The organism is Metabacillus litoralis, from assembly GCF_007994985.1.
Classification (GTDB): domain Bacteria; phylum Bacillota; class Bacilli; order Bacillales; family Bacillaceae; genus Metabacillus; species Metabacillus litoralis.
In genome coordinates, this window is record NZ_VOQF01000021.1 from 1 (window position 1) to 57671 (window position 57671).

Annotated in this window: 53 protein-coding genes and 1 pseudogene (1 of these 54 running past the window's edge); 43 read left to right on the top strand and 11 right to left on the bottom strand. The window is 34.2% G+C overall.

From position 1 onward, the window contains the following. The 14 genes from FS935_RS21040 to FS935_RS21105 all read left to right on the top strand — a co-directional run. A partial coding sequence (locus tag FS935_RS21040; protein ID WP_205124309.1) for a hypothetical protein occupies nucleotides 1–894 on the top strand: 894 nt, incomplete at its 5' end. A 120-nt stretch (nucleotides 895–1014) separates the two neighbouring features. Continuing rightward, nucleotides 1015–2112 (top strand): glycosyltransferase, encoded by a 1098-nt coding sequence (locus FS935_RS21045; RefSeq protein ID WP_146950609.1) that lies wholly within the window; start codon nucleotides 1015–1017, stop codon nucleotides 2110–2112. Between the two features lie 80 nt (nucleotides 2113–2192). After that, a complete protein-coding gene (locus FS935_RS21050; RefSeq protein ID WP_158638678.1) occupies nucleotides 2193–3344 on the top strand; it encodes a glycosyltransferase in 1152 nt (383 codons plus the stop codon). A 69-nt stretch (nucleotides 3345–3413) separates the two neighbouring features. Continuing rightward, entirely contained in the window at nucleotides 3414–4103 is a 690-nt protein-coding gene (locus tag FS935_RS21055) for a CatB-related O-acetyltransferase (protein ID WP_146950611.1), read from the top strand. 18 nt (nucleotides 4104–4121) lie between these two features. Further along, on the top strand, nucleotides 4122–5015 hold the full coding sequence (locus tag FS935_RS21060) for a motility associated factor glycosyltransferase family protein (RefSeq protein WP_146950612.1): 894 nt from the start codon (nucleotides 4122–4124) through the stop codon (nucleotides 5013–5015). Then, nucleotides 5012–6454, top strand: a complete 1443-nt coding sequence (locus tag FS935_RS21065; protein ID WP_146950613.1) for a lipopolysaccharide biosynthesis protein — start codon at nucleotides 5012–5014, stop codon at nucleotides 6452–6454. The genes FS935_RS21060 and FS935_RS21065 overlap by 4 nt, the downstream gene beginning before the upstream one ends. A gap of 169 nt (nucleotides 6455–6623) precedes the next feature. Further along, nucleotides 6624–7646 (top strand): polysaccharide biosynthesis protein, encoded by a 1023-nt coding sequence (locus FS935_RS21070; RefSeq protein ID WP_146950614.1) that lies wholly within the window; start codon nucleotides 6624–6626, stop codon nucleotides 7644–7646. Further along, entirely contained in the window at nucleotides 7643–8752 is a 1110-nt protein-coding gene (locus FS935_RS21075) for a capsular polysaccharide biosynthesis protein CapF (RefSeq protein ID WP_146950615.1), read from the top strand. Before FS935_RS21070 ends, FS935_RS21075 begins: the two co-directional genes overlap by 4 nt. Nucleotides 8753–8756: 4 nt before the next feature. Beyond that, entirely contained in the window at nucleotides 8757–9884 is a 1128-nt protein-coding gene (wecB, locus tag FS935_RS21080; RefSeq protein WP_146950616.1) for a non-hydrolyzing UDP-N-acetylglucosamine 2-epimerase, read from the top strand. A gap of 336 nt (nucleotides 9885–10220) precedes the next feature. Further along, a complete protein-coding gene (locus tag FS935_RS21085; RefSeq protein WP_146950617.1) occupies nucleotides 10221–11819 on the top strand; it encodes an aldolase catalytic domain-containing protein in 1599 nt (532 codons plus the stop codon). A 12-nt stretch (nucleotides 11820–11831) separates the two neighbouring features. Then, the gene (locus FS935_RS21090) at nucleotides 11832–12563 is read left to right on the top strand and encodes a 3-deoxy-manno-octulosonate cytidylyltransferase (protein WP_146950618.1); all 732 of its coding nucleotides are present in this window, start codon (nucleotides 11832–11834) and stop codon (nucleotides 12561–12563) included. A 96-nt stretch (nucleotides 12564–12659) separates the two neighbouring features. Then, nucleotides 12660–13319, top strand: a complete 660-nt coding sequence (locus FS935_RS21095) for an HAD family hydrolase (RefSeq protein ID WP_146950619.1) — start codon at nucleotides 12660–12662, stop codon at nucleotides 13317–13319. Between the two features lie 32 nt (nucleotides 13320–13351). Further along, complete coding sequence (locus tag FS935_RS21100) at nucleotides 13352–14731, top strand: UDP-glucose dehydrogenase family protein (RefSeq protein ID WP_146950620.1); 1380 nt, start codon at nucleotides 13352–13354, stop codon at nucleotides 14729–14731. Further along, the gene (locus FS935_RS21105) at nucleotides 14706–15731 is read left to right on the top strand and encodes a GDP-mannose 4,6-dehydratase (protein ID WP_146950621.1); all 1026 of its coding nucleotides are present in this window, start codon (nucleotides 14706–14708) and stop codon (nucleotides 15729–15731) included. The genes FS935_RS21100 and FS935_RS21105 overlap by 26 nt, the downstream gene beginning before the upstream one ends. A 450-nt stretch (nucleotides 15732–16181) precedes the next feature. Here the strand turns inward: FS935_RS21105 and FS935_RS21110 are convergent, their stop codons facing one another. After that, complete coding sequence (locus FS935_RS21110; RefSeq protein WP_146950622.1) at nucleotides 16182–16391, bottom strand: hypothetical protein; 210 nt, start codon at nucleotides 16389–16391, stop codon at nucleotides 16182–16184. 262 nt (nucleotides 16392–16653) lie between these two features. Between FS935_RS21110 and FS935_RS21115 the strand changes: the two genes are divergently transcribed. The 11 genes from FS935_RS21115 to FS935_RS23705 all read left to right on the top strand — a co-directional run bounded on the left by FS935_RS21115 (nucleotide 16654) and on the right by FS935_RS23705 (nucleotide 28565). Beyond that, complete coding sequence (locus tag FS935_RS21115) at nucleotides 16654–17319, top strand: transaldolase family protein (RefSeq protein WP_146950623.1); 666 nt, start codon at nucleotides 16654–16656, stop codon at nucleotides 17317–17319. A 104-nt stretch (nucleotides 17320–17423) separates the two neighbouring features. Then, nucleotides 17424–18089: a DUF4867 family protein gene (locus tag FS935_RS21120; protein WP_146950624.1), complete on the top strand. Its 666-nt coding sequence runs from the start codon at nucleotides 17424–17426 to the stop codon at nucleotides 18087–18089. Nucleotides 18090–18112: 23 nt separating this feature from the next. Beyond that, nucleotides 18113–20155, top strand: coding sequence for an alpha-glucosidase (locus FS935_RS21125; protein ID WP_146950625.1), 2043 nt, complete (start codon nucleotides 18113–18115; stop codon nucleotides 20153–20155). A gap of 18 nt (nucleotides 20156–20173) precedes the next feature. Continuing rightward, nucleotides 20174–21514 (top strand): sulfoquinovose isomerase, encoded by a 1341-nt coding sequence (sftI, locus tag FS935_RS21130; protein ID WP_146950626.1) that lies wholly within the window; start codon nucleotides 20174–20176, stop codon nucleotides 21512–21514. 17 nt (nucleotides 21515–21531) lie between these two features. Continuing rightward, nucleotides 21532–22269 carry a GntR family transcriptional regulator gene (locus tag FS935_RS21135; RefSeq protein ID WP_240050983.1) on the top strand — a complete coding sequence of 246 codons (738 nt, stop codon included), beginning with the start codon at nucleotides 21532–21534 and terminating at the stop codon, nucleotides 22267–22269. Nucleotides 22270–22291: 22 nt separating this feature from the next. Next, complete coding sequence (locus tag FS935_RS21140) at nucleotides 22292–23707, top strand: aldehyde dehydrogenase family protein (RefSeq protein WP_146950627.1); 1416 nt, start codon at nucleotides 22292–22294, stop codon at nucleotides 23705–23707. Between the two features lie 49 nt (nucleotides 23708–23756). Continuing rightward, nucleotides 23757–24662, top strand: a complete 906-nt coding sequence (locus FS935_RS21145; protein WP_146950628.1) for an AEC family transporter — start codon at nucleotides 23757–23759, stop codon at nucleotides 24660–24662. 208 nt (nucleotides 24663–24870) lie between these two features. Beyond that, nucleotides 24871–26133 (top strand): ABC transporter substrate-binding protein, encoded by a 1263-nt coding sequence (locus FS935_RS21150; protein WP_168714499.1) that lies wholly within the window; start codon nucleotides 24871–24873, stop codon nucleotides 26131–26133. Nucleotides 26134–26256: 123 nt separating this feature from the next. After that, complete coding sequence (locus FS935_RS21155; RefSeq protein ID WP_146950629.1) at nucleotides 26257–27138, top strand: carbohydrate ABC transporter permease; 882 nt, start codon at nucleotides 26257–26259, stop codon at nucleotides 27136–27138. 53 nt (nucleotides 27139–27191) lie between these two features. Then, a complete protein-coding gene (locus FS935_RS21160) occupies nucleotides 27192–28001 on the top strand; it encodes a carbohydrate ABC transporter permease (protein WP_146950630.1) in 810 nt (269 codons plus the stop codon). 414 nt (nucleotides 28002–28415) lie between these two features. Beyond that, complete coding sequence (locus FS935_RS23705; RefSeq protein ID WP_168714500.1) at nucleotides 28416–28565, top strand: hypothetical protein; 150 nt, start codon at nucleotides 28416–28418, stop codon at nucleotides 28563–28565. A gap of 417 nt (nucleotides 28566–28982) precedes the next feature. On the opposite strand, the gene FS935_RS21165 is transcribed toward FS935_RS23705, so the two are convergent. The 4 genes from FS935_RS21165 to FS935_RS21180 all read right to left on the bottom strand — a co-directional run bounded on the left by FS935_RS21165 (nucleotide 28983) and on the right by FS935_RS21180 (nucleotide 34259). Continuing rightward, nucleotides 28983–30398: an alanine/glycine:cation symporter family protein gene (locus FS935_RS21165; RefSeq protein WP_146950631.1), complete on the bottom strand. Its 1416-nt coding sequence runs from the start codon at nucleotides 30396–30398 to the stop codon at nucleotides 28983–28985. A gap of 182 nt (nucleotides 30399–30580) precedes the next feature. Further along, on the bottom strand, nucleotides 30581–30988 hold the full coding sequence (locus FS935_RS21170) for a hypothetical protein (protein ID WP_146950632.1): 408 nt from the start codon (nucleotides 30986–30988) through the stop codon (nucleotides 30581–30583). Between the two features lie 721 nt (nucleotides 30989–31709). Next, nucleotides 31710–33536 carry a bifunctional diguanylate cyclase/phosphohydrolase gene (locus tag FS935_RS21175; RefSeq protein ID WP_240050984.1) on the bottom strand — a complete coding sequence of 609 codons (1827 nt, stop codon included), beginning with the start codon at nucleotides 33534–33536 and terminating at the stop codon, nucleotides 31710–31712. 153 nt (nucleotides 33537–33689) lie between these two features. Then, the gene (locus FS935_RS21180) at nucleotides 33690–34259 is read right to left on the bottom strand and encodes a DUF5317 domain-containing protein (protein WP_146950633.1); all 570 of its coding nucleotides are present in this window, start codon (nucleotides 34257–34259) and stop codon (nucleotides 33690–33692) included. 596 nt (nucleotides 34260–34855) lie between these two features. Here FS935_RS21180 and FS935_RS21185 point away from each other — a divergent pair. The 14 genes and pseudogenes from FS935_RS21185 to FS935_RS21250 all read left to right on the top strand — a co-directional run bounded on the left by FS935_RS21185 (nucleotide 34856) and on the right by FS935_RS21250 (nucleotide 45940). Beyond that, complete coding sequence (locus FS935_RS21185; RefSeq protein WP_146950634.1) at nucleotides 34856–35815, top strand: calcium/sodium antiporter; 960 nt, start codon at nucleotides 34856–34858, stop codon at nucleotides 35813–35815. Between the two features lie 137 nt (nucleotides 35816–35952). Beyond that, nucleotides 35953–36363 (top strand): phosphate-starvation-inducible protein PsiE, encoded by a 411-nt coding sequence (gene psiE / locus FS935_RS21190; RefSeq protein WP_146950635.1) that lies wholly within the window; start codon nucleotides 35953–35955, stop codon nucleotides 36361–36363. Between the two features lie 135 nt (nucleotides 36364–36498). Beyond that, a complete protein-coding gene (locus FS935_RS24505; protein ID WP_369127098.1) occupies nucleotides 36499–36573 on the top strand; it encodes a topoisomerase DNA-binding C4 zinc finger domain-containing protein in 75 nt (24 codons plus the stop codon). 357 nt (nucleotides 36574–36930) lie between these two features. Further along, entirely contained in the window at nucleotides 36931–38118 is a 1188-nt protein-coding gene (locus FS935_RS21200) for a hypothetical protein (protein WP_146950636.1), read from the top strand. Then, nucleotides 38093–38353 (top strand): hypothetical protein, encoded by a 261-nt coding sequence (locus FS935_RS21205; protein ID WP_146950637.1) that lies wholly within the window; start codon nucleotides 38093–38095, stop codon nucleotides 38351–38353. Before FS935_RS21200 ends, FS935_RS21205 begins: the two co-directional genes overlap by 26 nt. A gap of 695 nt (nucleotides 38354–39048) precedes the next feature. Then, the gene (locus FS935_RS21210) at nucleotides 39049–39351 is read left to right on the top strand and encodes a WXG100 family type VII secretion target (RefSeq protein ID WP_146950638.1); all 303 of its coding nucleotides are present in this window, start codon (nucleotides 39049–39051) and stop codon (nucleotides 39349–39351) included. 259 nt (nucleotides 39352–39610) lie between these two features. Continuing rightward, nucleotides 39611–40858: a YfjB-related protein gene (locus tag FS935_RS21215; RefSeq protein WP_146950639.1), complete on the top strand. Its 1248-nt coding sequence runs from the start codon at nucleotides 39611–39613 to the stop codon at nucleotides 40856–40858. 9 nt (nucleotides 40859–40867) lie between these two features. Then, nucleotides 40868–41662: a YfjC family protein gene (locus tag FS935_RS21220; protein WP_146950640.1), complete on the top strand. Its 795-nt coding sequence runs from the start codon at nucleotides 40868–40870 to the stop codon at nucleotides 41660–41662. A gap of 11 nt (nucleotides 41663–41673) precedes the next feature. Continuing rightward, entirely contained in the window at nucleotides 41674–42231 is a 558-nt protein-coding gene (locus FS935_RS21225; RefSeq protein WP_146950641.1) for a DUF5381 family protein, read from the top strand. Nucleotides 42232–42404: 173 nt separating this feature from the next. After that, on the top strand, nucleotides 42405–42965 hold the full coding sequence (locus tag FS935_RS21230) for a DUF5381 family protein (protein WP_146950642.1): 561 nt from the start codon (nucleotides 42405–42407) through the stop codon (nucleotides 42963–42965). A gap of 209 nt (nucleotides 42966–43174) precedes the next feature. Then, the gene (locus tag FS935_RS21235; RefSeq protein ID WP_240050985.1) at nucleotides 43175–43732 is read left to right on the top strand and encodes a DUF5381 family protein; all 558 of its coding nucleotides are present in this window, start codon (nucleotides 43175–43177) and stop codon (nucleotides 43730–43732) included. Between the two features lie 161 nt (nucleotides 43733–43893). Further along, the gene (locus FS935_RS21240; RefSeq protein ID WP_146950644.1) at nucleotides 43894–44460 is read left to right on the top strand and encodes a DUF5381 family protein; all 567 of its coding nucleotides are present in this window, start codon (nucleotides 43894–43896) and stop codon (nucleotides 44458–44460) included. 275 nt (nucleotides 44461–44735) lie between these two features. Continuing rightward, nucleotides 44736–45263, top strand: a pseudogene (locus FS935_RS21245) (DUF5381 family protein). Between the two features lie 134 nt (nucleotides 45264–45397). Continuing rightward, entirely contained in the window at nucleotides 45398–45940 is a 543-nt protein-coding gene (locus FS935_RS21250) for a DUF5381 family protein (RefSeq protein ID WP_146950645.1), read from the top strand. 176 nt (nucleotides 45941–46116) lie between these two features. On the opposite strand, the gene FS935_RS21255 is transcribed toward FS935_RS21250, so the two are convergent. The 4 genes from FS935_RS21255 to FS935_RS21270 form a co-directional block, all read right to left on the bottom strand. Continuing rightward, nucleotides 46117–46611, bottom strand: coding sequence for a DoxX family protein (locus FS935_RS21255; protein WP_146950646.1), 495 nt, complete (start codon nucleotides 46609–46611; stop codon nucleotides 46117–46119). Nucleotides 46612–47376: 765 nt separating this feature from the next. Further along, entirely contained in the window at nucleotides 47377–48273 is an 897-nt protein-coding gene (locus FS935_RS21260; protein WP_146950647.1) for a manganese catalase family protein, read from the bottom strand. Nucleotides 48274–48285: 12 nt separating this feature from the next. Next, the gene (locus tag FS935_RS21265; RefSeq protein WP_146950648.1) at nucleotides 48286–48504 is read right to left on the bottom strand and encodes a YuzF family protein; all 219 of its coding nucleotides are present in this window, start codon (nucleotides 48502–48504) and stop codon (nucleotides 48286–48288) included. A 435-nt stretch (nucleotides 48505–48939) separates the two neighbouring features. Then, entirely contained in the window at nucleotides 48940–49452 is a 513-nt protein-coding gene (locus FS935_RS21270) for a sigma-70 family RNA polymerase sigma factor (protein WP_146950649.1), read from the bottom strand. A 433-nt stretch (nucleotides 49453–49885) separates the two neighbouring features. Between FS935_RS21270 and FS935_RS21275 the strand changes: the two genes are divergently transcribed. The 3 genes from FS935_RS21275 to FS935_RS21285 all read left to right on the top strand — a co-directional run bounded on the left by FS935_RS21275 (nucleotide 49886) and on the right by FS935_RS21285 (nucleotide 55055). Further along, a complete protein-coding gene (locus FS935_RS21275) occupies nucleotides 49886–52696 on the top strand; it encodes a M14 family metallopeptidase (RefSeq protein ID WP_240050986.1) in 2811 nt (936 codons plus the stop codon). Nucleotides 52697–52980: 284 nt separating this feature from the next. Continuing rightward, nucleotides 52981–53790, top strand: coding sequence for a helix-turn-helix domain-containing protein (locus FS935_RS21280; RefSeq protein ID WP_146950651.1), 810 nt, complete (start codon nucleotides 52981–52983; stop codon nucleotides 53788–53790). A gap of 704 nt (nucleotides 53791–54494) precedes the next feature. Then, nucleotides 54495–55055 carry a competence protein ComK gene (locus FS935_RS21285; protein WP_146950652.1) on the top strand — a complete coding sequence of 187 codons (561 nt, stop codon included), beginning with the start codon at nucleotides 54495–54497 and terminating at the stop codon, nucleotides 55053–55055. 366 nt (nucleotides 55056–55421) lie between these two features. On the opposite strand, the gene FS935_RS24510 is transcribed toward FS935_RS21285, so the two are convergent. Together FS935_RS24510 and cuyA are read right to left on the bottom strand one after the other, a co-directional pair. After that, complete coding sequence (locus FS935_RS24510) at nucleotides 55422–55643, bottom strand: Spo0E family sporulation regulatory protein-aspartic acid phosphatase (RefSeq protein WP_146950653.1); 222 nt, start codon at nucleotides 55641–55643, stop codon at nucleotides 55422–55424. 323 nt (nucleotides 55644–55966) lie between these two features. Beyond that, entirely contained in the window at nucleotides 55967–56977 is a 1011-nt protein-coding gene (cuyA, locus tag FS935_RS21295) for a D-cysteate sulfo-lyase (RefSeq protein WP_146950654.1), read from the bottom strand. Nucleotides 56978–57127: 150 nt separating this feature from the next. Between cuyA and FS935_RS21300 the strand changes: the two genes are divergently transcribed. Beyond that, nucleotides 57128–57671, top strand: the 5' portion of a protein-coding gene (locus FS935_RS21300) for an MORN repeat-containing protein (protein WP_146950655.1). Its footprint extends 263 nt past the window's final position; the window shows 544 of its 807 coding nt (coding positions 1–544); the start codon lies at nucleotides 57128–57130; the stop codon falls past the right edge of the window.

Genomic DNA, 57671 nt, shown 5'->3' on the forward strand with positions numbered 1-57671 from the left:
AAATGGTCCATCCCTGTTATTATTTATACATCCATTGTTACATTAAGTGGGCTTATAAATAACCCCTATTTGGCTCGAAGTATTAAAACTTCGGGAGAACAAACTATGATGTTGCGCTCTCAAGGAATAGGGGGTTATGAATTAGTTTATTCTCTGGTATTTTTGTGTATTATTCTTTTTTTTATCTTAGTAAATTTAAAGTTAATTAAAAAAAGCATGATTGGCCCTTCAAGCGTAGTTTTTATACTATTCTTCTTGACAATTATATTTGCAAATTATTTTACCGCACTTTTAATACTAACTCTAGCATTTGCAACTATTACCCTAATGAAAAAATGGAACATGTTAGTTAAATTCTTTTTGATCGTACTAGGATTTATAGTTTTAGTTTTCAGCAAAGATATTCTTATTTTAATAACAAATTGGTTTATTAGTTTTCTAGGAAATGGGTCTACAGTGGATAAATTGCTTATATTACAATCTAATATATTGGGATATGGTGGTGTAGATAATGTAGCCTTGAATAGAGCTATGACAATAGAAACAAGTTGGCATGCCTTTTTGCAAAGTCCAATTTTTGGAATTGTAATAGACTCAATTGAGCAAACTGGTGGTTTTCTAAGTGGTTTTGGTCAACATTCATACATTATGGATACTTTTGCTTTGTACGGTTTATTTATAGGTATCTTAAATATTTATATTCTTACGCAACCCTTTTTGGTTCGAATGGAGAGAGGAAATGTATTAGTTGGGTTGAATTTTTCCGTGTTAATGTCTACGTTAATATTATTTTTCATGAATAATGCAACACCATCAATTGGATTTGCTATCTACTTTATATATCCGTTTTTTTATAATTGGTTATCTACAATTCAATTAACTAAAGTCCAATAGAGTAGTTGAAAATTAGTAGTGTTGTAGCAGACCACTGTATTTATACGTGCGTATATAATTATTGATAGTTAATTAAAGAAGAATTTATTAATACATGAGTTTTTATAAAGGTGGGATATTGTGAGAGAAAAAAACAAAAATCCGAAAATAATGATGCATTATGTCTTGCCAGGAGCGACGGGTGGACCGAATATATTATTTAGTAGAATTGAAAATGAAACTTCACTTAAACAAAAATATAATTTTGTGGCACTTAATCAAAAAAGAGTCGCGGGCGGTAAAATAAACCTAAGTTTGATTCTTGAATTAAAAAATGCAATTCAAAAAGAAAAACCTGATATAATTCACATTTCCGGAATGCAAAGTACCGGATTTCATTGTATGATAGCAGCTTTATTAGCTGGATGTAAGAATAGGCTAGTTACTACACATGGGTTTTCTGGCGATTCACTTGGAGGGACTTTAATAAAAAACATTGCTTTTAATTATATTATTGAACCTATCACTTTATCACTCGCCACGCGTGTACATGGGATTAGTAAATATACTGTTGAGAAGAAAATGGTGAGAAGGTATGCAAGAAAGAAAACTTGCTTAATTTATAATTTTCCGCCAGATGAAAATGAGCTATCTAAAAATTCAAATGTAAGAGACAAATTAGGAATAGGTATTGAAGAGGTAATTTTTACTACAGTTTCACGTATTGTCTTGGACAAAGGTTATAGAGAACTTGCAAAAGCTATAAAAAATCTCAGGGAACTAAAAAATATAAGGTTTTTAATAGTAGGCGACGGTAAATATGAAGATGCATTTAGGGATGAGGTATCTGAGGAAATTAATAGTGGAAAAGTAATAATGCTAGGTAAAAGAAATGATGTAATGAATATTCTAGATGAAAGTGATGTTTTTATATTACCAACACTTCATGAGAATTTAGGGAATGTTTATTTAGAAGCCTCAAAAGTATGTATTCCAAGCATTGGAACTAAGGTTGGTGGGGTGCCAGAAATAATTTTAGATGGCGAAACGGGTTTACTTATACCTCCATACAATTCTGAAGCATTAACTGAAGCTATAATGAAACTATATAGCAAGCCCCACTTAAGAAAAGAAATGGGAATAAAAGCACATCGGAGATTAAATGATTATTTTAATCCAGTGACAATATCTAATCAGTTTGATGACCTCTATTCATCTATCCTCAATAGAAAGAAGTAAAAACATTATAACACTATGAATACAATACTAACTTTAGTAAAAAATATTATTTCTTACATGTATAGAGGAGAAAAATGATGATGAATAAGCCAATTAAATATATAGCTTTTTACTCAGATAACGTACATGATGGTCAAAATAGAATAGCAACTTTATCCGCAACCAATAAAATTGATTATATTTGTACTGCTATAACTAGAAACAACTATGAAGTTGAGATAGTTTCACCCAGTTGGACAAAAAATTCTAGTGGTTTCTATAAAGGGGATGTTAAGAGAATAACAGATAGTATTACTCTTAAAACATTTGCTACTTTTGGCGGAGAAAGTAAAATAAAGAGAATATTTAAATATCTATTTTCTTTAATACAATTATTCTTTTATTTATTAATTTCTACTGAGAAAGATGAACCAATTATTGTATACCATTCAGTAATTTTATCTTTACCAATTAGAACGGCTAAATTATTTAAAAAATTTAAGATTATTTTAGAAGTTGAAGAGATCTATCAAGATGCTCAGAATCTTTCTGGATTTATGAAGAAAAATGAGTATAAGGCCTTTGCTAGTGGTGATAAATACTTGTTTTCGACTGAACTTCTAAACCAAAAAATTAATAAGACAAATAAACCACAATCAATTATATATGGAACATATCAAGTGGAAAAAGATAGGGAAGCCAGTTTTGAAGACGATAAAATACATGTGGTTTATGCTGGAACATTTGATCCAATAAAAGGTGGCGCCTTAGCCGCCATCGATGCTGCTAAGTATCTAACAAAAGATTATCATATTCACATTATTGGTTTCGGATCAATAGAACAGATTAAAAGTATTGAAGACAAAGTAGCAGAAGTTTCATTAATATCAGATGCAATAGTAAGTTATCATGGTCTATTAAAAGGAGAAGATTATATACAATTTATACAAAAGTGCCAAATTGGTTTAAGTACGCAAATCCCAGGTGCTAAGTATAATGAAACTTCGTTTCCATCAAAAATACTATCATACATGGCAAATGGCTTAAAGGTTGTAAGTATTCGTATAAAAGCGATTGAATATTCGTCAATCGGAAGTCAAATTTACTATTATCAACAGCAGGATCCAAAAGAAATAGCAAATAAAATTATTAGTATAGATTTTTCTTCATCGTATGACAGCAGAAAACTTATAAAGAGCTTAGATGAAAACTTTCTTAAAGAAATTAAATTACTGTTAAAAACTAAAGAGTAGTATTAATAACCTTTATATTTATAAATTGTTGTAGTTCCCAAATAGAACTATTTTAAAAGGTGATGAAGTATGTTTAAAAAAATATTCAATAGAGTTATCACATTAAATATATTAAAAATGAAATTAAAAAGAAAAGGTATAAAAATTGCTCGAAATTCATACATCGATTCGAAGTCTTCCTTAAAAGGTGCCAATACACTTGCACCATATTCATCAGTTATAAATTCAATGCTAGGATTTGGTACTTATATTGGTGGAAATACAAAATTATTAAACACTAAGATTGAAAAATATACAAGTATTGGACAAAACGTATCTATTATCTTTGGACAACATCCAACTCACAAATTTGTTTCAACTCATCCCTCATTTTATTCACTGCAAAAAGGTCTTGCTGTTAGATATACAAATAAACAATTATTTGATGAATATCGTTATGCTGATAATGAAAATAAAATTTCAGTATTAATTGGAAATGATGTTTGGATAGGTGATGGAGTAAAAATTATGGAAGGCATTATAATTGGAGATGGTGCTATAGTTGCTGCGGGATCGATAGTTACCAAACATGTTCCAGAATATGCAATTGTCGGTGGAGTCCCTGCAAAGGTAATTCGTTATAGGTTTTCTAATGAGGATATAGAATTTTTATTAAAATTACAATGGTGGAATGAGAGCGAAGATTGGATTAAACAACACTCTGAGTTGTTTCAAGATATAGAAAAGTTAAAAGGTAGTTTTTTTTCATTGAAAACATAAAGGAATGGAGATAAAAGAATGAAAGAGGGTCTAAAACTATTATATAGTGAGTTAATAAATCATAAGGTCAGAACTATAGACTACGGTATCTTGAAATATAAAAAGAACGATATCGTTAACAAAATTAAACTAAATACAAAGTTTAAAAATATAAATAAAGGTAGTCGTTGTTTTATTGTGGGTAATGGTCCTTCAATAAAGAACCAAGATTTATCGTTGCTAAAAAATGAAATTGTTTTTACTGTAAACCAAATTTCTAGACATCCTGATTTCGAAAAGATGGAATCTAATTATCATTTCTGGGCAGACCCAATTTTTTTTAATTTATCGAAAGAAAATCCAGAGGATATGGAATTACTCGAAGTCTTTAAAGGGATTAATACAAAAAAGAATAAACCAGTCTGCTTTTTACCTAATATAGCAGTTGATTTTGTTGAACGTTTCAACTTACAAGATGAATTAAATATTTCTTTTTATTATCCAAAGTTAACGTTTCATGATAATTATGACTATGATTTCGATTTTTCTCATTTTATTCCAGGCTTTCAAACAGTAGTACAATATGCAATAGCTAAAGCTATATATATGGGTATTTCTGAAATTTATTTATTGGGTTGTGACTCAACTGGTATTATTAGTACAATTAATGCGTTTATGGATGAAGATTGTAATGCAACTTATGGATATAATATATCCGCTAATGAACAAAAGAGACTGGAATCGCTAAGTAAAAAATTTCAAATGGAAAGTAGTTTTTATGGTTGGGCAAGAATACTACATCTTTATAAAGAATTAAACAGGTACTGTATAAAAAGAAATGTTAAACTAGTAAATTGTTCAGCTAAGACTATTATTGACTCAATACCAAGAGGTAATTACGAAGATATAGTTGAAAAGAAAGAATTAAAATGATTAATAAGATTTTCAAACGGTATACTGCATTCCCTCCGGCAGTCAAAGCAGCCATATGGTTTACAATAGCGAGTTTTTTCCAAAAAGGAATTTCCTTTATTACTGTGCCTATTTTCACCAGATTATTAAGTGTCGAACAATATGGCCAGGTTGTAGTATTTCAATCTTGGTTATCGATAATTACTATTTTTGCAACTTTGTCACTTTGGGCAGGTGTGTTTAACAATGGAATGGTTAAATATGAAAACGATAGAGAAACGTTTATATCGGCATTGCAGGGTTTGTCAACTACACTAACTGCAGTATGCTTAATTATATATTTACTATTTCTTGATTTTTGGAATTCAATTTTTGGCTTACCAACATTCTTAGTTTTAGTTATGTTTACTCAATTGATAGTGGCACCTGCTTTAAGTTATTGGTCTGCTAAACAAAGATTCGATTACCAGTATAAGAAACTAATTATAATTACACTGGCAATGTCTATTGCCAGTCCTCTTTTTGGAGTTTTTGCAGTTCTCGCGACAGAAGATAAAGGTGTTGCTAGGATCCTTTCAGTTGCTTTAGTCCAAATCGGTGTGTGTAGTGTATTTTATATTTATAATGCAACAAAAGGAAAACAATTTTTCCATAGAAATTATTGGAAATATGCATTAGGGTTTAATTTACCATTGATACCCCATTATCTTTCAGGAGTGGTATTGAATCAATCTGATAAAATCATGATTGACCAATTTTCTGGAACAGATAAGGCCGGGATATACAGTGTTGCATATTCAGCAGCTATGCTTTTGACAATTCTTATTACTAGTGTTAATAGTTCATTTACCCCATGGACATACAAGAAACTTAAGAATAAATGTTATTCAGAAATTGAGGACATATCAAAGTTCCTTCTTGCACTAATTGGTGGACTGATATTAATTTTAGTAGCATTTGCACCAGAGATTGTAGGAGTTCTAGCACCTGTCGAATATTATGAAGCAATATGGGTAATACCACCAATAGCAGTAAGTGTGTTTTTTATATTCTTATACAGTATGTTTGCTAACATTGAGTTCTATTTTGAAGAAAATAAATTCATCATGGTGGCCTCTATCATTGGAGCAGGATTAAATATTTTGTTGAATTTTTTCCTTATTCCGATATTTGGATATATAGCAGCTGGTTTTACCACGTTGTTTTGTTATATTGTGTTTAGCTTTTCGCATTACATTTTTATGCGGAAGGTATGTAAAAAACATATAAATGGAGAAAAGATTTATAATTTTGGATTTATAGTTGTTTTTTCATTAGGGATGATTTTAACATCAATGCTTTTAATGACGGTATATAGTTATGTGGTAATCAGATACCTTGTAATTTTAATTATTTTTCTTACAGCTGTAATTTGTAGGAAGCATATTGGAAGTAAAATAAAGCAAATTAGAGAAAAATGAGAAGGAATAACTAAAAATCTCAAAAAAAAATAGTAATGACTATATTATTTATACAATTTATAAAACCATCGTATTATGAAGACTAATATCAGATTTAATTAAGTGAGAACAATTAATTAATTAATTAATTAATAATCTATTTAAATTATATTGTGAGGAGAAATTAAAAATGTTTAAAGATAAAACTATTCTTATTACTGGTGGAACAGGTAGCTTCGGAAATGCAGTTATGCAGAGGTTCTTAGATACAGATATTAAGGAAATTCGTATTTTTTCTCGAGATGAGAAGAAACAAGATGATATGAGAAAACTTTATAAAGATGTTAAGCTCAAATTTTATTTAGGAGATGTACGAGATTTATCTAGTGTTAAAAATGCCATGCACGGCGTTGATTTCGTTTTCCATGCAGCAGCACTTAAGCAAGTTCCTTCGTGTGAGTTTTTTCCATTAGAGGCTGTTAAAACTAATGTAATTGGAACAGATAATGTAATTACTGGAGCTATTGAAAGTGGCGTAAAAAAAGTGATTTGTTTGTCTACAGACAAAGCTGCTTATCCTATTAATGCAATGGGAATCTCTAAAGCAATGATGGAAAAGGTTTTTGTAGCTAAAGCAAAGACAGTAGATTCAGATAGCACTCTAATATGCGGTACACGTTATGGGAATGTAATGGCATCTAGAGGTTCTGTAATTCCTTTATTTATTGAACAAATAAAAAAGGGACAACCTTTAACAGTTACAGATCCAAGTATGACTAGATTCCTAATGAGTCTTGAAGAAGCTGTCGAACTAGTAGTTTTTGCATTTGAAAATGCTGAAGCTGGAGATATCATGGTTCAAAAATCTCCAGCATCAACTATTGGTGATTTAGCACAAGCACTTAAGCAATTATTTAATGTAGCTAATGAAATCAAAGTCATTGGTACAAGACATGGTGAAAAATTATATGAAACCCTACTCACTAGGGAAGAACATGTAGTTGCACAGGATTTAGGTGGATTTTACCGTGTGCCTGCTGATAAGAGAGATCTTAATTATGATAAGTATTTCGTAGAAGGCGATCAGAAGTTGTCTTCTGAAGATGAGTACAACTCTCATAACACAGAGAGATTAAATATTGAGCAGATTAAAGATAAGTTATTAATGCTTGATTATGTTCGTGAAGAGTTGAAAGGTTGGAATCAACGATGAAGATATTAGTAACTGGTGCAAAAGGGTTTGTTGGTAAGAATCTGATAGCTGAACTAAAAAATAGAAAATATACTGATATTTTAGAGTTTACTAGAGAAACAGACCAATCTTTACTAGACGAATATTGTAAAGATGCAGACTTTGTCTTTCACCTTGCTGGTGTTAATCGTCCAAAGGACCAGTCTGAGTTCATGGATGGTAACCTTGGTTTTACGTCAACACTTCTGGAAATGTTAAAAAGGTATCAAAACACTTGTCCTATATTAATTTCTTCATCTACTCAAGCAGAACTTGATAATCTATATGGTATTAGTAAAAAAGCAGGTGAAGACTTGCTTTTTGAATACAGTAAAGAAACAGGAGCAAAAGTATTTGTTTATCGTTTTCCTAATGTCTTTGGTAAATGGTGTAGACCAAATTACAACAGTGCAGTAGCTACATTCTGTCATAATGTAGCTCACGAATTCCCAATCAACGTGAATGATCCTAGTGTTGTAATGAACTTAGTCTATATTGATGATGTAGTAGAAGAACTGATCAGTGCCTTAAATGGAAAAGCAAATGTAGTTGAAGATTTTTGTGAGGTTCCAGTTGTTCACGAGATAACACTTGGAGAAATTGTTAACCTGATTTATTCATTCAAAAAGAGTCGAATAGAGCGTTCAATTCCTGACATGTCTAATTCATTTACGAAAAAGTTATATAGTACGTATTTAAGCTACCTGCCAGAAGACCAATTCAGTTATGATCTTAAAATGAACGTAGATCAAAGAGGATCTTTCACGGAGTTTATTAAGACCCCTGATAGAGGACAAGTTTCCGTGAATATTTCTAAGCCAGGAATAACAAAGGGAAACCATTGGCACCACACAAAGAATGAGAAGTTCCTTGTGGTGAGTGGAACTGGTGTTATCCGATTTAGAAAAATTGGTACAGAAGAGATCATTGAGTACTTTGTTAGTGGAGACAAAATTGAAGTAGTAGACATTCCGACTGGCTACACACATAACATTGAAAATTTAGGGGAAACCGACATGGTTACTATCATGTGGGCAAATGAGTACTTTGATCCAGAAAAGCCAGACACCTATTTCTTGGAGGTATGATTAAATGAAAAAATTAAAAGTCATGACAGTGGTCGGTACAAGGCCAGAGATTATTAGACTGTCAGCTGTAATAAATAAATTAGAAGAATCAAATGCTATAGATCACATACTTGTCCATACGGGGCAAAATTATGATTATGAGCTAAACGAAGTGTTCTTTAATGATTTTAATTTAAAGAAACCGGATTATTTTCTTAATGCAGCTACAGGAACAGCAATAGAAACGATAGGCAACATTCTTGTGAAGATTGACCCTATTATGGAAGAAGTAAAACCAGATGCTGTCTTAGTTCTGGGTGATACCAATAGTTGTTTAAGTGCTATCGCTGCTAAGAGAAGACATATACCAATTTTCCATATGGAAGCTGGAAATAGATGCTTTGACCAAAGAGTTCCTGAAGAAACGAATAGAAAAATTGTTGATCATACAGCTGATATTAATCTAACCTATAGTGATATTGCAAGAGAATATTTATTAAGAGAAGGCCTACCGGCAGACAGAATTATTAAGACTGGAAGCCCTATGTTTGAAGTCTTAAACTCGAGAAAAGATGATATTGAGAAGTCTGATGTATTAGAAAGATTAAAACTAGAAGAAGGTAAATATTTCGTAGTTTCTTCCCATAGAGAAGAAAACATCAATTCAGAAACTAATTTCTTAGATTTAGTTGATAGTTTAAACGCAATTGCTGAAAAGTATCAAATGCCTGTGATTGTAAGTACACATCCTAGAACTAGAAATATGATTAATACTAAGGAAGTAGAATTTAATCCATTAGTAAAAACAATGAAACCTTTAGGGTTCATTGATTATGTTAAACTTCAAATAAAAGCCAAAGCTGTTCTCAGTGATAGTGGAACAATTAGTGAAGAATCTTCTATTCTTGGGTTTAGAGCCCTTAATATAAGACAAGCCCATGAAAGACCAGAAGCGATGGAAGAAGCGTCAGTTATGATGGTGGGTCTAAAAAAAGAAAGAATATTACAGGGGCTAGAAATATTAGCATCACAAAAAGAGGATACATTAAGAAATGTAATAGATTACAGTATGCCTAATGTAGCTGATAAAGTATTGAGGATAATACTTTCATACACAGATTATATAAATAGGATTGTTTGGAAAAAGAATTAAATTTATTTAAGGATTGCGTGAGCTCCAATTATGAATTTAAGTGAAAACGGAATTTATGTGTTTCAAAGTGAAAATTAGGCTGTAACTCCACATAGTTTGTTGGGCATGCTAGCCTTCTAGGTATAGCTAAGTCTTTTGACTTATGACATCTTGTCTAAAGGAGCATGCCCATAGATGCTCCATATCAAGTTGCAATACTGTATTTGGAATTGCAACTATGTGTAATTTTCCTCTGCAGAGTGCATTTTAATTATTATTCTGGTGATAAATATAAATCAAGTAGTGAAGTAGGGTCAAGAATTATAAAGTAAATTATACTAAGGAAGAGGCAGAAAAATGAAACTTTTAGATTGTACACTACGAGATGGAGGATATTATAATTCATGGGATTTTGATAAGCCAATGATCGAAAAATATTTGAAAGCTATGCATGAAATTTCGGTAGACTATGTAGAACTAGGTCTTCGTGGGTTTAATAATGAAGGATTTAAAGGAGCTTGTGCTTACACTACTGATAGTTTTATTAGAAGCTTGGAAGTTCCTAATGGTCTTAAATTAGGAGTAATGGTAAATGCAAGTGATATTGTTATACATTCTGAGGGGATTGAGGGAGCACTATCTAAACTTTTTGTTTCAGCATCTGATTCTCCAATCTCATTAGTTCGAGTGGCATGTCATGTACACGAATTTGAGGCTGCATTACCAGGAGCGAATTGGCTGAAAAGTAAAGGTTATACTGTTGGTTTTAATTTAATGCAAATTGCTGATCGAAGTGTTGAAGAGATTAAAAGTTTAGCATCTATTGCTAATAAATATCCCCTAGATGTACTGTATTTTGCTGATAGTATGGGGAGTTTAAATCCAGAACAAACCTCTAATATTATCCAGGTAATACGTGAAGTTTGGAAGGGGCCTCTAGGTATACACACACACGATAATATGGGTTATGCGCTAGCTAATTCTATGCGTGCTTTAGAAGATGGAGTAACATGGGTTGATAGTACAGTTACCGGAATGGGAAGAGGTCCTGGAAACGCAAAAACTGAGTATTTAACCATTGAACTTGAAGAATACCGTAATGTAGCTAATAATATTACACCATTAATGAAGTTAATAGAGGATTTTTTTAAACCAATGCAACATAAATGTGGATGGGGAACAAATACGTTTTATTATCTTGCGGGTAAATATGGAATTCATCCAACATATATTCAAGAAATGATAAGTGATTCAAGGTATGATGAGGAAGATATACTAGCGGTTATCGAATATTTAAAATCAGAAGGCGGGAAAAAATTTAACTTTAATACCTTAGTGGCTGCTAGAAACTTCTATGGTGGAGAACCAAAAGGATCTTGGAATCCGGCAGAAATTTTATCTGATAGAGAAGTTATAATAATAGGGACTGGACCAAGTGTTATTAAGCATAAGCAAGCATTGGAAGAGTATATACGAGATAAAAAACCTTATGTAATTGCGTTGAATACTCAATCTAACATTTCATCAGAGTTAATTGACATTCGAGCAGCTTGCCATCCTGTTCGTTTACTCGCTGATAGTTCAGTACATGCGACATTACCACAGCCGTTAGTAATACCGGCATCTATGTTGTCAGATAATATAAATAAGGCGTTTGGTGGAAAAGAGTTGTTAGATTTTGGAATATCAATAAAAGAGAATACATTTATGTTTGAAACAAATTACTGTGTCCTCCCTAGTTCATTAGTTCTTGCATATGCATTAGCTATTGGAGCTAGTGGGAGAGCATCAAGAATTCTTTTAGCTGGTTTTGATGGATATGGTGCAGATGATCCTAGAACAACTGAAGTAAATAATTTACTTGAAGATTTCACACGAGTCCCAATGACTCCACCAGTTATTGCAATTACACCAACGCAATATAAAGTTACTGTTAGTTCAGTATACGCATTCTAGGAGGCGAATAATTTGAATTATTGTGTTATAATTCCAGCTCGATATCAATCTTCAAGGTTACCAGGAAAACCACTTGTTGATTTATGTGGTATTCCAATGATTGTAAGAACATATCAGCAATGTATAAAGGCTTGTCCTTCTGAAAGGGTTTATGTTGCAACAGATGACGAGCGTATTAGAGAGGTCTGTGAACAAAGCGCTATTCAAGTTATTATGACATCGAGTGATTGTCTTACTGGTACAGATAGATTAGCAGAGTGTGCAGAATTTATTGATGCAGATGTTTTTATTAATGTACAGGGGGATGAGCCACTTTTTAATCCGAGAGATTTAGAATTAATGATTTCTTACGTTGAAAAATATCCTGGTGAAATCTTAAATGGTTATTGCGAAATAAATGATGAGGAACTTTTCAGAAGTGGTTCAACTCCAAAGGTAGTTTTTCGACCAGATGGACGATTACTGTATATGTCTCGTGCGCATATCCCAACAAATAAGAAACATGGTTTTGAAAAGGCTTGGCGACAAGTATGTGCATACGCATTTCCACGAGAGTCATTAAAAGATTTTTCTTCAGTTCCTGAAAAAACACCACTTGAGGGTATTGAAGATATTGAGATACTTCGCTTTCTAGAGTTAGGTTGGGAAGTAAGAATGCTGGAACTCTCTAGTGATTCTATTGCTGTTGATAATCCAGAAGATGTTCAGCGTGCTGAGGCTGCGATTCTTGATAGAGAACTTTAAATTTAATGAATAGTAGTAAGTAGTGACCTAAATGTTTATTTTTATTAGGTCACTATTTATTTAAAAAAGTATAAAAAAATAAGAAGAGGTATTTTTATGAGTTCAGACTTTTTGAGTCAGTATGATGTTATTGTTTTCGATTGTGATGGAGTTCTAATAGATGTAAATCTATTAAAATGTGAAGCCTTTGGTAAGGCTGTTGCAGAATACCCTTCAGATATTGTTACAAATTTTGTTGACCATTGTAAGAATACATTTGGTGTTTCTCGATACGTTAAGTTTAAAGAGTTTTTCAGTGACTTCGCTAAAGAACCTTTTCAAGAAAATAAATACAACTATTTCTTAACAAACTATGCAAATATATGCAAAGTGATGTATCAATCTGCTCATATTACACCAGGGTGTGAAAGCTTATTATCCGATTTATTTAACTCAAATAAGAGTTTATATGTAGCGTCTGGAAGTGATGAGAAAGAATTAAAAGAAGCTTTTATTGGAAGAAATTTAAATATATACTTTAATGGGATATATGGTTCTCCAAAAACTAAGTCGGAATGCACCTCGATTATCTTACAAAAAAACTCTAATAAAAGGGCTGTTTTTATAGGAGATTCATTATCTGATATGAAGGCCGCTAAAGAATATGAATTAGATTTTATTTATATGTCTAAATTTACTGTTCAATCCGAAGAGCAGGATCTCAAATGTAGAAGCGAAGCAACTAAGGTTATTAGTACGCTAGAGGAATTAATTTGACAATAGCACAAGAGTAAAGGTAGGGTGTTTCTATGTACAAAATAGCTGTAGCAGGTACAGGTTATGTTGGCTTAGTAGCAGGTGTATGTTTTGCTGAAGTTGGCCATCAAGTAATGTGTGTTGACATCGATGAAGATAAAGTGAACCTAATGAAGTCTGGGACTTCTCCAATATATGAAGCAGGTTTAGAAGAGCTAATGAAAAAAAACTACGCTGTTGGAAGAATTGATTATACAACAGATTACAAATCGGCTTACCGAGATGCTGATGCAATTTTTATCGGGGTTGGGACCCCAGAACAACCAGACGGTTCTGCAAACCTTTCCTATATTGCAACGGTTGCTAGACAAATTTCTGAATCGATCGAAAAGGATTGCTTAGTTGTTGTTAAATCGACCGTTCCAGTTGGAACAAATGATAAAGTTGAACAGTTTATTCAAGATTTTCTAGTTAATGATGTAAAAGTAGAAGTAGCCTCGAACCCGGAGTTTTTAGCGCAAGGTTCTGCTGTACATGATACACTTCATGCAGAAAGAATAATAATTGGAACGGAAAGCAAATGGGCTGAAGAAGTTTTGATGGAAATTTATGAGCCCTTTAACTTACCAATCGTATCAGTTAATAGGAGATCTGCAGAGATGATCAAATATGCCTCAAACGATTTCCTTGCTTTGAAAATCTCTTATATGAATGACATCGCTAACCTTTGTGAATTAGTCGGAGCGGATGTGCAAGACGTTGCAAAAGGGATGAGTTATGATGCTCGTATAGGAAGTAAGTTTTTAAACGCAGGTATCGGTTATGGCGGTTCATGTTTTCCTAAGGATACGAAAGCACTAGAGAATATTGCAAAACAGCATGGATATGAACTACGAACCGTTAAGGCTACAATTGACGTCAATACTGATCAAAAGACAATGTTATACAAAAAAGCCAGCAAGAGACTTATTACGTTTAATGGTCTGAAGGTAGCTGTACTTGGTTTAACTTTTAAACCTGGGACTGATGATTTACGTGAAGCAGCATCTCTTGAGAATGTGCCATTATTACTAGAGCAAGGTGCCGATATTTATGCGTTTGACCCTATAGGTGCCGATAACTTTGCGAAAGTACATCCTGAAGGTAAGAGTGGAAAAGGTAATATTACTTATGTAAGTAATATTGAAGAAGCACTAGAAGGTGCAAATGTTTGCTTTATCTTTACTGAGTGGGGAGAGATTAAAGCAGTTACTCCTGGGATGTATCAGGATTTAATGAGAACGCCGCTAGTATATGACGGAAGAAATATTTATAGTACTTCGGAAATGCAGGAAGCAGGGGTGGAGTACCACTCTATTGGAAGAAAGGCTGTAGAGAGAAAAGTTGTTGCAAAGGAGTCGAGAAATCTTGAGTTACAAACCGCTAGATCCTAGTAAAACTTATCTTATTACTGGAGCTGCTGGTTTCATCGGATATTATTTATCTAAGAAACTACTAGAAAGCGGCTGCAAAGTAATAGGTATTGATAATGTAAATGATTACTATGATGTGAACCTTAAAATGGCTCGACTTGAGCAACTACAACCTTTTAGTAAGTTTACTTTAATTAGGGAAGATATTTCGGACAAGGCTTTAGTCACAGAAGTCTTTGCTAAGTACAAGCCTAATGTTGTGGTAAACTTAGCTGCACAAGCTGGAGTTAGATATTCAATTGAAAATCCTGATGTTTATATTCAAAGTAATATCATTGGTTTCTATAATATCCTAGAAGCTTGTAGGCACAATCCAGTAGAACATCTAGTGTACGCATCTTCAAGCTCTGTTTATGGTTCTAATAAAAAGGTGCCATTTGAAGAAACAGACTTTGTAGATACTCCTGTATCACTTTATGCTTCAACGAAGAAGTCGAATGAATTAATGGCTCATACGTATAGCCACTTGTATAAGATACCGGCTACTGGACTTCGTTTCTTTACTGTTTATGGTTCTATGGGAAGACCGGATATGGCTTACTTTGGATTTACGGATAAATACTTTGCTGGTGAACCAATTAAGATCTTTAACAATGGTGATTTTGACAATGATCTCTATCGTGATTTCACGTATATCGATGATATAGTAGAAGGAATAGAGCGACTTATCGGTAAACCACCGGTTGATGCCGTTCCTCACAAGGTGCTTAACATCGGTAATAATAATCCGGAAAAGCTGATGACGTTTATTAATACATTGGAGAAGACTTTAAGTAAAGCTTTAGGAAGAGAAGTGCAGTTTGAAAAGGTGTTTGAGCCAATAAAACCAGGAGATGTTCCAGCCACTTATGCTTCAACGGATTTATTGCAGGAAGCTGTTGGGTTTAAACCAAAAACATCGATTGAAGAGGGCTTACAGCAATTTGCTGATTGGTATGTGGATTATTATAACAAGAAGTAAGATTTAAAAATACTAAAACCCGCTGAGCAAATGCTTGGCGGGCTTATTTGAGTTGGATTAATTATTATTTTTTAATGCCTTTTTTAAAATATCCTTATATTTACTCTACTTTAAATCTACTTAACATCTCTTCTTTTGAAATTTCACCCCATTCTAGGACTATTAGCATAATATATATATTAGCACGTAGTGTCATAGGTGCTCTTTTAAAAAACATTACGTAAGTTTTTTGATCATTAACTACAATGGTAAACTTATCATGCCTTTAATTCAAACGTTGCAATTCTTCATACAGATGAACTGTGTTCATAATGGAAAAATGACGACGCTCAGGATTAAAAGGTAAAAACTCCAAATACCATCTTTAATACCTTCATTATCAATATTAAGTGCCATATCAGGAAATCTTAATCTTTCCTCTGTTTTCTCCACACTCCATTTAAATGGACATTAATATAAATCTGCTAAGATAAATTGTTTGAATTTTCTCTCTAATCCCTCACATTGCATTCTTAAATTAAGTGGTGATTCTCTATTATCTATATTTTTTTGATCTTCATCTGTAGGTTCATTTTTTGCTATATGTCCTGCAGCAACCATAAGATCTTTATAAGTAACTTCCTCATCATCCTCAAAAGTAGTCTGTCGATTAATCCTCAAATTATCATCTGAATAAATACCACTCCTACACTTTCCCTTGATTCACTTGGTATAAATATCACCTCAGGGAATTCTTTTTTATTCTGTTAAGAAGGTATAGTGAAACATAGAACCAGAACTTAATTCTAAAAACACCAAACTTTTTTCCAAAAAAAACATATTTACCTTGATATTTTGTATACGGTTGCATACAATGGTATTAAAGATAGTGATGTTTTAATTAAAGGTAATAATGTTACTACGAATATTAGGGGGAACAGTAATGAAATACTTTTTAGATAGTGCCAAAATTGATGAAATTCGTTATGCGTATAAGCATTGGGGGATTGATGGAGTAACGACAAATCCGCGTCATATTATGAACAGTGGTAAACCTTTTATAACAGTACTAAAAGAGTTAGCCGATGAATTTTCAGATGTGAAGAATTTCCCGATTTCTGTTGAGATTAATCCACACCTGGATAACTATGAAGAAATGGTTGCAGAAGGAAAAAAGATTGCTAGTTTATCAGATAATTTCGTTATAAAGATTCCTTGTACAGAACAAGGATTAATCGCTGCAAAAAACTTAGAGGAGCAAGGGATTAAAACAAATGTAACACTTGTTTTCTCTCCATCTCAAGCATTACAGCCTGCACGAATTGGAGCTGCATTTGTGTCACCCTTTGTTGGTTGGAAAGAACAAAGCGGAGAAGATACAAATCCATATATTCAAGACATCGTCAATATCTATCGTACATATGGCTACGATACAGAAATTATCGTTGCTGCACTACGTAACGGCAAACAAATTGTTGATGCAGCAAAAGCTGGAGCAGATATCGTAACATGTGGTTTTGATGTATACAAAACGAGCTTCTACCATGCATTTACTGATTATGGCTTAAATGTATTCCGTAATGCTTGGGACAACACTGAAACTGAATAATCATTAAAACAATAAACTCGTAAAAATTAAATGGCAGGACAAAAAAGGTATCATTCCTTTAACGTATGTCCTGTCTATTTTTTAAAAAAGGGGATACAGGGGTAATGGGTACTTTTGAAACACTCTGCAAACAAAATCATCATCTTAATTTTTTCCACGTAGAAGAGGAAACCTTTGCGCCATTTGGTAGAATAATATCAGGTCTAGATATTAAACCATTAACTGATTTTATGAGTGAACAAACATTGATTCCTGATGAGGGTAATGTATATGAGCCTTCTATCTTTGCAATGGAAGAATTCATGATTAAGAAACAGATTGAAACAGAACTGTACGGTGAAATGCCCATTCAAATTGGTTATTGTAATGGAAGGAACTCAAATTTAAATGGATTAGAATTTCATAAGGGAAATGAGCTAAATATTGCTGTAACAGATATGGTTCTTCTTTTAGGAAAGGTTCAAGACATAAAGAAAAATCAGTACAATGCCAAGGATGTTCAAGCATTTTACATACCAATGGGAACGATAATTGAACTATATGCTACCACTCTTCACTTTGCCCCATGTAAGACAACAGATAATGGGTTTAAATGTATTGTTGTTTTACCAAAAGAGACAAATTTACCATTAGATAATACGATAAATCAAAGAGATCGGTTGTTATTTATGAAAAACAAGTGGCTACTAGCACACCCTGATAATAAAAGGATGATAGACAGGGGAGCTTACCCAGGAATTCATGGAGAAAATCTAGTTGTAAACTATTAATATTTTAAAGTGAGGTTCTAATGATGACCTATACAACACATGATATGGAGTTTTCTATTCAAGCAAGTGAAGACAAACTTTCTATTTCCTGGAATGGGGAATCGATTATTGAACATACGAAGAGTAATCCTTTTCTTTACATTGGATTTGGAAAAGAAACGGTGAACATGTACCGTGGGAATTTTGAGATAAAGGATTATGTTGAGGAACGAACACCACTTCGTTTTATTCGTATTAATGAGCTCGAGGACAACAAGCTTGTTGCTGCTTTTTCAACGTATAACGAGAATTCTCTTCCTATTTTATATATGACTATCCGTAAAGACTCAGGTCGTCTTGTGATTGAATTGGAAAATAAAGATACTACAATCAATCGATTTTGGATCCGTATAAAAGCATCGAAGGAAGAAAAAATATATGGCTGTGGTGAGCAGATGTCTTATTTTAATTTAAGAGGACGTAACTTTCCGCTTTGGACATCGGAGCCAGGGGTTGGTCGTGATAAAAGTACATATGTCACATGGTTAGCAGATGTAAAGGATAAAGCTGGCGGTGACTATTATAATACGAATTACCCTCAACCAACCTATGTTTCTAGTAAAAAATACTATGCTCATGTAGAAGCGACTGCATATGCTGATTTTAATTTTAAGAATGAAGATTATCATGAGCTTCACACTTGGGAAGTACCAAAAGAAATCGTGTTAGAAGGTGCTCGAGATTATCTCCAACTTGTTGAAAAGATTTCAGCAAAGTTTGGGCGTCAGCCGGAATTACCAGATTGGGTGTATGAGGGAGTTATTCTTGGAGTTCAAGGTGGTACAGAGGTGGTCGACCAGAAGTTAATTAAAGCATTAGAAAGCGGAGTGAAAGTATCAGCTCTTTGGTGTCAGGATTGGCAAGGAAAAAGAATCACTTCCTTTGGTAAGCGTTTAATGTGGAACTGGAAATGGAATCCAGATGAATATCCCGACCTAGACGTGAAAATCAAAGAATGGAAAGAAAAGGGTATTCGCTTTATGGGCTATATTAACCCTTATCTAGCTGTAGAAGGAGATCTTTTTAAAGAAGCTGAAAACAATGGATATTTTGCTTTAAATGAGGAAGGTAATACATACCTTGTCGATTTTGGTGAGTTCTATTGTGGTGTGATTGATTTTACAAATTCAGAGGCATTTGAATGGTATAAAGGTGTCATAAAAGAGCACTTAATCGAATTTGGATTAGATGGTTGGATGGCCGATTTTGGAGAATATCTTCCTACAGATTTATATTTAAGTAATGGTGAGCCTGCAATGCAAAAGCATAATCAGTGGCCTGTACTATGGGCACAAGCGAACTATGAAGCGGTTAAAGAAACTGGAAAACTTGGGGAAGTTGTCTTCTTTATGAGAGCTGGTTATGCAGGATTTCAAAAATACTGCACACTATTATGGGGAGGAGATCAATCGGTTGATTTTTCCTTACATGATGGATTAGCTTCTGTAATTCCTGCTGCTTTATCTTCAGGTATGTCGGGTATGGGTCTTCATCATAGTGATATCGGTGGATATACGAGTCTTCATGGCACGAAAAGGAATAAAGAACTTCTTTTAAGATGGTTGGATATGGGTGTATTTACCCCGTTCCTACGAACACATGAAGGAAATCGTCCATATGACTGTGTGCAGTTTGATGAGGATGAAGAAACATTAGCTCATTTTGCAAGGATGACAACAGTGTTTACACATTTAGCCCCTTATGCGAAAACATTAGTAGCTGAAAATGCTAAAAGTGGTACACCCGTTCAAAGGCCACTGTTTCTGCACTATGAACAAGATCCTAACGTGTATGATATTCAGTATCAATACTTATATGGAAAAGATGTTTTGGTTGCACCTGTACATGAAGAACATCAAAACACATGGGAAGTATACTTGCCAAAGGATGAGTGGATTCATTTATGGTCAGGTGAGGAGTATTCAGGTGGAACTTATATCGTTAATGCACCGATAGGAGAGCCTCCAGTATTTTTTCGGAAAAATAGTGAATGGAAAGAGCTTTTTCACCAAGTACGAAGTTTATAGAAGTTAAGGGGGATCTTAATGCTACACACATCTGTACTTTATTTGCCAATAGGGCGAAAAACATTTGATTTAGAAACAGCAGAACAATATCGAAAAGACACACAAGAAATGCTAGAAGAAATGGTTGAAAAGGTATATTCTCCAGATACAATTATTACATCTCCTGAAGAATTAGAGGAGTTACTAGCGTCTTTTAAAGATATCAAATTTAGCAGTATTATCTATCAAAGCACTACGTTTGCCGACGGGGAGTTTCCATACGCAATTATAAAAAAACGCAAGGAACCTATCATTGTGTGGTCTGTTCGAGAACCAAGTGTGGGAGGGAGACTCCGCTTAAATTCTCTAACAGGTGGAAATGCTACGAGTAATCTACTAAAAGTACATCAACATCCGTATTCTTTTGTTTTTGGGAATCCACAGGAAGAAGATCTTGAAAATAAGATGCTTGTGGAGCTTAAAGTAAATGATATCATTGGTAAGCTCAAAGAATTAAAGGTAGGAGTGATTGGTGAGCATCCTCCAGGATTTTTCTTTTCTCAAACGGATGAAGAAAAGCTTCGTTTACAGGTGGGGACGACTCTCGACAAAGTAGATCTTTTAAAAGCATTTGATGCATGTAAAAAACTAACTGAAAATGAATATGCTTCTGCATTAGAATTAGCAGAAAAGAGTGTGGTTGGACTCAATAAAGATGAAGAAAGTGTCATCCGTTTTGCACAATTCTACACCTATATTGAGACATATATAAAGGAAAAAGACATACGCGCTTTAGCCATTCGTTGTTGGCCAGACTTTTTTAATGAACTTGGTGCAGCAGCTTGCTCAACTTTGTCTCAATTCACGGAGCACGGAGTTGTTTCAGCGTGTGAGTCTGATATCAATGGATCTCTTTCAATGTACGTGCTTCAAGAGCTAAGTAATGGAAAAGCACCTTATTTAGGAGATCTTGTGCATGTGAATGAAGAGAATAATTCTGTTGTATTCTGGCATTGTGGTGCAGCGGCGTATTCGTTAGCAAGACCACAAACAGGTGCGCAAGCAGGGGTACATCCAAACCGCAAGATGGGGCTGACAATGGAATTTGGGTTGAAAGCAGGAAAGGTTACAATGTTTCGTTTAAGCGAGGATCATGAAGGATATCGCCTGTTAGTCATGAAGGGTGAAGCCTTAGATGTTGAACAACCATTCTCTGGAACATCCGTTGAAGTGGCTTTACCTAAAGATGTAACAGAAACATTATATTCTCTTATGGAAAGTGGTTTTGAACCACATTATGCACTTGTATATGATGATGTCGCACAAGAATTATTACAGCTAGGAAAACGTTTAGGGCTTCGAACTGAATATTACGGTTAAACACAGAAGGGAATAAAATGATGGTTGAAAAAGGAATTGATATGAATAAGAATGTGGCACTGTATCAACAGGTTAAGGACATTCTTATAAAAAGAATTCAAAGTCGGATTTGGGAACCAAATGCTTTAATTCCAACAGAACAGGATTTAATGAAGGAATTTGATGTGAGTCGTACAACGATACGACAAGCAATCTCTTTACTTGTTCAAGAAGGACTGATTGAGAAAAGGCAAGGAAAAGGGACCATTGTAAAACCTCAGCAGCTAGTAGGAAGCTTGGGGAGATTGAAGGGGTTTGCTGAAGAGGTGATGGAAAAAGGTCTAACACCTCATTCTAAACTCATGAGAGTAGAGTTTACAGAAGATTTATATGAGGAAAAATTAATCTTAGATTTACCTGAAGAAGCTGAAATATTGATTATCGAACGTGTACGTTTTGCTGATGGAGTTCCGATTGCGTTAGAACGGTCTTGCTGGCCGAAGGAAATTGGTGAAGTCCTTATTAAGTATGATCTAGATTCAGCTAAATTTTATACCATACTCGAGAAGAATAACATTATGTTAAAACGCGCAAAGGAAAAAATATCTGCAATGAATGCGACACTTTATGAAGCTGATTTATTAGGAATTCGTGGAGGAGAGGCACTATTAGAAATGAGTCGTCTAAGTTTTGGAATTGACGACAAACCAATAGAGTATACTCGCACGAAATACCGAAGTGATCAATATCATTATGATATTGAATTAACACGATAGAAAAGAGAGGGGAAATGGGAGAGTGAAACATTACGGTCTATATATTAATGGGAGCTGGGTTACAACAAAGGAAAAAATCGACGTATTAAATAAATATACGAGGAAACCTTTCGCGTCAACATCTGTAGCATCAGGGAATCATGTGAACGAAGCAGTAGAAGCAGCGAAACAATCTTATCGTCAGGAATGGGGACCATATGATCGCTATCTGATTATAAAAAAAGCAGGAGAACTTTTGCTAGAGAGAAAAGAGCAGTTTGCTGAAATACTAGCAAAGGAAGTAGGAAAACCATATGGAGAATGTCTTGGAGAGGTAGAGCGTTCAGCATTAACATTAGAGATTTCTTCTGAAGAAGCAAAGCGCATACATGGTGAAGGGATTCCTGTCGAGTCTGCACCTGGCTCTGAAAATTGTATGTCCTTCACTGTTCGTGTTCCAGTAGGGGTAGTCGCGGCCATTACACCATTTAATGTTCCTTTAAATCTTGTATGTCATAAGGTTGGTCCTGCGTTAGCTGCAGGAAACAGTGTCATATTAAAACCAGCAGAAGTAACCCCTATCGTAGCACTGCTTCTTACTGAAGTCTTTGAAGATGTGGGATTGCCAAAAGGTCGACTCAACCTCATAACGGGTGAAGGTCCGGTGATCGGTGAGGCCCTTTTAGCAAATAAAGATGTAAATATGTTTACGTTCACCGGAAGTCCACGAGTAGGAGAATATATTCGTCAAAATGCTGGTTTACGAAAGGTCGCACTTGAGCTTGGGAATAATTCTGCCACAGTCGTTCATCATGATACGGATATAGAAAAAGCAGCAAATGTAATTGCTGGTAAAAGCTTTGCGAATGCGGGTCAGGTGTGCATATCTGTTCAGCGCATTTACGTTCACGAAGATGTGTATGAAGCTTTCTTAGGATTTCTAAAGGATAAGACAGAGAAGCTTAAAATGGGGGATCCATTTGATCCTGAAACAAACATTGGACCAATGATTCGCTTAGAGGAAGCCGAACGTGTTGAAGCATGGGTAAAAGAAGCTGTTGAACAAGGAGCACAAGTTGAAGTAGGTGGTACACGGGATGGTGTGTTTTATTCTCCAACAATCTTAACAAATACACACAGAGATATGAAGGTGTGTCGTCAAGAGGTATTTGGACCTGTTGTATCTGTTGAAACCTACAAAACAGAAGATGAAGTTATTGAAGTAGTGAATGATTCTGATTATGGATTACAAGCAGGATTATTTACATCAGATCTTCGTTTTGCCATGAAAGCAGCAAGAAAAATTGAAGTTGGTGGACTAATTATTAATGATGCCTCAGCATACCGTGTAGACCACATGCCTTATGGTGGCGTAAAGAAAAGTGGAACAGGTAAGGAAGGTCCGAGATATGCAATTGAAGAAATGACAGAAGAACGCATTATCGTGATGAATGTATAGAGAGGCTTTTGGGGCACATAAATAGATTTGGAGAATAGGTGGGAAAGCCTTGAATTTCATCATCGTGTTAGTGCCTGTATTTTTTATATTTGCTGTAGGCTATGTTGGCCAGAAATGGATAGGATTTGATACAAGAACCCTTTCAAAAATGGCAATCTATTTAATGTCACCATTTCTTGCATTACGGACATTTTATCAAAACGAACTCTCACTAGATTATGTTTATTTAACTATTTATGCATTAGGTCTTTGCTTTGGGCTTATTTCCATCGTGTACCTATTAGCTTATGTTAAAAAATATAATCGAAAAGAAACAAGTAGTCTTATTTTATCTTCTGTATTTATGAATAATGGAAACTTTGGTACACCTGTTGCTTTATTTGTGTTTGGAACAACAGGCTTTGATATTGCAGTCATCTTATTGGTGATCCAACAACTGATTATGAGTACTGTTGGGGTATACTATGCTGCAAAAGGAAGTGAAGTAGAAACATGTCTGAAAGATGCCATACTAGCTGCTCTCCGTATTCCTATTGCATATGGTGCTGTTATAGGTTTGCTTCTTCAGGTGCTACACATAGAGATTCCAGATACGTTATATCAATCTATTAACCTTATAGCAGATGCAGCAATACCAACAATAATGATTATTCTTGGTATGCAGCTAGCAAAAATCTCTTTAGTAAACTTAGAGGTAGGTAAGATCCTATACTCTATCAATATTAAGCTACTGATTGCGCCACTAGTCGCATGTGCCTTTGTTTGGGTACTCCCAGTTTCCGAGGTAGTGGGTGATATAATGGTGTTAATGGCTGCTATGCCATCAGCAGCAAATACAACCATGTTTGCGCTCCAATTCAACACAAAGCCTGAATTTGTTTCCTCTGTTACTTTAATTAGTACGATTATGAGTATTATTACATTGCCAATTGTTCTATTTCTTTTATCATTGTAATAATATGATAGAAATAGAGATTTCATATAAAATCAGAAAATGTAGTTGAATTCTATTGAGAAAAATTGTATATTTTAATTAGTTTAATGAAAACGCTAACATATATCGCTTTCATGAAATATTTTTTGGCTACAAAGGTTATAACATTTTAATATAACATCATGATGTTATTACCTATAATCTATTCATTTTAAAAGGGGATGTTTAAATGAAAAAGAAGATTTCTATTTTTATGATGTTTGTATTATTAGTATCTAGCTTCTTGGTAGGGTGCTCTTCTAAAGAGAGTGGGGGAAATGGAGATAGTGGAGACGGCGGAGATGAAACAACGATCAGCTTTATCCATTGGCGTGGTGAAGACTCAGAAATTTTCAAAGAATTGATTTCTAAGTTTGAAGATGAAAATCCTAATATTAAAGTAGAAATGACAGTATATCCTTCTGAGCAGTATCAATCAACAGCTCAAACATTATTACGTGATGGTTCAACAGGAGATGTATTTACATCATTTCCTGGATCACAATTTGAAATTATTAAAAAAGCAGGATTATTTGAGGATATAGCTGGTGAAGCTTTTGTTGATAATTTTAGTCCCAATTTAATCAAGGCTGGTCAAGCGGACGGCCAACAGCTTGCATTGCCATTACAGCTTGTTTATAACCAACCTGTATATAATAAATCATTATTTAAAGAATTAGGAATTGAGCCAGCAGACGATTGGGAAGGATTCTTAGAAATGTGCCAAACATTACTAGATAATGGGTACACACCAATTGCATTCCCAGGTGCTGATATAGGACCAGGACAATTTATGAACCCGATGATGATGAATAACGCACCAGACGAAGAAGTCTTTGCGAAGTTAATGAATGGAGAAGCAAAGTTAACGGAAGAATGGTGGGTTAAAACACTTGCACAATTCCAGGAGCTTAGTGATAAAGGATACATTGCAAAGGATGCATTAGGTACGAAACACGAAGGGGCAATTGCCTTGGTTGCTCAAGAGAAGGCAGGGATGTTAGCTACAGGATCGTATGCAATGGCAAACATTAAAGACTTAAATGCTGATCTGGAGCTTGGGTTATTAGCTCCAATTACAGTAAGTGCTGACGAAGCAAAATATGAAGGAATTCATACAACAACTTTTATGTTAGCAGTGAATAGCCAATCAAAGAAAAAAGATGCAGCTAAAAAATGGATAGAATTCTTATCCACACCAGAAAATGCTGAAAACTATGCTAATTCCACTGGTCAATTCTTGACAGTAAAGGATGTAAACTATGAATCTGCTGAACTACAAGCGGCAGCTGAATGGCTAGACAAAAATACACGTTTCCAACCTCGTTACTTAATTCCAAATGCAGATGTTGAAAAAGCCGTAATCGCTTCTATTCAATCCGTATTAGGAGGAGAAACACCTGAAAAAGCAGCAGAAGAAGCACAGAAAATTGTTGATCAAAACATTAACTAATATTAAGAACAATTAAATGAAAAGAAGGAGGGGGGCTCCCCTCTTTCTTACTAGATTCACCTCATATAAGCTTGTAACTTATCAACATGAAAACTCAATTTTTTGAGGAGGAGGTTCTATTCTATGAACTTCAGAAAAAATAAAGTGTTGTTTCTCTTCATCCTACCCGGATTCTTACTGTATTCAATATTTTTTATTTATCCAACATTTAATGCATTATTCTATTCGTTTACGAACTGGGACGGTTTAACACCTGATTTTAATTTTGTAGGAGTACAAACTTATATAAATATTTTCACAAACGACTCAATTTTTGCAAAGGCAATGACAAATAACATTAAATTTATGTTGTTTGTTGTCATCTTCCAAACGTTATTCTCCTTAATTTTTGCGATGTTTCTAGTGAAAAATTCAAAACGAAATGTTTTTCTTCGTGCTCTATACTTTTTCCCTACGATTCTATCTTCAGTATCAGTAGCATTTATATGGTCATTTGTTTATGATCCAAGTCTAGGTATGCTGAATAACTTTTTAGAAAAACTGAGCTTGGGTATGTTAACGCAAAACTGGTTAGGAGACCAAAATATAGCCATTTTTTCAATTGCGGTTGTACAAGTTTGGTTTCATACTGGACAGATGCTCATTGTATTTATTGCAGGGCTCCAAAACATACCGGAGGATCTTTATGAAGTAGCGAAAATAGAAGGAGCAAATCGTTGGCAGAAGTTCCGAAATGTCACATGGCCATTATTGGCCCCATCTGCAACGATCGTTGTGGCCTATACAACAATACAATCTTTCAAAGCCTTTGATTTAATCTATACGATGACACGTGGAGGTCCAAATTATTCAACAGAGATTTTAGCGACACTTATTTATTCAACTGCATTTAGAAGTTTTGAGTTTGGGTATGCTTCTGCTGAATCTGTTGTTTTCATGATAGTTATTGCAACGATTACATTCTTGCAATTCAGGATTTTACGTGCGAATCGTGTTGACTATTAAAAGCTATAAAGAAACTCTATAAGTACTACTAGAAAGAGGGAGGGGAGAGCATTATGAAGTTAACCAAAGGTGGACTTATCATCTTATACGCACTCCTTGTATTAATACCGGTTGTGTCTATCTTTTTTACAACTTTTAAGTCTACTTCTGAAATGTACGATAATGTATTAGGGCTTCCCAAAAGCTTTGATTTTGGCAACTATGCGAAACTATTTGTTGAAGAATCAATGGGTACATACTTCATTAATAGTGTAATAGTTACGGTATTTTCTGTTGCCATTACCTTATTTTTTGCAAGTCTTATCGCATTTGCTATTACAAGAATGACTGGATGGGTTGGAAATGCTATATTTGCCTTGTTTGCATTAGGAATGATGGTTCCCGCTCAGGTAAATATGATCCCTTTATATTCACTAATTTTTGATCTTGGATTAACTAATAGTCTGTTTGGACTAATTATTGTGAATACGACAGTCACGATGCCTGTTGCCGTATTTATTTTGTCAGGATTTATGAAATCCCTACCGAAATCCTTATTTGAAGCAAGTACAATTGATGGTGCAAATAATTGGCAAATGTACACTAGGATTGCCCTACCTTTGTCATTACCGTCTCTATCTGCTACAGCGATATTCTTATTTGTAATGGTATGGAACGACCTTTTATACCCACTATTATTTATAACAGATAAAGATTATAAAACCTTACCACTTGCTTTATTAGAGTTCCAAGGGGAGTACATGACAAATTATCCAATGCTGTTCACCGGTGTCATTATTGCTTCAGCACCAATGGTTATTGCATACGTATTCCTTCAAAGATATTTCATCGCAGGTATGACAGCTGGCTCTGTTAAGGGGTGATTAGTATTTTCATCCTTTGTACAAGAAGAATACTCGAAAATAATTAATAAAAAGAAAGACGGTACAGATACTTCTATTCAGAAGTATCTGTACCGTCTTTTCCTTTTGGTGCCTGTCACTACCCGGAAAATCGAAGGTCTCCTGTTGAATTATAAATCTTACCTTCTCCTTCAATTACACCATTTACATAGTTTCCCTCGTGATATAATTGACCTTTATCGTGATAGGTTTTACCATATGTGGTTCAAGTTGAGCTAAGGGTGCAATCCGCTGTCACCACTAGAATTTTGTCGAAGAATGGTAGGATAATAATTTAGTAGAACATGATAGAATAGAAATGCAACTGAATATTGTGAGGGTGGGTGGTTGTCAGTCTTCTTTCTTCTTTCCGATGAAGGAAAGGAGGTGATAATCATGGAAACATTTCTTGAAATTCTACGAGAAGTTCTGAAGGGGATAGTGCGTGAAATAAGTGCTTACATCTTTCGGAAGAACGTATTAGAACACAAGAAAACCACCCTACGCCGTCGCAAGCAAAAGGGTGGTTCTCAAAAAAATAAATAACTTTTGACAACCATCACCCTGACGGTAGAGGTTGCAGGGAGAAGTGTTAGCGCACTTCTCTTTTTTTATTATATTCTCATTATACATGAAATAAACCTAGAATGAAAGATGGAAGAGAACAGTACGCGCGCTTCATTTGGTTTTAAAAAACAAATTCAACTAATTTTTCTCATTGTATTCCAAAGCAAGTAAATGGGGAATTTGGAAATAGTATATATAATAGCAGATGTGATAAGAGATAATTTCTACCCATTTAAACTAGCACCCATTTGAAAGTTCATATTTTGACTAAATAGACATCAAAAGAAAGGGCCGCATGGAGAGAAGTGATAAATTTCATGAAATGAACATTAAAATAATAAAGAACCTCTTTCCTAGTCAAACACTATAGAAAGAGGTTTCTTAATTAATTATAATTTACTTACCTTGATCCTTCTCTGAACCTTTACCCCATGCTTCAACATTCTTTAAACCTTCAATAGAATCTGAATAAAAGACAGGATCTTTCCCATTTGCTCTCTGCTTCGTATAATCAGTAAGCGCGGAAAATGCGATCTTACCTAATAAAGTAATCGCAATAAGGTTAATAATGGCCATTAGCCCCATAAACATATCTGCTAAATTCCACACGAAGCTTAAAGAAGCTAGTGAACCAAAAGCGACCATGAATACAACAGCAACGCGGTATATATTTACGTATAGACGTTTATTTTTAATAAATTCGATGTTCGACTCTCCGTAATAATAGTTACCAACAATTGAACTGAATGCGAACATAAGAACCATGATGGAAAGGAACATGCCAGCCCATGAACCTAGAGATGTCTCAAGTGCACTTTGTGTTAAGACAATACCATCTGGTTCTTTTGACGTATATAGACCTGATAATAGAATAATAAAAGCAGTTGAACTACAGATGATAAGTGTATCAACAAAAACACCAAGTGATTGGATCAGACCTTGTTTAACAGGGTGACTGACATCAGCTGTAGCGGCAGCATTTGGTGCACTACCCATACCAGCTTCATTCGAAAATAATCCTCGTTTGATTCCGTTCATCATCGCTGCACCTAGAGCTCCACCAGCAGCCTCTTGGAATCCAAACGCGCTTTCGAAAATTAACATAAACACACTAGGAATCTCAGTGATATTTGTAATCATGATAAATAAAGCAACTAAAATATAAGCACCAGCCATGATTGGAACAATAACTTCTGATACTTTTGCAATTCGTTTAATGCCTCCGAAAATAATAATCGCTGTAATGACTGATAAAATGATCGCCATCACAACTTTATCAACACCAAATGATGCATGAAAAGCACTTGTGATTGTATTTGCTTGAACAGAGTTAAAAGCTAAACCGAACGTAAGCGTGATCAATACGGCAAATGTAACACCCATCCATCTAGCATTTAACGCTTTTTCCATGTAATAAGCAGGACCACCACGGAATGTATCGCCATTCTTCACTTTATAAATTTGTGCAAGTGTACTTTCAACAAAAGCAGATGCAGACCCGATTAAGGCAATAAGCCACATCCAAAATACAGCACCAGGTCCACCAGTGGTAATCGCGATCGCCACACCTGCTAGATTACCAGTACCAACACGAGAAGCTGTACTAATACAAAATGCTTGGAAAGAAGAAACACCCTTTTTATTAGCTCTTGCTCCTTCACCTAATAATCGAATCATTTCTCCAAGTAAACGAAATTGGACAAACTTCGTGCGGACAGTAAAATAAAGCCCCAAACCGATCAACATAACGATTAAAACATACGACCATAACAATGTATTTGTACTACCAATGATATTTTCAATAATGTTCATTTATGTACTCCACTCCTAACAATTTATCTAATTTTGTGTTTAATTGTTTAAACACCTATGTTATTTTAGCATAGTTTTTATATAGGTGCCTGTCACGACCCGAAAAATCTTGTTACACATAATGTTTCACAAAGACATAGGAACAAAAAACTGACCCTATATCCCTCAATAAGCAATTTTCCCTAATTACAAAAGGATTCATACAGTCTGCGAATTTCTTCTTTATGAATGGATCCGGATACATATGAAATAAGCGACAAATCCTTAACCTGTTCTAATTCGGAAATTATGCTTCGTTTTCCGCCCTTTAGTTTGATATGTTTCCCCCAGTTCTTGATAGCAAGTTCATACGTTTCTGGATTGTAACAAATCAACTTATGATGATTCATAAATCGTTCCATTAAAGAGGTAACATCTTCAACGGAATAGCCTGATTGACAAGCCATAAGTTTTCTCGATATACGATAGATACCAATTCTATTCACATGTCTGTTCGTAAGAAGATAAAGATAAAAGTATTTTTCCTGTGCTGTCATTTCTAGTATAGGATCATTCCAGATATCAGCATTAACCATTTGATATTCTACCATTTATAATCACTGCCCTTTCCTCTACGTGAAATCTTTTCATAGACTATATAGGCATATATTGCGAGATAGTAGCGTGTGTTTTGTGAAAATGCCGTCCCTACAGGAATTTTTTTGTGAAATATCCTTTTTAAATTAAAAGTAAAATATAGTGTAGACAAAAAGGTGACCACAGGGGCCACCTTTTGTTTTGTTATGTACTATCCTAGTGTTGCTACTTATTTTTTAAGTCAAACCTTATCTACCCCATACAGTAACAAAACACCTACCCCATTCTTAAAAATAATGTTTCACTAAGGGTAGTAGATTATATACAGAGCAATCGCATGGAGCAGATAGTATTGGTGAAGCAGAGGAACATCATTATTTAGCTATCGTATACGTAGGGGGAGGGACGATAAGGGTTACCACCCAGATCTTGTCGAAGGTCTATAGATTGTTAGACTGCATATTTCTTTCAAAAGTACGTATTAGAAAACAAAAAAACCACCCCGCGCCGTCGGAAGCATAAGGGTGGTTATCGAAGATAATAATTTTTATTCCACAACCAGCACTCTGACGGTGGAGGTTGCAGGGAGAAGTGTTAGTAGCAATTCTCTTTTTATAATAGTTATTATACATGTGATAAACAGATGAAAAAAGTAAAAGATTTCTGTTTAGTTTCTTAAGTTTAGGGACGTTATATAAAGAAGGAACTCAAGACTTTTTCCTCATACATCACATCCTAACTCCCAACCTTATCCCCATACTTACACTCAATCATCTTAATAAAAGGCTCTACAAAATGCGGATCAAATTGCTGTCCAGAGCATTTACGTAACTCAAAAATCGCCTCTGAAAAATTCTTCGTTCTTTGATAAGGTCGTTCCGTTGTCATCGCATCAAAGGAATCGATTACACATAAAATTCGAGCGAGCTTAGGAATGTGCTCTCCTTTTAATCCATACGGATAGCCTTTTCCATTGTAGTGTTCATGGTGAAGCTCAACTAATGGAAGCAAATCATCATATTTTTTAGTCGAGCCTAGAATTTCTTTTCCATAGGTCACATGCTTTTTCATCATTTCCCATTCATGGGCTTCTAGCTTGCTTTTTTTGTTGATGATGTCACGGGGGATTTCTAATTTTCCAATGTCATGAATAAGAGCGCCTAGAACTAACCGACGTTTTTCTTCCTCGCTCAGTTGTAAAACCTCGCTCATGTCTACAGCGTAGTGAAAAACGCGTTTACTATGCTGATACGTATAAATATCTTTTGATAAGAAAATTTCTAATTGTTTTTCTAATGAATCTACTTCTTGTTTGTATTGTAAACATTCTTGATAAACCAAGCCTTCTTTATATACTTGGCAATTATTTTTACCTTCTGCTTTTGCATAATATAGTGCTCGGTCAGCCTTTGATAGAAGTTCAGATGAGCCATATGTTCCTGTTTCGTATTGTGCAATACCTGCTGAAAAAGAGAGACACCCTAGAGGCAGACATTCTGTTCCTTTAAAGGGTGTATCATTATATTCCTTACGTATTTTGTTAATAAACGACAGTGCTTTGATTTGTGTGGTGTTCGGCATGATGATGCCAAACTCTTCTCCACCGTATCTGGCAGCTGTATAGGGCAGGTCTTTAACTTTTTGTGATAAGAAATCTCCAAAGAATTCAAGAAGCTCATCACCTTGAATATGTCCGTTACTATCATTGAATCTTTTAAAGTCATCAAGATCAAGAAGTGCAATACAAAAGGTATCATTATCAGCATTATTAATGATTTCATCTAGCTCTAGCTTAAAGTATCCATGATTATATAAACCAGTCAAAAAGTCTCTTCTTGCTTTAATTTCTTCATTTTTATATAAAGAGAGAAGCTTACTAAAAGCAAAGGAAAAGGTAATTGACAGTGACATGAATAAAAACATCCCGAATATTGGTTCACTTTGTACCAAAATCATGAGTACCAGAGAAAGGACCAAGGTGCATAAGTATCCAGTAAATGCTTCTTTTAAACCATCTTCAGTAAACATGCCTTTTAAGACAGAATTAATTGAAGCTTTTGACGCAAAAACATAAAACAGCCACATGATGAAAACATTTAAAAAGAAGTAAACTGTTAATGAAATAAAATAAGCCCAAAGTTTTGAAATATCAAGGCTACCTATTTCTCCACCAGTTAATAGAAACACATAGTACGCACTAATAATCATAATTGAATAGTTGGCTATATTAAATAAATGCTTCCACCAAGCAAGATCATAACGAATTAAAAAGTAGATTAAGCTACTTAGCAGTAAAACCATTAGGGGAATATTCAAACCAAATAGGAAAATACAAGCTAAATAAATAGCTGAATCCATTGATAATGAATTTCCTGTAAGAGGGAGGATAATTTTAAAGTGATTTAAGAGAAGAATCGCTCCGATAACAGTATAGATTAATACCCAATTTGACAGTTCACCTACCTGTAGAGGAACATGGAGAGCAAAGAGTAGTGTACTTAATCCTACTATAAATAAGACATAAAGATTTTTACTATTTAGTACCAATATAATCACACTCACAACATACGTATTTCCAGGGAGAGAAATAATCTCCCCCTATAGTTCGATCAATCAAATTTCCAACCAGATGTTAAAGCGATAATTGCTGAACCAAGGATAACAAGATTAAAAATGATATTTTTAGTTTTCGGCTTCATTATAAATTCACCTCCTTTAAATAACTGTTTCTGGATTTATGCTTTTCTTTTTTTGTACCATAATCGATTGAATGGATAGAAACGCACCGATATTCATAATCACATCACCGATACTAATGATTTGTTCTCTTGGATAAGGTGCTTTTAATGGGATAATATCACCTAAAAAAGAGAGGATGGTACTGTCATTCATGAGTGCATGCTTCGCATATAAACTATCTTTTGTAGTTTCAAGATAATATGGATCAAGCAGCAATGCAGCTTCATATGAAACAGGCATTCTCCCACCATTTAATAGCATGACAATAAAATTAAGAAGAACACCGAAAAAGATAAACTTGAAATGCGAGTGATGACGGTTAATCCATAGAAAGGTTAAGCCAATAACATACACAGCCATAAATGAGAAAGAACTAATTTCTCCGATCCAACTAATCTTATTTTGTAGAGAGAATATAAATAATTGAAACAACAGCAGTGCCGGAAAAACCCAGCCCATCTTAAACTTTATATCTGCAAAGCCTTTTAAACTACCACCACGAAGAAACCCAATTACAAGTGCTAATAAAATACCGTCATAAACCATTATGTGATCTTCCTCCAGCTTTCAAATGCAACAAATACTTACAAAATATCACAATTTTCTGTTTTCATTATAATCTATCAATCTGTAATTATACTAGTTAAATTTCACAATTGGGGCTTTTGGCATTCGATTGAGGTGGGAAGGGTAGGTCTTATAACCTAGAGGGGTGCCTGTCACTACCCGAAAAATCTTGTTACACACAATGTTTCACAAAGGTTTGGCATCTTTTGGGGGATGCGAAGAAAGTAGGTAGCGTGGATTATTTGAAATACCAAAAGGGCTTGTTCAACTTCTACATTTTCGACATTATATAGAAGGTATTTCATGAGTAATCAAAAATATGGAGAAGAAGAGTGGTAGAAGAACTATGATCATGTATTTATGCTTTAAATATGTATGTTAACTGCTCCTTTTGAATTTAATTAAGTTTCATCGGTTAAACTATGTAGAAATTAGGGTACAGTCCATTGATGCGATATAGTATCATGATCCTTTCCTTTGTAATAATAGGACTTATAAGCCTTTGTGAAACCAAATCTATACTTTTTAGCATGCGATAGTTTTTCTAAAAAATACTTGCCAGAAAGAGGTGCAACGTGACATATCTTATCTTGTTAATAGGATTCGCTCTTTTAATTAAAGGAGCTGATTATTTTGTCGAAGGTGCTTCGAAAATAGCTCAAACGCTAAGAGTTTCCCCAATGTTAATTGGCTTGACAATTGTAGCCTTTGGAACAAGCGCTCCAGAAGCATCAGTTAGTTTTATTGCTGCTCTAGAAGGAAACAGTGATGTAGCAATTGGAAATGTTGTTGGTAGTAACGTTTTTAATGTTACTTTCATTTTAGGACTTACAGCCATTGTATTTCCTCTAACCGTTCAAAGTGACACGATCAGAAAGGAAATCCCATTCGCTTTGTTGGGGGCTATTTCTTTATTGCTCCTAATTAGTGACATGCAGCTTCAGGGCTCAGATATAAATTTGATCACAAGAACCGAGGGTCTTATTTTACTGCTTTTCTTTGCAGTATTTCTTTATTATGTGTTTGAGATGGCAAGAAATAATCGAGCACAGCTAGAAGAAAATCCTACTGAACCAGTAGTAAACCCATCGTGGACGAAAAACCTCATATTTACAATTGGAGGTCTTGTAGGTATTGTATTTGGGGGTAGTCTTGTAGTAGAAAACAGTATCGAAATTGCTCTTTCACTAGGAATGAGTGAAACTCTTGTTGGTTTGACAATAGTTGCTGTGGGTACATCGCTTCCGGAGTTAGTTACTTCAATAACCGCGGCTCTAAAGAAGCAGACTGAGATTGCCTTAGGAAACATTGTAGGTAGCAATATCTTCAATATCTTTTTCATATTGGGAGCTTCAGCAGCTATCCATCCATTAGCTGTTGATCCAAAGATATTTCTAGATATGTGGCTAATGATCTTCGTGACATTCTTATTACTGATTTTATCAAGAACTCACTACAAGATATCAAAAATCGAAGGTGTTCTTTTAGCCATCATCTACATCATTTATCTTGTATTTATCATTTTCCGCAACTAAGGATTATTTCACAAAACAATTAGCTACTTATGTAAAAACGAAGGCAGAAAGGTTTCTGTCTTTTCTTATTTGCTTTTGCATAAACATTTGCAGTCTTTTCTAGATATAGTTTTTTAAAAACGAAAGGGGGGTGGAAAATGAAAAACAAAATTGACTCTATAGTAAAAATAGCTCCAAAAGTATTTCAGCTTATCTTAAATATTTCTCTTATTATTTTAGCTATGATCCTTTCCATACTATTGATACAGGAATTGCTTGCGTTTGGCACTGTTTTATTATCACAGGGAACAAATGACTACAAAGAATTTCTCGCGCGAATTCTCGTTTTCTTCCTATACTTTGAGTTTATTGCCATGATTGTTAAATACTTTAAAGAAGAATATCATTTCCCACTTCGCTATTTCATGTACATAGGTATTACGGCAATGGTAAGGCTGATCATTGTTGATTATGAAAATCCTTTAGATACGCTATTGTATTCACTGGTTATTTTAGTACTCATTATCGGTTACTTTATTATGAATAAAACACCGCGGGAAAGGCCGTGAGTTAAAACTAGTAGATAATAAGGAAAGAAAACAAGTGAAAAAGAAGCATATACAAGGAATTCGTAGTCGTCAAACTGCTAAAAGTAAAAAGAAGCCGGGACATCAAACAACAGTGCCAAAAACAATATGTTCAAAATGCGTAATTCTTTGACATTGCGAAATGGAAAACATGGATCATTTTATGGGTGTAGTAATTATCCGAAATGTTGATTTACGAGTGAAGTTTCGTAAGTAAATAGATCTTGAACGGTATAACAACATTATGATATTAATAAGATAAGATGTTATTTCAGAGAAGATCCTTTTAATTAGGTCTTCTCTTTTTGCGTGCCTGTCACTACCCGAAATATGTCGAAGAATGATAGAAATTAAATGAAGAGATTATGGTAATATAAATATTGATTTTATCGTATTTTGACCTTTTTTCTGTTAAATTTGGGTGTTATTTTAACTTGTTTTTCTGAATAAGGTTTTCTTACACAAGGGAGTCACAATTTCCTGTAACCGATGAAATTATTAATACATAAAGTGTTTATTATTTAGTTAATATTGGAGGTGTGTGAAAATATGTCGAATCATCCAAACTACCATGGGTTTTTACATAACTTTGCTCCAAAAATGGACAAGGTTTTAGATAAGTTTCGAACGGAATCTACTCGAGAAGATATTAAATCTAATTGGTTTCTTGATTTAATGCTACTAATGGTGAAAGATTTGAAGAAATTTTATAAACCAATTTCGAAGATAGGAAATATGAAAGTGGCAAACTTAACTAGTCTTCCATTAATCGGAGGAGTGCTTGCTGCAACATCGTCCTGGTTCTTACAATTACATTGGATGTGGTTACTAGTAATTGGAATAACAGTCTTTATTCTTAGTTTGTTGTGTTTAATTCCTTCATATAAAGATAAGATGCTTAATATTTATCACCCTTATTTTCATTTACCGGCATATAAAAGATTTAGACCGATAGAATTCGAATTACTTAACCATTCTGTTTTGGACAAGCATTTTTCATACACTGGATTAACACAGTACGTTAACAGTGTCTTGACGAGACAGCATGAGGATTCAAAAGTAGTTGAGATAATTACACAGCAATATAATGAACAAAAAGAGGAATATAAAAATCGTATTCAAATACTCGAAGAAAAGGAAATGGAGATTGTCAATAAATACAAATCAGAAGTTGAAACATTAAATGATGAGGTGGAGTGGTCAGAGACAGTTGTTACATACTTGGTAGAGTTCATCCAAGAAATTTATGTAATCATGCATCGTATAGCTTCTGGTGCGTTTGATTATTCTGATCTAAAACTTATTTCAGGATTTACAATTTTTCAGAAGGAAAGTAACGGTTTAAGACGAATTGCTGATATAGGAACTACTGGTCAAACACCAAGTTTTATATATCTTAATAAAATTTATCATAATCCTTGGGTTCAAACGGTAGTAGATGCAGCTAGAGGTAAGAAGAATATGGAATTACGAAATAATCAACCAAGGGAAGGATATGAAGTAGTTTCATTTAGGTTTTATTTGGGTAAAAGTAAAAAGACGTGGATTTTTTCCTTGCAAATACATGAATCTACTAATCCAAGAGCTTCTCAGCTAGCATTATCAGATGATATAATAGATAAAACAGTCATGTATGAAATGCTTTATGGCTTATGTATGATACTTGATAATAAACTAGAAGAAGAAAAGCAAATGAAGGGAGCTGGGACCAATGACAGTACAAAAACGAATGAATAAGGATACAAATGGTAGTGTTGTACTCCGCTCTAGATCCCAATCAGAAATCATTGCAACCCGTCGCAAGGCAAGACGAGCTAGAATTAATGCAGTACACAGCGAAGTAAACCACATTCTAAATCAAAATAATGATTTAACTTCCTCAATAACAGTGAGAAATAATACCGGAAAACAAAATAGATATGATTTATATAATTCAGCAATAAAAGAAGTAGCAGTTGCTACAGAAGAATAAACTTAAGCTCTAATAGATGTTTTCTATTAGGGCTTTTTATTATCTATTGTCATAAATTACTATTATTGACTTACAGAAAAATTATTGGAGAGGTTGACTTCTTAATTAAAGGTATAAAAGATTAATAGTTTGGACATACTTGCTAGTAAAAAGGCAAGGGAGAGTATGTAAGTGAGTAAAAAAGTAGTTAACATTAATTCTAAATCTAAAATATTAAAGAGCCGCTCTCAAAGTGAAATTATTGCAGAGCGGAGAAAAAAAAGAAAAGAGAGATTAGACTCGTTATTAAAAAGGGATAATCGTTAAGGAGGGACATGGTGATAGGAACTATGTTCTTTTTTATTTAGATGGAGAACAAATTTAAAGAGAAGAACCTTCTAAATAGGTCTTCTCTTTTTTTGATGAAGAAATAGGAAGTTGATTTAAGTAGATAAGGGGTAGTTATAATTCTTTGGTGCAAAGAAATGTATCTAGTAAGTTATTTCAGATGCCTTGCACATACTTTGTAATAATAAAATTCTACAAAATAGAGTCATTCTACCTATATTCATTTCTAATTTCATTACTGGAGACTTATGGAAGTTAAATGGTAATTATAGTAATATTTACATAGCGATAAATGGGTTTTATTGAATTCATTTCAATTTTAAAAATAAAATTAGTTACATAAGTTAACTCAATAATGAGGTGAAATGATGAATTCGGATCAAGTAAGAGCATTGGCCAGAGTGTTTCAGGAATCTTCTGAAACAGTTAAATTTGATGAAATGAAATTAAAGCAAAGCATACATACAAACACAGAGAAATGGACCGGAGAAGCAAGAAACAAATTTGATTCACTTCTTGATGAGGCAGCCGTCTTATTCCAAAGACATTCAGATAATCTTTATACCATCAGCAAAGAATTGGAAAGCGCAGCTTATGAAGTGGACCGAGTAAGAGAAGAGATTGAAAGACAAAGAGAATTAGAGCGACTTGCTTGTATGAGGGATGATTAACATTCCATCGTTAAGTACGATATTAATAACTCTAACGTTGAAAGGAGCAATCAATGAGGAATGGTAATGATAAGTCTAATAGGGAAAATATGAACAAAAAGAAGCCTGTGAATGATGGTTGTGTCTTACCTGGATGTGTGGATTTTTTTTTACTACCTTTACAGATTATAATTTTAGGTCACCACTTTATTAATAGTATTTAGAAGGAATAGATTTCTATTTTACAAAGCTTTAAGTAGATATAAAAGGAAGTGATAATATGGGAGATAAAATATCAGTAGATCCAAATAGATTAGAGGATTTAGCTAATGAGTTCGTCGTTCATTTAACAAACATTGAAGAGGAGTACAAAAGTCTTCATATGGAGCTTGTAAACCTAATCAGCAGTGCTCCAGCAGAATATCGTCATTGTTTTTATCAAGTAGGTGATCCATGGGGGACGGGTAATAGATTAACAGACCTTCTAAGTGAAATGGAAATCGACCTCCGAATGACAGCAAATAAATTTGCCGAAGCGGATAACTTAGTCGGCAAACTTTATAAACTGTATGAGAAATATGGAGCTTTAACATCGATGAGTGCTTTAGTATCAAAACAGTTAACGTTTTATGGGCTAGGTTTTACGCAATTTGCAAAGAACGCTGATGGGTTATTTACATATAATCATATGGGTGCCCTTCAGAAATTATCAGATACGGTTGATAATTCTAAATTTCGTACTGTTGCTAGAGGAATTTTAAGCCCAAGTTTTTTAATGAAAAAGTATAGGAATACTCCATTTGATGACTTAGTTCACAGAAAAGTGGCTAAATATCTTCCAGATGATGTTGTTAAGTTCACTGATAGTTCAAAGGCTATGCTTAAAGGAATTCAGTATAGAGAACTTGATTCAACAAAGTTTAAATCATTTGTGCAAACTGGAACGAAATTTGCAAAAACAAATGCTGTTAGTGCTGTATTAGTGACTGGAGCAGTTGAAATGGGTGGAATGGGACTGAAAATTTCAGAGAATTATGCCAAGTACGGAAATAATACTGATATTTTAAAACGTGAAAATGCCAAAGCTGTGGGAAATGCAGTGAATAAGACAGTCGCTGTTTCTGGAGGTTCCATAGCTGGAGCTGTAGTTGGAGGGGCATTATTAAGTTTTCTTGGTCCAATAGGGACTGTTGCAGGAGCTACAGTAGGATCTTTTTTAGGAGGAGTTGTTGGAGAACAGGCTGCTAAACTTACGGCAGGAATTGCAGAGAAAGCAGCTATAGTTTTTAAAGATCCGATACATGATGGGCTTGAAATGATTAGAGGTGGCTTAGAGAAAGCTGGAGCAGTTGTTGAGGGGGTTAATAAAGGCATTAATTCTGTTAATGATCAAATTAAAAGTACAATTGAAGATCCAATAGGTAAGATGCAAGAAATTGGTAAAGGAATCTCAAAAGCAAAGGATACAGCGAATTCTCTTTTCGATGGAGCCAAAGATTATCTTGAGGATAAATTATCATTCTTATAAGGAGGACTTATGAATACCATTAAATTAAGTATAGACGAGTTAATCTTCTCATTTTATAGTGAAGGGCTATTTGAACAAGGAATAGCTATCAAGGAGACATATTTTCCGGAGTTGCAGGATTCAGAGCTTAAATTAATGTTAGAATTTGCTTCTAGATCTTTATTAGCTAAAGATATGATAAAGGAAGTTCAGAATCAATATAAATTAAAAGATGAATTTACTAACTTTATTCATACATTAAATTACGCTGAAAGAACCGTGAAGGCTTCTAGGCATCAAGCTGACCTAAATGGTGAAGAAAGTATTTCTTTTCATTTTAAAAATGGGGATGTTTATTTACATAAAGTATTGTTTGACAATCAAGTACATTTTATTTCTAAGCTTACAATTGAAGAAACTTTTTCTGTTATAAGTAGTTTTTACGGGATCCAAATATCAGAAAATAGTGGGGAATATTTTCGATTGAGGAGTGAAGAATTTGAGGAACTGTTAGGGGATGTAAGTCAATACAATTCTTTATCAGAATCTATTGCCCATAAATGGATAAACGAAAAAGGATTCTCTAATCGTTCACTAGATTTCTTAAATGATCTTTCTAATAGAAAGGGTAAAATGGATAGTTTATTGAGCTTAGAGTATGACTCAGATAATAAACCCAATTTAATAGATCTATCTTTTATTATTCCCGGTAAAACTGAATGTTGGCTAGTTATACGAGAACAAAATCTTGATCTTAGTATTCAAGTAGTGAATAAATTATCTATTAATAAACTATTTTTAAATAATAAGTTTGTTTCAGCATAGGAGGTACCTTTATGTTAAATCTTGGGATTGAGAAAGAAGATATTATAAAAATAAAAGGGTCAAAGTTTATGTACGGTTGGATATTTCTAGCTTTAATCGGAGGAGTTGCTGCATGTATATTCTTGGTTATACATGGTTTGAAATTCAACTCGAGTTATTCACTTTTTTACCTTGGTGGAGGTATTACTTGTTTGCCCTTTTTTCTTTACATAACCCTCTGGACACTTCCAGGTTTTATACCAGGAAAGACTCTGTTAACGATTGTTCGAGGGGAGAATGGATCTATTGAATCAAAGAAAGGTAAAGTTAGTATAAAGAATATACGTAATATTGATCTGGTGAGAAACCCATTTAATTTGATAAATGATATTGTTATCGAAACCTTCGATAACAGAGTGATAAAAATTCGAACATACAATCTTTTGGATGACCTTTTATATCAAATGACGGTTGACAAGTATATTTATCCATATATGGCTGAAAACTCAAAGAAGGTTTGGGATCGTAAGGTAAATTTGGATGAACTCAAGGAAACAGCTAAATATGAAAGAGTTGAGCAGAAGACTTAAATCGGCGTGCCTGTCACGATCCGGTTTTTGTCGAATAAACTTGATTTAAGAAGACTTTCATCCACTACAGATAGATGATTAAGTTTGATCGTCTCAGGGGAATACAACTTTAAGCTTAGTATCTAAAGAGCTACAGATTCATTTGTATACACTAATACTAACTTGGAGGAGATATGTCATTTATTAGACGTAAAAAAATAGATGAATCAATTAAAATAAAAGGATCAAAGTTTATGTACGGTTGGATGGCCACATTTGTTTTAGGTGGATTGTTGGGCTGTTTATTTTTAATAGTTGAAGGATTTTCATACGAATCAAATTACTCGTTGATTTATCTTTCTGGAGGAATCATTTTCTTTCCTATTTTTCTATATTTAACACTTTGGTCACTTCCAGGTTTTATCCCCGGAAAGATCTTGTTAACAATTGATCAAGGTGAGAACGGTACGATAAAGTCGAAGAAAGGTACAGTGTATTTTAAGAATATCCGTAATATTGACTTAGTGAGAAATCCGTTCAACTTGATTAACGATGTTACCATAGAAACCTTCGATAACAAAGTTATTAAAATTCGTACATACAATCTAATAGATGACCTTGCATACCAAATGATGGTTGATAAGTATATTTATCCATATATGACAGATGATTCAAAAAAAGTATGGGATCGTAAGGTAGACCTAGTTAAATTGAAGGAGATAGCTAAATATGAGAGAGTTGAACAGAAAATTTAATTTAAACCGTCTGCCTGTCACTACTTAGATCTAGATAGCTGATTTAAGAAAACTTCAATTTACTACATATAGATTATTTTGTTTTTTAATATAATTAGCAATGTCTAAGGTGTATCAACCTTGACCTGAATTTCAAAAGAGCAAATGAGTTACACATAAAAATACATATGTTTACAAACAGGTCTTTTTTAATTAAGGAGGTATATCATTTGCTAAAAGTTAAAAAAGAAAATGAATTTATCCATATAAAAGGATCGAGGTTCATGTATGTTTGGATGTTCTTAGCTACTGTTGGTTTCTTGATCGTTTGCTCTGCCTTAATCATAAATGGTTTGAAATTTGATTCTAAGTATTCCTTATTTTACCTAGCTGGTGGATTGGTTTTCACTCCTTTCTATCTCTATCTAACTCTGTGGTCACTACCAGGTCTCATCCCAGGTAAGACCTTGCTAAGGATTGTCCAGGGTGAGAACGGTTCAATAGTATCAAAAAAAGGTACAGTATCTATTACCAATATCCGTAATATCGATCTAGTGAGAAATCCACTGAATTTGATAAATGATATTGTCATTGAAACCTTTGAAAATAAAAAGGTTAAAATTCGAACATTTAATATTTTAGATGAATTAGATTATCAGGTAATGGTTGATCAATATATTTACCCTTATATGACAGAAAATACTAAGAAAGTATGGGATCGTAAGGTTAACTTAGATTTGTTGTTAAAGGAAGTCAGGTATGAACGGCAGGAGCAGAAGATTAATTAACGTTTTTTACTTTCTCTATCACTTAGGTACATTTCATATGACATATTTTCATGATTTTATTCTAAGATCTTTTTCAAACGTCAGCGAATAGAAAAAGAAAATGCTAAGCTGATTATTCAAATGGCATTAAATGTTATTTTCAGTTTATGGGGGATTACCGTTTGTTAAACGTAAAGAAAATAGATGAAACAATTAAAATAAAAGGTTCCAAGTTTATGTACGGATGGATGATCTTATTTTATTTAGGTGGATTGTTAGGTTGTTTATTTTTAATAGTTGAAGGATTTTCATTCGAATCAAATTATTCGTTGATTTATCTTTCTGGAGGAATCATGTTTTTTCCGATTTTTCTATACTTAACTTCTTGGTCTCTTCCAGCCTTTATCCCAGGAAAGATATTGTTAACGATTGTTCAAGGAAAGAACGGCACAATAAATTCAAAAAAAGGTACAGTTTTTATTTCAAATATCCGTAATATTGATCTAGTGAGAAATCCGCTAAATTTAATCAATGATATTATCATTGAAACGTTCGATAGTAAAAAGATTAAAATCCGAACATATAATCTTATTGATGAACTAGATTATCAGGTAATGGTTGACCAATATATTTTTCCTTATATGACAGAAAATACAAAGGAAGTGTGGGATCGGAAAGTTAATTTAGATTTATTGTTAAAGGAAGTAAGGTATGAGCGGCAGGAGCGGCAGGAGCGAAAAATAAATTAATCCCCCATTTTGCTTATACTAGTCACTGATGTGATGAAAAACTCTACAACTATTCCTATGTTTTATCTTTAGAGATCTATAGGTGAGACACTAATATTATCAATTCATTTTGGCAACAAATTGGCTCAAATAATATCATTGCTGCTATAACTGAAAAATTACATTCTAGGATTCTATTAGTGAAGTTATAGAATGACCTTAAAGGTAATTTTAAAACCCCTTTCTATCAGCATAAGGAGGTACACATTTTGTTAGATGCTAAGATAGAAAATGAAATGATCAATATAAAAGGTTCTAAATTTATGTATGTGTGGATGCTTCTTGCTACTTTAGGTTTTTTAATGGGTTGTTGTATCTTAATTATAAACGGTTTGAAATTTGATTCAAGTTACTCTTTACTTTACCTAGGTGGTGGAATAATCTTCACTCCTTTCTACCTTTATATAACTCTTTGGTCACTACCAGGTTTTATTCCAGGGAAAATCCTGTTAACGATTATTCGAGGCGAGAATGGGTCGATTAAATCATAGAAAGGTAAAGTTAATATAAGGAATATACGTAATATCGATCTGGTGAGAAACCCGTTTAATTTGATTAATGATATTGTTATCGAAACCTTCGATAACAGGTTTATTAAAATTCGTACATACAATCTTATTAATGACCTAGCCTACCAAATGATGGTTGATCAATATATCTACCCATATATGACAGAAAATTCAAAACAGGTATGGGATCGTAAGGTGGATCTGGTTAGATTGAAGGAAGTAGCTAGATATGAAAGAGCTGAGCAGAACCTATAAGTAATCTGAAACAGTGTACCTTTCTAGTTTTGGTTAATTTGACTTTATTGTTAAAGGAAATAAATTATAAACGTCCAGAGTAAAAGATCAATTCTTGTATGTAAGTATTGTCATAGGGTATAAGGAGGTTCTTTATGTTAAACGTTTATAGTGAGAGTGAAAATGTAATCCATGTAAAAGGGTCAAAGTTCATGTACGGTTGGATACTGCTAGCTTTAAATGGAGGAGTGTTTGCTTGTTTGTTAATTACACACGGCTTGAAATTTGATTCAAGTTATTCTCTTATTTATCTTGGTGGAGGTATTATGTGCCTGCCCTTTTTTCTTTATATAACATTTTGGACCCTCCCAGGCTTTATTCCTGGGAAAATTCTGCTAACAATTTATCAAGGAGAGAACGGCACAATAAAATCAAAAAAAGACATAGTTTATTTTAAGAATATCCGAAATATCGATATAGTAAGAAATCCGTTTAACTTAATTAATGATGTGATCATTGACACCTTCGATAATAAAACAATCAAAATTTGGACTTATAACCTTCTAGATGAACTAGCTTTCCAGGTATTAGTAGATCAATATATTTATCCATATATGACAGAAAACTCTAGAAATGTATGGGATCGCAAGTTAGATCTGGTTAAACTAAAGGAAATTACAAAATATGAAAGAGTTTAATTTGGTGCCTGATTTGGTGCCTGTCACCACCCGGATTTTGTCGAATGGTTTTCGACATATATCGGGGCGTGACAGGCACCTTATCTGGCACCTTATCTATCTGTTATCCTCAGAAATTTCCGCGGCTACTGCGATGGCAAAGCCGATAGCTAGTGAGAGACCCATAACAACAAGTGTCATGCGAAATTCTCCTTTCTTTTGTGAGGTTTTGTGAAGTATTTCGTATATTTGTTAAGGTAATTTTTGATATAAGGATCTAATCCAATTCTGCCAGCATTTCCAGCTAGAAGAATGATAAACACATGTATAATTAACATTTGTAAATCCAATGTAGCTTGAAATGTCATCAAAAAGGAGAAGTTCATTAAAGCTCCCATTAAAGCAGAAAAGCGTGTGAATACTCCTAATAAAAGGGCAATGCCTACACTAAATTCACCTACAGTTACTAAAGCTTCAAAAAGATTAGTATTTGGTAAAACAAATATCCTCATAAAGCCTGCCCACCATGAAGGGAGGGACCCACTGTTCACCTGAGATTCTAACATTGATCCGATACTAAAATCGTATATAACCTTATTTTCAGCATTAGACAACCACATATAACTTAAATAAATTCTTACAATAACAAAAGTCGATGCGATAAACAAACTATTTTTTAGAAACTTTTTCATCTAAATACCTCCAAGTATAAATTATTTGTGAATTAGTTCACAAACATAGGTAAAAAAATATTTGTTCCAACGCTAAGTTTGTGAATAAAATCACAAACTAATATAAAAAAATATTGAACTTGAAAAGAAAGGACTAACAATGCTGTTGTATTATCATGTGATGTATTTCACAATATAATGCAAGAAAATACATGAATTATTTTTTATATATTCTATTTATATGATATATCGTTAAATTTTGCAACTTAAAAGACTCAAGGTAATGTTCTATTTTTAAAAAGCAAGGCTATGTTAAAAATTATAATCGTTGTTTTTTAAACGCTTTATTGATTTGAGTGAGTATAAGAGGCTGTTATAAGACTTATGACAACGTGCAATCCCGATAAGTATCCTAGTTAGTTATACCAATCAGTCTCAGGATCGACTTTCCCTTTTTCACTTTCATATTATATGCGTCAATGAATTTAAATTCTAGGTGATTTACCACCACTAGGTTTAACACTATAAAATAAAAACAAAGCCTCGCAGTTTAGGTTTATGGAGCAAGATGAAGTTATTAATCGCTTCTTTATGTAATGCAACTATATCTCAACGAAGTCATGATGATCTGGACAAGTATCTTCTAATGTTAACATTATATTGATTCCATTTTATCCGATAAATTAGAGCATTCAGAAGGTATGCTTATTAACATGAGGAATTAACCAGAACCCTAAAAAATGAAAAAGGCCCTCATGTTCGAGGGCTAGATTAATGAACCCTATCTCATAAGTTCTCCATCAATCTCTTCGCAATTTTTGCATAATCATCTCGATCAATACCTGGAGCAAATTCTTCTGGCAATTCATCTAAATTTGGTATAGGAGCTCCTTTTGGTGTACCTTCTTTTACAATAAGGCGATCACCATTCTCAGGGTTGGATCCTTTCCAAATTTGTCTAATATCAGCATAATCACCAACATCGTTCCAAGTATATAAAACATTTGCTAATCCTTGATCTTCAAACTTTCGTGCATGGTCAAATTTACGATTCGATAAGTCTGGGATTGGAATCATTTTCTTTACGTCTACCCCTGTTGCGATTTCTAACGCTTTGGCATAGGCTAACACATGTGTTCCACCACGGACTAATAAGTACCCAATCATTTCACGGGCAGTTTCATTTTCTGTCATTTCATATACTCTCATTTTGTGTGTGCGAGCTCCAACCTCAAGGAAGAAATTGTGAAGTAGATCAAGCACTAAGTTACCACTATTAAAAACATTGTCTCCACTCCAAGCGCGTCCCATCGAATCACCAGCTAAAGCCGTTTGAGCAGTGGCAATAAATTGATACGTGTTGCGACTATCCTTGCCCTCACGTAAAGGAGTCACATCAGGGTCTCCTGTGTAAAAAGTGTTTCCTCTTGATAGCAAATTAATGGCATTTGTAACAAGCTCTACATGACCAAACTCCTCTGCTGTTATACTTGCTACGAGGTCATAAAAAGGTTTTAACTTATCTTTTCGACGAAAGTTGAATGATTGAAACATATAGTTATTTAAAGTCGACATTTCCCCGAACTTCCCACCTAATAGCTCCTGAACAGCAGCTGCTGCATTGGGATCACCATGTTCTGGAATTGGGAGGTCAATTAACATCCGATTTTCTCGCTTAAACATATGATCTCCTCCTTATCCTCTAGGGATAACCCAAACAATTTGTTGTGTGCGAATAAAAAAAGGTGATCCTCCAGATTCCACGACAATATGATCAGGCATGACTGTTTTAAGTCTTCCTGTTACAGTTCCTTGTGATGTTTGAACAACAACTTTCGATCCTGTAATTCCTTGAAGTGTTTGATAAACATAGGGATCAATATGACTCACAAAAGACGGTGTTTGTTGATTCATGCTGACAGCTCTCCTTTGTTGACAACTTAAACGATTAATTATATGACCTAATAAGTGCAGCTATACTATTAATTTTTTCCGGGCGGTGCCTGTCACCACCCGAAAATTCTTGTTCCACACAATGTTTCACAAAGGGCTTTGTGAGAAGAAACCTATATCACCGTAAATGAACTTTTGCTGTGATGATCTGTTATATAGAGCTAAAAGAAGAATGGTGATTATTGATTTTAAATAAATGTGTGAATTTATTTGAAAATGATTAGCAAAACCTTTTATACCTTCGAAAAGTTAAAATTCTGTACACAAACCGTATACTAATGAAAAGAGAACTACAGAATACAAACTGTAAATGTCAGCATGTTGGTACCTAGGGACAAGAAGGTAAGACCCTTGTCCCATAGCGCAAAAAAAGAACTGATTATTCACTCTTTTATCTTAACTCTCCTTCAAATCCTCACTAGTAATATGTAATCTCAATTTAGTTAACGCATCCCTCCGCCAACCCTTCACAGCTGAAACCGAAACTCCTTCATCATGTGCAATCTCACTAGGTGTAAACCCATAAAGAAAATAACCCTTTAACCATTTCCGTTGATTTACAGTCAATAGAGTGGATATTCCTTCAAACTCTGACTCTGATAAAATATCGAAAAAATCATCATGACTTACTTCCTCTCTAGTAGAAAAATCTTCAAAAAGCTCTTCTTTTTCCTGCTTCACCCGATCTTCCGTAAGAGCAGATTTCATGCGTCCAATGATATAAGAATAAGCATACGACTTAAATTCGCCTTTTTCTTTATCAAAACGTTGTGAAGCCTCCCATAATGCAATACATCCAATTTGATAGAATTCCTGTTTATTTTTATAAATTGATAATCTTTTAATAATATGAAAAATCATTGGTTCAAATTGTTGATGCAGTTCTACAAATCTCACAGCTTGATGCATGCAAGAGTCCTTCTAAGAATGCATTCTTTTGTATTCCGCGGTAAGTTGAGAATAGCAAGCTATGAAAATTGGTGAAACTTACGATAAGAAGGAGATTGAAGGTCATATGGAGGTAATATGGGGCATATTGCATGGGATATGGATGATATTGAAGGAATGTTGACTGTAATATGGACTATATTATGCTTTTTTGATCAATGAGAGTCTTGTTTATTAATCTGGTGTTTTGATCTATGGGTGTTTGACTAAACAAGAACAGAAATAGGTCATAAGGTTGATGTGACAACGTTTACAACAAATATCACTCTATCAAAGTCCTACTTTTTGTCGAGAATTTTCTTTCGTATACCGAACTATTTCCTCTATTTAATGTCTGAATATTCTATTACTATTAACCTTGTATTCTACTACATACATAGAAGGGATGAGCTTATTGAGAAAGGTACTTGGAGGATTACTCGCATTTTTATTGGTTTTAACACTATTCGCACAGGCAGCATATCCTGTTTATGCTACTGAAGCAGCAGAAAACTACGAGGTAATAGATTTAGATACCAGTAGGACTTTATTTTCATTAACTGAAGCTAGAACAGTAGAAGTTCAAGCTGATTTTGGAGAAACTATCGATTTGAGTACTGTAGAATTCCAATTTGGTGGAAAAAGTCTTTCAGAGTGGAAAAAGTGGACAGAAGGGACAAGCTATACGGGAAATCCTTTTATTAAGGTCATTGAAGAACCGCATTATGTAGATGAAACAACAACAATCAAAGCAACTTTAGAATTCGGTCTTCTTTACGATAAAGATAATCTATCAAGCAGAACCATTCGCACCCAATATCAACAATTCATTGGTGAGTATGAATTAGCGTTGGTTGATCATGCTAGTCAAAAAAAGGCAGCACAAACAGTAAAGTTGAATGTATATGATCAATTTCATTTTTATGATGAATTGAAGCCAACGATTGATCAGGTGTTTGAAGAAGCAAAGGGTAAGAATGATCGTTATCTTGAATACCAAAGCTTAGGGAAGTCTGCAGAAGGTCGTGATCTTCATTTTGTTATTTTAGCTAGAGATAAAGCAGCGGTAGATAAATATTTAAATGAAACTCTACCAACTGCATTAGAAAATCCTGATGATTTACTAAAAAAGATAGAAGCTGGAAAAATGGGAGATTACCAGATTCCAGTTTGGATTAATAATATTCATCCAGACGAAGTGGAAGGTATGGATGCACAGATAGAATTATTTAAAAAGTTTTCACTTGAAAACGAAGTAACGTTTAATACAATTGTTGATAACCAAGAGCAGCCTGTTACGTTAAACGTTGATGAAGTGCTTGATGATGTGATTTTTCTTTATATGTTTACGAGTAATCCTGATGGAAGAGTGGCAAACACGAGAGCTAATGCTAATGGCTTTGATTTAAACCGTGATAACCACTACCAAACACAAATTGAAACACAGGAAGTAACACAGGAAATTGCAAAGTGGACACCACTTTCATTTCTTGATATGCATGGATATGTGAGTGGATTCTTAATCGAACCAACAACACCACCACATAACCCGAACTTTGAGTATGATTTGCTTTATGACAACATGATTGAACAAGCTTACGCCATGGGAGACGCGGGAATCAGTAATTCAGCTTACGATTCATACGAAATTCCAGCACTTGATTATGGTGAAGGCTGGGATGATATGACTCCTGCTTATACAGCCATGTATGCAATGCTTCATGGATCATTGGGTCATACAATTGAAACACCAGCACTAAGCCAAAATGGTTTTGACGCAATGTATGGAACAGGTCTTGGCGCAACACTTTATGTTACAGAAAATAAAGATAAGTTATATAAAAATCAACTTGAAATTTTTAAGCGTGGAATAAATGGTGAAGACGATCGTGCTGTTGATGAGTATTTTGTTAATGCAGCAGGAGATTCGATCGGTCGATCAAGAGGAGAAAATGAAAGCTTCTTTCCTGAATATTACGTGATTCCAGTTGATGATAAACAACAGAAAAATGCAGTGGAAGCAACGAAAATGGTGCAATACTTGCTTCGCAACGGAGTGGAAGTAGAGCAAACGACTAAAGCAGCGAAAGTGGATGGAACTACTTATCCTAAGGGAACATATATCGTACCTATGAATCAAGCAAAACGTGGTCTTGCAAATGCGATGCTGTACAAAGGTGACGATGTATCAGACTGGAGTGCCATGTACGATCCTATCGTAGTTAACTTCCCAGATTTACGAGGGTTTACTATTAATGAAGTTCGTGTGGAAAATGCTTTTGCTAAACTTTCTAAAGAAGTGAAAAATGCTACATTGCCAACAGGTAAAGCTACTGGTAAGGCACCAAAGCAAATTCTTTCTAACACAAATAATGATACAGTAAAACTAGTTAATGAGCTTTTACGAGATGGAAAAGCTGTAGAAAAGGCAGTAGAAACAAAGGGTAAAGTAAATGCCGGTGATTATATTGTTAACACAAAGGATTTAGCACAGTATAAGGATTATTACTACGAAGCTACATCCGCTGGTACAACACAAAATATTAAAACAGAAAAGCTGACACTTCCTAAAGTTGCCGTAACAGGATCAGCGCAACTTAAGTTTTCAATAAAAGAACTAGGCTTTGAATTAGTTGATTCTGCTGCAAATGCAGACGTTATTGTTAGTGATGGTGGTTCGTTTGATGCTAATAGTTTAGTAGGAAAATCATACGTTGGAATTGGGATTTATGCACTAAATGCTGTGAAAAACAGTGGAGTACTACCAGGCTATGAATTTGATTACACAAGCCCTGGTCATGAAGGATTGTTAAAGACAAATGTAAATGAGCATATTTTAACTTCAGGATATGAAGCAGATGAGCTTTTATACACAACAAATGGAGCGTGGATAACATCTGTTCCTAATGAAGCACAAGTGTTAGCAACAGTAAGTAACAGTGACGATTTCTACGTTGCTGGTTGGTGGCCTGGTCATGGAGCTGTTAAAGGTCAAACATTAGCATTCACTCAAAATCTAGCTGATTCAAACATTACATTGTTTGCCAACGATCTTGCTTTTAGAGCACATACACAATCAAGCTACCGCTTATTAGCCAATAGCATCTTCGCCTCAGTTGGCACAGAAGTAGCTAAAAAGGGTAAAGGCTCAGTGAAGAATAAAGGTAACAAGCAAAACAACAAAGTAGGACCATCTTTCTTAGAGAAAGGTAGAGATAGAGAGTAGAAGAATAAGGTGGTGCCTGTCACCACCCGGTTTTTGTCGAATGGTGATAGATTGTTGATCTTCTTTCTGTTTACGAAAGGAGGTGATAATCATCGAAATATTTCTTGAATTTCTAAGAGAGGTTCTGAAGGTTCTGAATAAGTTAAAGTCAGCATAATGTTGCTGGCTTTTTTAGTGTTTTTTCAAAATTTGATAAAAACTTTTAAAGAATTTCAAAACCAACGCTACTCAACAAACCTAATCTCCCTATATACCCTATGAACAAATATAGGGAGGCTACCAATATGAAGAAAGCAATCACAACAATAGCATCAATCGATACATACAAATCTCTATCAACTTTTTCAACTCTTGAAGAACTTAATCAATCAGTTTACAGCCACATGAACCATCACAAAAATAATTTAACAAAAACGATGATTACGATTCTGAAATTACTAGGAAGATACAGTGTAAAATATTTAGGAGTTTCATATTTAACAAAAAATAAAATCGCTGAAATGGTTGGCAAAGCTCGACGGACAATTATTCGTGTTTGTGCTGCACTTGAGGACTTTGGAATTATTAAACAATATGAAATGAAGAGAAATAGTGATCATCAGCAAACATCTAACGCGATTGTGATCCAACCATTTGTAGAAGAAGTGATAGTCGAAACTACTTATGTCACACAAGAAAAGCCTGAAAATGTCACACCAAAAAACAATTTTTCTTCTTTAAACAATTTAAAAGATCTAAAAACGTATAACAGCCCCGTTTTACTACCATACGAACATTTTCGTGAAATGTGTACTTGCTTTACTACTGAGAAAAAGACGATTAACCGTCTATATGGAGTTTATTTATTTCAAATAAAAGATATTAAGGACTATTATAGTGAAAAACAGCTGCTTGACCTGGGTACTGTGGGAATTAAGTTAGCCTACCAAGCTACAAAGAGAAAGAAAATCTCTAATCTTTTTGGTTACTATAAAGGAGTATTGGATCAGTTGCTAACAAGACTTTCTATTGAGGAAGGTAGAGATCATTATTGGTCTGAGGAAAGTAATTCTACTATGATTGAAAACCTAAGAAGTAGGGGATATGCGCTGTAATTTAGATAGTAGTTTGATAGAAGTAGGTAGAGTTTTTAGAATGTGACCAAATACTCGGCAACAAATAACATAATTTACAAAATTTTTACAATAACTAGGATAATAGTTGTTTTATAATAAATTGGAATGAGTAATATGGATGAGTTGGTGGTGAACTTCCTGACTTTAGATTGAAGTATAAAAGGATGAATTAACTAAATACTTATCTATCTAGAGATGTATAAATAAATAATTATCACTAAAAAAACACTCCACGAATTATCAGACGGAACATGAACATCTAAAGTACTTAATGTACTCTAATCCTCTCCAAGATGAAATCTACATAAAATTCCATCAAAAATAAGCTTAGCTAGCTTTGAATAGAACAGAATAGTGTATCAGCTATTATTTATTTCGATTTCAAATTGCCGAAGCATCATACCAACGTTTCGCTTATTTCTAGATATAAATTCACAATTCACATACTTATGAAGATAATGCAAGTATATACATGGAGTCCTATTTATGAGATTTTCGGGGTTACCAGAAACAATAAGGAGGTGATCTATTGGGGGAACAAAAAAGAAAAAATCCTTAAGTACTTACTTTGGACGGCTCGTACTTAAGGATTTACACAGGTTGGAAAATACCAACACTATTGGTATATTATATCCAACTCTCATAGAAATTTAAAGTATTAAAAACTAGAGGAGAGTGTTTAATTGGATAATCAACATTATTATTATAAAAAGCAAGAAGTAATCGAGCAGGCAAAATACATTATCAAAGACGAAACAATGGGGATAAAACCGGTGTATGCTAATAACGGTGCTCTGCATAGTCAAGTGCTTTGTCAATATGATATAAAATTAGTCACTATTCGTCCTTATCAAATTGTTAAAGATAGTAGTATTTATTATGGGTGTGATCTTGAGGGAATCAACAACTCTGCCAAGGAAATTCTAAAGGACCAACGAATGCTTCCGGCAGTCATTAGTCAGGTTAATCAATTCTGCATGATTCCATTGAGTTCAGCAAAAAGTGACGATTGCATATGGATTTCATTTCATCATGTTATTGATATAATTGCAGATAAAAATGACTCAATCATCGTTTTTACAAATCACAATAAATTAAGAGTTCCAATTAGTAGGGGAACACTACAAGATAAATTGAACAAAAGCGCCCGTCTGATCACAACCTATAGTCAGCGTCAAAGTCATATAGCTGATCTTTACCGAATGAGTGGTGTGGCTGAGAGTAGGGAAGGGTATTTTTATTAAGGGTGACAGGCACCGCCCGGTTTTTCTTGTTTCACAGGATGTTTCACAAATAGGAGTGCTGCTAATTTATTTCTGTGTGTGATAGTGATTGTATCTTTTTCTATTGGTAAGCCTTGTGCAGTTTATTGATTGTTGTAGGGATAATGTTTGTTTGTAGTATTAAATAGAAAGAAGAGATATCAATAGAGTAGAAAACTATTGGGGGTCTGACTCCTATAAAAAAGAGAGAGAAGATCTGCTAAATGAGTAGCGGGTCTTCTCTTTTGTAATTCCTATAAATCTTGGCAAATTTATTATTAAACACGGTAGAAAACTTTGATAGAGGAAAGTGGAAAATATAAATGGGTATTATATAGAATTTATTACTTAGTATTTATAGAGGTCATTTGTAGTAATCCATCTATCTTTGAATTGTTTAAGTAGTTGAGACTCATAAATATAACAATCTATTTTTCGGCTAATCGCCAAGGTCTCAGAGTGGCTGAAACCATATTTCCTAATAGTGTGGACCAACTCCTTTCTAAGTCTAATAATTGACCTCTCAAGCTGATGTTCTTTACTATGCAGGTTGTCTCTTAAAATCTCCATTTTTCTTATTTCACTCCAAATACACCGATATTAGTTATTTATACCTAGATAAATAGTACTATAATTTTGGAGATTATCAAATAAATATGCTCGATCTGATGTGGTGCCTGTCACCACCCGAATTTTCTTGTTTCACAGGAAGTTCCATAGGTAGTAAAAAGGGAGAAAAAGCATGAACAATGCTTTTTCTCCCTTTGACTATATCCTAGAAAACCCATAAAGAAGAGTGCTGGTTAATAATTTATATGAATCCATTATGTATTTCTTAAGAAAATCCTATCAGCAATAAATACAACTTGTATTCATTTGTTTCATTTGCACCCCTAAACTCCAATATCCCTAAAAATCTCAGTATTAGCATACAAACCCGGAGTTCCTCCAGAGTGAACAAATAAAATGCTTTCGTCCTTTTTAAAATAGCTCTTACGTATAAGATCAATAAGGCCTGCTGCAGCTTTGCCAGTGTAAACTGGGTCAAGTAAGAGACCTTCTGTTTTTGCAAATAACTGGACTGCTTCGACCATTTCAGTTGTAGGGATAGCATAGCCCTTTCCTACATATTCATCAAAACAGGTAACGCTATCGGATGGTATGGGATGTTGAATCCCCAGGTGTGCTGAAGTTTCTTTTACTAATTGATAGACTTTTTCTTCCTGCTCGGCTTTTCCCCTACTCACATTTATGCCAACTACAGGAATATTGCTTTGAGTGCCATATAATCCAGCTACTAAACCTGCGTGCATTCCACCACTTCCACTTACACAAACGACGGAATTAATATTGATTCCTTGTTCAAAGGTTTGTGCTAATAGCTCATTTGCACAAGCTGCATACCCAGTTGCTCCGATTGGTGTTGATCCACCAACAGGAATGATGTACGGTTTGCGACCATTAGCTTCTACCTCTTTGGCAATATGTTGCATTTCTTCCATTAAATCTGTTCCGTTTGAGACAACCTTAATATTCTCGGCACCCAGAATGTGATAGAGAAAATAGTTGCCGTTAAAGTCTGGTTCTTCAGCGCTTTTAATTAGATTTTCTTCTAGCACAAGAATGCACTTCATTTTCTCTTTAATGGCAGCAGCTAGAGTTAGGCGACAATGATTTGATTGGATGCCTCCACAAGTAATTAATGTATCGGCTCCTTTTGCGAGTGCATCGGCAACAATAAACTCTAACTTTCTTGTTTTATTTCCACCAGCAGTAAGACCGAGTAAGTCATCTCTTTTCACATAAATAGTTGGTCCACCAAGAGACTCTGAAAGATGACCTAATTTCTCGATAGGTGTAGGTGCTGAAGTATATTGGCGTCTAGGGAATTTTGCTAGATTCAAAGTGAAACCTCCTTTGCGGTGCCTGTCACGCCCCGGTTTTTGTCGAATTACCTATTAATTTCATAAAATTCCCTTTTCCTAGTAGTTATTTTTTATCAATAAATGTAAAATTATGTTTATGATAAAAAAGGTAATAGGTTAGGAGATCGTATGAAGTGTAGTGCTTGCAAGCAAATCGATAGTTTAGCTCATAAACTGTATATGGATAAAAACAATAATCTTATGGATGATAGTGAGTTGACTGCTTTTCAGATTCTTCATCCTGAGGATAAGAGTAACACATTTAAAAAGGTCATATTATGTGGTATATGTTATGAAAAAATTAAACAAAGTAACAGTAAAGTAAAGCTAGTTAAAAAAAGGTCAACCTTCACACAGCTATCTAAAGCAAAAGCAAACAATAATCCCAAAAATTATTATGTTTGTGCTTTTTGTCATACTCCGAATGAACCGTTGCGTAACACATGTAAAAACTGTGAACGAATCCTATTTAGCACAGAATATGACACAAAAAGAATCAGTAAATATCAACTTAGTGATAAGAAAACAAGTCGGCAGATCATTGATTTCTTAGTAGTTACAAGTGTGATTGCGATAACTGGATTTCTTGTATATAAAGGTGTAGAAGGTCATGTATCAAAGTATACTACCAATGCTCCTTTAGAAGAAGTAGTAAGTGATCATAGTATACTTG

Excerpts from the sequence above, each read along its gene's own strand:
- FS935_RS21280 (WP_146950651.1), top strand. The coding sequence starts at position 52,981 with ATGAAGAAAGCAATCACAACAATAGCATCAATCGATACATACAAATCT.
- FS935_RS21050 (WP_158638678.1), top strand. The coding sequence starts at position 2,193 with ATGAATAAGCCAATTAAATATATAGCTTTTTACTCAGATAACGTACAT.
- FS935_RS21165 (WP_146950631.1), bottom strand. The coding sequence starts at position 30,398 with ATGAACATTATTGAAAATATCATTGGTAGTACAAATACATTGTTATGG.
- FS935_RS21060 (WP_146950612.1), top strand. The coding sequence starts at position 4,122 with ATGAAAGAGGGTCTAAAACTATTATATAGTGAGTTAATAAATCATAAG.
- FS935_RS21215 (WP_146950639.1), top strand. The coding sequence starts at position 39,611 with ATGGGAGATAAAATATCAGTAGATCCAAATAGATTAGAGGATTTAGCT.
- FS935_RS21075 (WP_146950615.1), top strand. The coding sequence starts at position 7,643 with ATGAAGATATTAGTAACTGGTGCAAAAGGGTTTGTTGGTAAGAATCTG.
- FS935_RS21085 (WP_146950617.1), top strand. The coding sequence starts at position 10,221 with ATGAAACTTTTAGATTGTACACTACGAGATGGAGGATATTATAATTCA.
- FS935_RS21255 (WP_146950646.1), bottom strand. The coding sequence starts at position 46,611 with ATGAAAAAGTTTCTAAAAAATAGTTTGTTTATCGCATCGACTTTTGTT.
- psiE (WP_146950635.1), top strand. The coding sequence starts at position 35,953 with ATGAAAAACAAAATTGACTCTATAGTAAAAATAGCTCCAAAAGTATTT.
- FS935_RS21170 (WP_146950632.1), bottom strand. The coding sequence starts at position 30,988 with ATGGTAGAATATCAAATGGTTAATGCTGATATCTGGAATGATCCTATA.
- FS935_RS21200 (WP_146950636.1), top strand. The coding sequence starts at position 36,931 with ATGTCGAATCATCCAAACTACCATGGGTTTTTACATAACTTTGCTCCA.
- FS935_RS21210 (WP_146950638.1), top strand. The coding sequence starts at position 39,049 with ATGAATTCGGATCAAGTAAGAGCATTGGCCAGAGTGTTTCAGGAATCT.
- FS935_RS21265 (WP_146950648.1), bottom strand. The coding sequence starts at position 48,504 with ATGAATCAACAAACACCGTCTTTTGTGAGTCATATTGATCCCTATGTT.
- FS935_RS21205 (WP_146950637.1), top strand. The coding sequence starts at position 38,093 with ATGACAGTACAAAAACGAATGAATAAGGATACAAATGGTAGTGTTGTA.
- FS935_RS21180 (WP_146950633.1), bottom strand. The coding sequence starts at position 34,259 with ATGGTTTATGACGGTATTTTATTAGCACTTGTAATTGGGTTTCTTCGT.
- FS935_RS21260 (WP_146950647.1), bottom strand. The coding sequence starts at position 48,273 with ATGTTTAAGCGAGAAAATCGGATGTTAATTGACCTCCCAATTCCAGAA.
- sftI (WP_146950626.1), top strand. The coding sequence starts at position 20,174 with ATGCTACACACATCTGTACTTTATTTGCCAATAGGGCGAAAAACATTT.
- FS935_RS23705 (WP_168714500.1), top strand. The coding sequence starts at position 28,416 with ATGGAAACATTTCTTGAAATTCTACGAGAAGTTCTGAAGGGGATAGTG.
- FS935_RS21100 (WP_146950620.1), top strand. The coding sequence starts at position 13,352 with ATGTACAAAATAGCTGTAGCAGGTACAGGTTATGTTGGCTTAGTAGCA.
- FS935_RS21160 (WP_146950630.1), top strand. The coding sequence starts at position 27,192 with ATGAAGTTAACCAAAGGTGGACTTATCATCTTATACGCACTCCTTGTA.
- FS935_RS21115 (WP_146950623.1), top strand. The coding sequence starts at position 16,654 with ATGAAATACTTTTTAGATAGTGCCAAAATTGATGAAATTCGTTATGCG.
- FS935_RS24510 (WP_146950653.1), bottom strand. The coding sequence starts at position 55,643 with ATGGAGATTTTAAGAGACAACCTGCATAGTAAAGAACATCAGCTTGAG.
- FS935_RS21155 (WP_146950629.1), top strand. The coding sequence starts at position 26,257 with ATGAACTTCAGAAAAAATAAAGTGTTGTTTCTCTTCATCCTACCCGGA.
- wecB (WP_146950616.1), top strand. The coding sequence starts at position 8,757 with ATGAAAAAATTAAAAGTCATGACAGTGGTCGGTACAAGGCCAGAGATT.
- FS935_RS21225 (WP_146950641.1), top strand. The coding sequence starts at position 41,674 with ATGTTAAATCTTGGGATTGAGAAAGAAGATATTATAAAAATAAAAGGG.
- FS935_RS21120 (WP_146950624.1), top strand. The coding sequence starts at position 17,424 with ATGGGTACTTTTGAAACACTCTGCAAACAAAATCATCATCTTAATTTT.
- FS935_RS21230 (WP_146950642.1), top strand. The coding sequence starts at position 42,405 with ATGTCATTTATTAGACGTAAAAAAATAGATGAATCAATTAAAATAAAA.
- FS935_RS21125 (WP_146950625.1), top strand. The coding sequence starts at position 18,113 with ATGACCTATACAACACATGATATGGAGTTTTCTATTCAAGCAAGTGAA.
- FS935_RS21095 (WP_146950619.1), top strand. The coding sequence starts at position 12,660 with ATGAGTTCAGACTTTTTGAGTCAGTATGATGTTATTGTTTTCGATTGT.
- FS935_RS21055 (WP_146950611.1), top strand. The coding sequence starts at position 3,414 with ATGTTTAAAAAAATATTCAATAGAGTTATCACATTAAATATATTAAAA.
- FS935_RS21270 (WP_146950649.1), bottom strand. The coding sequence starts at position 49,452 with ATGCATCAAGCTGTGAGATTTGTAGAACTGCATCAACAATTTGAACCA.
- FS935_RS21070 (WP_146950614.1), top strand. The coding sequence starts at position 6,624 with ATGTTTAAAGATAAAACTATTCTTATTACTGGTGGAACAGGTAGCTTC.
- FS935_RS21220 (WP_146950640.1), top strand. The coding sequence starts at position 40,868 with ATGAATACCATTAAATTAAGTATAGACGAGTTAATCTTCTCATTTTAT.
- FS935_RS21250 (WP_146950645.1), top strand. The coding sequence starts at position 45,398 with ATGTTAAACGTTTATAGTGAGAGTGAAAATGTAATCCATGTAAAAGGG.
- FS935_RS21135 (WP_240050983.1), top strand. The coding sequence starts at position 21,532 with ATGATGGTTGAAAAAGGAATTGATATGAATAAGAATGTGGCACTGTAT.
- FS935_RS21065 (WP_146950613.1), top strand. The coding sequence starts at position 5,012 with ATGATTAATAAGATTTTCAAACGGTATACTGCATTCCCTCCGGCAGTC.
- FS935_RS21150 (WP_168714499.1), top strand. The coding sequence starts at position 24,871 with ATGAAAAAGAAGATTTCTATTTTTATGATGTTTGTATTATTAGTATCT.